Consider the following 57243-nt stretch of genomic DNA (forward strand, 5'->3'; position numbering starts at 1 on the left):
GGCGAAGGTCTCGATCGGCCTCTACAACCGCCTGTTGGTGCGCCAGTTCGACACCGTCGTGGTCACGTCGCGCTACGCCGAGCACGAGTTCGGCTCGGCAGCCGCCGCGGTCGGGACACCGCTCGTGCGGGTGCCGCTCGGCGTGGACCTCGACCTCTTCACCCCCGGCCCGGGCACGACTGCCGGGCCGCTGCGCCTCGTCCACGTCGGCCGGCTCAGCCGCGAGAAGAGCCCGCACCTCGCCGTCGCCACGGCCGTGGAGCTGCACCGCCGCGGCGTACCCGTCCGGCTCGACGTGTACGGCGACGGCCCGCACCGCGACGAGCTCGAGGCACTCGCGGGCCGGGCGCCGGTGACCTTCCACGGCCACGTCGCCGACCGGGTGCGACTGGCGCAGCTGATCGGCGAGGCCGACATCGCCCTCTCGGCCTGTCCGGGCGAGACGTTCGGCCTGGCCGTGCTCGAGGCGCTGGCCTGTGGCACTCCAGTCGTGACGGCCTCCACGGGCGGCGCCAGCGAGCTCGTCGACACGAGGTCCGGCGAACACGGGGGCGCGGACCCGGCCAGCCTCGCGGACGCCGTGCAACGCCTGGCCGCCCGGGACCCGGCGACCCGGCGCACGGCGGCGCGCACGCGGGCCGAGTCGTTCCCGTGGCAGGCCGCGGTCGACCACATGCTCACCGTGCACGCGGGGCTGTCGGCGGATCGGTCGCTGGCCACGGCCTGAACGCGGGCGCAGTCGTGAGGTACTCCTCACGGAATAGTGGAGTCGGGGCGGCGAGTTGCCCCCACATGACGTCTTTGTTCGACCCCCTCGACCTCGGTGCCACCCGCACCGCCAACCGTGTCTTCATGGCGCCGCTGACCCGGATGCGCGCGACCGCTCCCGGCGACGTGCCCAACGACCTGATGCGCGACTACTACCTGCAGCGGGCCGGCGCCGGACTGGTGATCAGCGAGGGCACCCAGATCTCCCCCGAGGGCAAGGGGTACGCCGACACCCCGGGCATCCACAGCGCCGAGCAGGTGGCCGGCTGGCGCTCGATCACGGACGCCGTGCACGCGGCCGGTGGCCTGATGGCCGCCCAGCTGTGGCACACCGGCCGGGTCGGCCACGAGTCGCTGCACGACGGGGCCCTGCCGGTCTCGGCGAGCGCCCTCGAGTTCCGCAACCGCACCTCCCTGAAGGACGAGGACGGCAACGTCGTGCGCGCCAACTGCCCGACGCCCCGCGCGCTCGAGACCGACGAGCTGCCGCGCCTGGTCGACGACTACCGACGCTCGGCCCGCAACGCCCGCGACGCCGGCTTCGACCTCGTCGAGGTGCACGCCGCCCACGGCTACCTGCTCCACCAGTTCCTCGCCGAGGGCAGCAACCAGCGCACCGACGGCTACGGCGGCTCCCTGGAGAACCGGGCCCGACTGCTGCTCGAGGTCGTCGACGCGATCATCGACGAGGTGGGTGCCGACCGGGTCGGCGTACGCATCTCCCCCATCGGCAGCTTCAACGGCCTCGACTCCGACGACGACGGCGAGGGCGGGCTGTTCGTCGCCCGCGCACTCGCCGAGCGCGGCATCGCGTTCGTGCACCTCTCGGAGCCCGACTGGGCCGGAGGCCCGTCACTGGACGACCACTTCCGCAGCCAGCTGCGCGAGGCGTTCCCGGGAGTGATCGTCGGCGCCGGCAACTACGACCTGGCCAAGGCCCAGCGCCTACTCGCCGCCGGGCTGGTCGACGCCGCCGCGTTCGGGCGCTCGTTCATCGCCAACCCCGACCTGCCGGCCCGGCTCGAGGCCGGCCTCCCTCTCAACGCGCCGGTGCTGGAGACGTTCTACGGCGGCGGCCACGAGGGCTACACCGACTACCCGGCCCTGGCCGACGCCTGATCCGTGAAGGGCCGTCCAGCGTCCCATGACCGGACACATGTGTCCGCTGTCACGGTCCTGCGCTAGCCTCCGAGCGTGTCCGACTCAACCGCTGTCCCCGTCCCACCGAACCTGTCCCCCGCCTTCACCGGACTGCTCGACGACGCCGCCATCTTCCCGCCCGGCAACAGCCCCCTGGAAGACGCAGTGCCGGCCTTCTTCGGCCGTCGCACCGAGCCCTGGGCCGACCTGGTCGGCTCGTTCGTGGTCAGCGACCACAAGATGCCCGACCTGCGGCCACTCGTCGGCGCCGAGGAGCTGCCGGTGAGCGTCGTGATCGGCGCGGGCGCCGGCGGCATCGCACCCGCGGCCAGCGCGGTGGACCGGCTCGACGGCCTCCGACTGGCCGGACTCGAGGTCGCCCTGCGCGACCCCTCCGACCTGGTCGGCAACGCGCGACGCGTGATCGCCGGCCTCGACCAGGCCCGCGACCTCGGCCTGGTCGACGACGAGGTGGTGGTCTGCGTCGAGCTCCCGCAGGAGGCACCGGGCGCCGGATGGCTGGCCGCTGCCGACGAGATCGCCGCCGCGGACCTGCACCTGAAGTTCCGCACCGGTGGCGTGGAGGCGCACCTCTTCCCGTCCCCCGACGTGCTCGGCGCGTGGATCACTGCGGCCCTCGACCGCGAGTGCGCGTTCAAGTGCACGGCCGGGCTGCACAACGCGGTGCGCCACACCGACCCCGAGACCGGCTTCGCCCACCACGGGTTCCTCAACGTGCTGCTGGCCACCCGCGCCTCACTCGACGGCGACGACCCGGTCGCCGTACTCACCGAGGACGACCCGGCGGCCCTCACGGCCCGCTTCCACGAGCACGGTCACGACACGATGGCCCGCACCCGACGCTGGTTCACCGGCTTCGGGTCGTGCAGCGTGGTCGAGCCCCTCGACGACCTGCACGCGCTGGGCCTTCTGACCAAGGAGTCCGCATGAAGACCTGGGTGCCCGGTGCCGCCGGCTCGGCGTACGACGTCGACAACCTGCCGTACGGCGTCTTCGTGGCCGCCGGCGAGCAGCCGAGGGTCGGCGTGCGCATCGGCGACCTCGTGCTCGACCTCGCACCCGTCGCTGCTGCGGCGATGCTCGAGGAGGCGCACGTCTTCGAGCAGTCGACGCTCAATCCCCTGATGGGGTTGGGGAAGGCCCGCAACGACGCGATTCGCCGGTGGATCGTGGGTCTGCTGGTCGAGCACGCGGGACGGGCAGACGTCGAACCGCATCTGGTACCTCTCGGCGACGTCGAGATGCGGATGCCGTTCGACGTCGGCGACTACGTCGACTTCTATGCCTCCGAGCACCACGCGTCGGCGGTCGGCAAGATCTTCCGCCCCGAACAGGAGCCACTGCTGCCGAACTGGAAGCACCTCCCGGTCGGCTACCACGGTCGCGCCGGCACCGTCGTGCCCAGCGGCACCGACATCGTCCGGCCGATGGGCCAACGGGTCTTGCCAGGCTCGACCACCGGCTCCGCACCCGCGCCGGTGTTCGGTCCCAGCGGCCGGCTCGACATCGAGGCCGAGCTGGGCTTCGTGGTCGGCACCGGTACGACACTCGGCGCGCGGGTGTCGACGGCTGCGTTCGCCGACCACGCGTTCGGCCTGGTCGGGGTCAACGACTGGTCCGCGCGCGACATCCAGGCCTGGGAGTACGTCCCCCTCGGCCCGTTCCTCGGCAAGTCGTTCGCGACCTCGATCTCCACGTGGGTCACTCCGCTGGCCGCCCTCGATGCGGCCTGGGTCGACCTGCCCGGCCAGGACCCCGAGCCGCTGCCGTACCTCCAGGTCGACGGCAGGGCCGGGCTCGACATCTCCATCGAGGTGTCGGTCAACGGCCACGTGGTCAGCCGGCCGCCGTATCGGTCGATGTACTGGTCCCCCGCGCAGATGCTGGCCCACCTGACCGTCAACGGTGCGTCAGTGCGCACCGGCGACCTGTGGGCCTCGGGCACCGTGTCCGGCCCGGTGCCCGAGGAGCGCGGATCGTTCCTGGAGCTCAGCTGGGGTTGGCGCGAGCCGTTCGCGGTCGGCGACCAGGAGCGCCTCGCGCTCGAGGACGGCGACGAGGTCACGCTCACCTACACGGCCCCCGGCACGCTCGGCGGCCGGATCGCGCTCGGCGAGGTGACCGGCCGGATCGTGCCCGCCCGCCCCTGACCCGGTCGGTCCGGGCGGTCGCGCCCGACCGAACCCAACCTGGCCGCCCCTAGGTAGTGCGGTCCGACTGGACCAACTCGCCTCGCCCACTCGGTCCGATCGGACGCAGTGCGAGGCCTACTCGGTCCAATCGGACCGAGTGAGGTCACCAGTTGGTCCGATCGGGCCCGAGCACCTAGCAGCGGCCGGGTCACTTCCTGGCCGACATTCCGTCGCACCGGACCTGCCATCGCCCGACCGGGCCGGCAGCGCTTGAGGCTTCGACCTGCCTGAAGCGCGGGGTCAGGTGCCGATGGTGGTGCGGACGGCGTACAGCTCGGGGAAGAACGTCAGCTCCAGGGCCTTCTTGAGGAACGGCGCGCCGCTCGAGCCGCCGGTGCCGGTCTTCATGCCGATGATCCGCTCGACGGTCTTGAGGTGCCGGAAGCGCCACAGCTGGAAGTTGTCCTCGAGGTCGACGAGCTCCTCGCAGGTCTCGTACGCCGACCAGTTGTGGGAGGCATCCGCGTAGATCGAGGCCAGGACAGGCACGAGGTCCTCGCGGAAGGTCCACGCCTTGGTGACGTCGCGCTCGAGGATGTCCGCCGGGATCGGGTAGCCGTGGCGCGCCAGGTAGCGCAGGAACTCGTCGTAGAGGGACGGCGCCTCGAGTGCCCGGCGGACGCCCTCCTGGGCGACGGGTTCGGCGTCGAAGACCTTGAGCATCGCCGCGTTCTTGTTGCCGAGGGTGAACTCGACCGCGCGGTACTGCCAGGACTGGAAGCCGCTGGAGTTGCCCAGCGCGTCGCGGAACTCGGCGTACTCACTGGGTGTCAGGGTGGCCAGCACCGACCACTGCTCGGTGAGCGTCTTCTGGATGTGCTTGACCCGGGCCACGCTCTTGAGCGCCGGGGCCAGGTCGTCGTCGCGCAGCAGGGCGCAGGCCCGCTCGAGCTCGTGGAGCACCAGCTTGAGCCAGAGCTCGGTGGTCTGGTGCTGCACGATGAACAGCAGCTCGTCGGGGTGCACCGGATCGCTGACCGGGCGCTGCGCCGAGAGCAGGGTCGGCAGGTCGAGGTAGCCGCCGTAGCTCATCCGCTCGCTGAAGTCGGTGACGACGGTGTCCTCGATGGCGCGGGTGTTGGCGTCGACACCTCGGTCGGATTCAGTCATGTGGCTCCCTCCGCGAGCCACCGTAGCGGGTGGGAGCCCGGGCGTAGGCTGCCGAGCGTGAAGCCCCTCGGCCAGCACCCGGCACCCAGCCACGTGATCGCCCACCTCAGTGACCCGCAGATGCTCGCCGGCCGGCCGCTCTACGGCAAGGTCGACACCGAGGCCCGGCTCCGTGAAGCCCTCGAGCGGCTGCCCGCGCTCGACCCGCCGCCGCAGGCGATCGTGTTCACCGGCGACCTCGCCGACCGCGGAGAGCCGAAGGCGTACGCCGCCCTGCGAGCACTGGTCGAACCGGTCGCGCAGCAGTGTGGCGCGCAGGTGATCTGGGTGATGGGCAACCACGACGAGCGGGCGGCGTACGCCGAGGGGCTGCTCGACCGCGCGCCCACCGACGAGACCCAGGACGAGGTGCACGACGTCGACGGGCTGCGGGTCATCTCTCTCGACACCAGCGTGCCGGGCTACCACCATGGCGAGATCAGCGCCGAACAGCTCGCCTGGCTGGCCGACGTGCTCGCCACTCCGGCGCGCCACGGCACCCTGCTCGCCCTGCACCACCCGCCGATCCCGGTGCCGATGCTGGAGGCGGCGGCGCTGATCGAGCTGCACGACCAGGCGGCCCTGGCCGAGGTCATCCGTGGCACCGACGTCCGCGGCATCATCGGCGGGCACTTCCACTACACCTCGTGGTCGACGTTCGCCGGCGTACCGGTCTCGGTGGCGTCGTCCACCTGCTACACCGAGGACCCGGCGGCGGTCGACCGGTTGACCTCCGGTGTCGACGGCCACCAGGCGTTCACGATGCTGCACCTCTATGAGGACGCCGTGGTGCACAGCGTGGTGCCGGTTCCGGGGGCACCCGAGATCGTCGGGCACCCCGCCGAGCTGGCCGAACAGCTCGAGGCGCTGGCCCCGGAGGAGCTGTTCGAGCTGGTGTCGAGCAAGGAGTCAGCGCTCTACGCCGACGGGCTCTGAGGCCTCGGTCCGGACCGCCGCACGGGTCCGCGCGAGGAGCAGCACCAGCGCCAGGGCGGCCCACAGGTAGGCGTTGCCGACCGCCTGCTGCAGTGGCGACCACGCCAGCTCGAGGTCGTCGCGGTGCGGTGGCCACCAGATGCAGCCGGACACGAACACGAGCGACCACGAGGCGGCCGCCCACCGGCGACCCGATCGGGCCAGCACGATCGCGGTCGGCACGGCCCAGGCCCAGTGGTGGCTCCACGAGATCGGTGAGGCCAGCAGCATCGCGATCGCCGCGACACAGGTGGCCAGGGCCGGGTCACCGCGACGCCACGTGCGGGCGGCCAGCAGCAGGACCGGTCCCGCGATCGCGCCGGCGACCAGGAACCAGACGGCCGTCGACGGCTCCCCGCCGGCCAGCCGGGTGAGCCCTCCCAGGACCGACTGGTTGCTGGAGTAGGGCACCCCGCCGACCCGGCCCGGGTCCCACAGCACGTGGCTCCAGTACGCCGAGGACGCGAGCGGCAGCAGGGCGAATCCGAGTGCGACGGTGACCAGGAAGGTGAGCCCGGCGATCGCGGCCTGGTGCCGCCGCCCGATGAGCACGAGGAACACCACGAACACCAACGGGGTCAGCTTGATGCCGGCGACCAGCCCGATCAGGGCCCCGCTCCACCGACGCCCCGGGCCGAGCAGGTCGACCAGGATCGCGGCCATCAGCAGCAGGTTGACCTGGCCGAAAAGCAGGTTCGCCCAGATCGGCTCGAAGGCCAAGGCACCCAGCACCAGCCCCGGGACGACGTACGACGACCGCGGTCGACCGTGCGACGCAAGCAAGAGGGTGATCGTGACGGCGAGGGCCAACACGCTGATGCTGGTCCACAGACCGACCGCGAGCGGGAACGGCAGCAGTGCCGGCCCGGTCATCAACAGCGCGGCGAACGGCGGGTAGGTGAACGGCAGGCCGGTGCCGGCCTCGCCCAGCTCGTAGAGCGGCAGGTCGTCGAGCACGGAGAGCCCGCCGAAGCGGTAGACGGCCAGGTCGACGAAGCCACCGTGCTCCGCCGCGACCATGGCCACCATCCCGGCCAGCCAGGCCAGGCTGCCGACGAGCACCAGCGACCGCCGCTGCTGGACACCGAGGCCGGACCGCGCCGTCATGGGACCGGCAGCCACTCGGCGTCGGCGATCTTCTCGAGGCGCTCACGGGCCCGCCTGGTGAGGAGCAGGAGCGGCACCAGCAGGGCGACGTACGAGCAGCCCATCACGATCGCCAGGTAGGCGCCGTGCAGCGAGGAGTCGAGCGGGGCGACCAGGCCGAGGATCACCGAGACCGCGAGCAGCGCGGTGGTGGCCAGCCGGGAGAGCTTGAGGCAGGCCAGGAAAGGCACCAGCCAGAGGAAGTACCACAGGTGCACGACCGGACTGAGCAGGATCGTGGCCGAGACCAGCACGACGACGGCCTGCACGGCCCCCTTGCGCCCGCCGGTCGGGGCCCGGAGGGCGACCCACGCGAAGGCGACGAGACTGAGCAGGGTGGCCAGGTGGCGCACCCGGTCCAGGAACCAGGCGGGCTCGAGACCGAGGCCGAGCTGCTGCGCCGACCAGTCGAGGAAGCCGCCGAGCACGGTGGGTGCCGACAGCGGCGTGTTCACGGTGCCGGGCACCGAGAGCGAGTCGACCCAGCCGGCGCCCAGGCCCCAGACCGCACCGAGGCCGAACAGCACGCCGAGCGAGATCGCACCGACCCCGGCGAACCGACGCAGCCGGGCGACCATCGATGCGGCCACCGGCAGCGAGACCAGCACGACCGCGATGCAGACCAGGCCACCGGGCAGCTTGACCGCAGCGGCCAGACCACCCAACAGGGCGCCCCACTGCCAACCGCGCTCGACGGTGACGACCAGGGCGGCGGCCATCAGGCCCACCATCAGCAGGTCGTTGTGCAGGCCGCCGACACCGTTGGCGACCATCAGCGGCGAGGCCAGCACGACGACACTGGCCAGTGCCGGGTTGGCACCGCACCACGAGGCCAGCCGCGGCACGGCCCAGGCCAGCAGCACGAGGCCGATGACGGCGATGCCGCGGTGGGCGACGACCAGCAGCCACGGGTTGCCGGTGAACCGGGCGGCCAGATCGCCGAGGATCAGGGGCAGCGGGCCGTACGGCGTGGGCGTGTCCATCCAGCGCGGGTCGACGGCGTTCACGATCGGGCCGCGCAACAGCGAAGGCCCGTGGTCGTACGGCGACACGTCGAGCGCGGTCAGCATGCCCTGTGCGGCATAGCTCCACCCGTCACGGGAGAAGAGCGGCGGCGCGATCATCAACGGTGTCGCCCACATCAGGCCGGCGTACCGGACCAGGCCGAGGGCGCCCTCACGCTCGACGCCCTCGGCGTGGGCGACGTACCGGCACAACGACAGCCAGGCCGCCGCGAGCAGGCCGAGTCCGGTCATGACGAGGGTGAGCCCGGCCATCCGGCCCAGCATGTGCTCGCGCAGCTCCACGACCACGTCGAGGTAGAGCAGCCGCGCCGTGTCCGGGAGCGGGGACACCAGCAGGCCACCGAGAAGGACCAGGAAGGACCCGGTCAGACCACGCGCGATCATGGCGATGACGCTAGGGACGTCCCGCTACCGCACGGGGTCGCCCGGGCGAACGACACTCCAACTTCGGACGATCAGACGCCCTCGTTGTCCGAGAAGCCCGGGTGCACGAAAGGCTCGCCGCGCTGCATCTTCTCGACCGCGCCGGGGTGGACCCGGTGGAGATGCGCGATCGCCTTGCGCCGGTAGCGCAGGATCTGCGAGGCGCCGCCGATCCAGAAGACGTACTGCGCGCACAGCGCGACCCGGAAGTCCCCCAGGTCGTACGCCGAGGCGCCGCGTGGTTCGCGCCAGTCGAGGATCACCCCGATCAGCGCCATGGTCAGCAGGGAGGCGAGGAAGCCGCCGATGTTGACCAGGCTGGTGGCCCGGCCGAGCGACTCCTCGGGGGTGAAGCTGCGGGCCAGGTCGAAGCCGACCATCGAGGCCGGGCCTCCGGAGCCGGTCAGGCAGACCAGGACGACGAGCAAGGGCAGCGGCGCCGGACCGTTCCAGAGCAGGACGACGGTCCACACGATCGCCATCGCCGCAACGATCGACAGCACGATCCAGGAGCGGTAGAACGGGTAGCGCGTCACCAGCTTGCCGAGCACGATGCCGCTGACCACGATCCAGCCGGTCATCACGGTCAGGAGGGTGCCCGCCATCTCGGCGGACAGTCCCTGACCACGCACGAGGAACGGAAACCCCCACAACAGGGTGAACACCGTCACCGAGAACTGCGAGGTGAAGTGCGACCACATGCCCAACCGGGTGCCCGGGTTGCCCCACACCAGCTGCACCGAGCGCGCGAGCGCCCGGACCTTGATGCGCACCGGCTCGGACCGCTGGTAGGGCGAGTCCTTGACCACCACCAGTACGCCGACCAGCAGCACCACGCCCAACGACGAGGCGAAGGCGAAGGTCTTCGTCCAGCCGAGGCTGTGCAGGGCCAGGGTCAGTGGGGCCGCGGCGACGATGGAGCCCATCTGCCCGATCTGGCCGGTCAGCTGGGTGATCATCGCGCCCTGCCTGACCAGGAACCAGGCGGTGACCAGGCGCAGCACGCTGACGAACACCATCGCGTCGCCGGCGCCGAGGATCGCCCGAGCCACCACGGCCAGGCCGAACGAGGTGGTGAAGGCGAACAGCAGCTGGCCCAGGGTCATCGTGACCAGGCCCGCGATCAGCAGGACGCGGGACCCGTAGCGGTCGAGCAGCACGCCGACCGGGATCTGCATGCCCGCGTAGACGACCAGCTGCAGCACGGTGAAGAAGGCCAGCTGGGTGCCGCTGATGTCGAACCGCTCGGTCGCGATCAGCCCGGCCACGCCCAGCGAGCTGCGGTGGAAGACGGCGAGGACGTAGACCGCCACCGCCACCGCCCAGATGCCCCAGGCCCGCCGTCGGCCGATGTCGTGCAGCTGGACGCGTTCCGGAGTCATGGCACCCATCGTCCTCCGCTGCGGAATCGGCGGTGAATCACCCTCTCGGATAAAGTGCAGAAAGTCACGTGAGTAACGTTATTTCAGCCGAACCTCAATCCAGCCGAACGCAAATCCAGGAGTGCGACATGGGTGCCAACCGACGTCATCGACCGACCGTGGTGATCGCCGGGGGCGGTGCGGCCGGATCACTCGTGGCGCTGCACCTGGTGCGCAGTGCCAACCGGCGCTCGGCCGGCCTCGACCTGGTCATGGTCGACCCCGTCGACCGCTGGGGCCGCGGCGTCGCATTCGGCACCACCCACGACCAGCACCTGCTCAACGTGCCCGCCTCCGGGATGAGTGCGCTTCCGGAGGACCCGGGCCACTTCGTCAACTGGCGGCACCGCGACGACCCGGAGGCCCCGCGTGCGGCTTACGTCTTCGCGCCGCGCAAGCAGTTCGGCCGCTACCTCGACGAGACCCTCACCGAAGCCTTGCAGGCCTCGCTCGGCGAGACCACGCTGCGCCACGTCCGCAAGCCCGCGACCGCGATCAGGCGCACCACCCAGGGTGCTGCCCTGGTCACCGGCGACGGCTGCGAGCTGTCCGGCGACGCCGTCGTCATCGCGACCGGGCTCCCTGCCGCCGGCCACGCCTGGGCGCCCGACTCCCTGCGCGACTCGGCGTTCTTCGTGCCCGACCCGTGGGCCCCCGGCGCGTTGGACGTCGTACGGCGGTCCGCGAGCGGTCCGGCCGACGTCCTGCTCGTCGGCGCCGGCCTGACCATGGTCGACGTGGCCCTGTCGCTGACCGGACCGGGCAACCGCGACGACCGGGTGCTGCACGCAGTCTCGCGGCACGGGCGGCTGCCGTCACCGCACGCCGCGGAGCTGCAGCTGGCGGCGATCCCCGACATCTCCGACTGGGGCAGCTCGCTTGCCGACCTGCGTCGCGAGGTGGCCCGGCACCTGGCCGAGGTCAGCGACACGACCGGCGACTGGCGCCCGGCGATGGACGGGCTGCGGTTCCGCATCTCGGCCTTGTGGGAGCGGCTCAGCGAGGCCGAGCGCGAGGAGTTCCTGGCCGACGACGCCGGCGCCTGGAACGTGATGCGCCACCGCATGCCGCCGACCAGCGCCTCGCACCTCGACGTCCTGCAGGCCGACGGACGGCTCCGCGTGGGCACCGGCCAGGTCGTCTCCGCCGAGGCGCTCCCGACCGGCGGGCTTCGCGTGGGCCTGGCCGACGACGGGGAGACGCGCTTCGTCGAGGTCGGCTGGGTGGTCAACTGCACCGGCCCCCAGGCCGACATCCGGCTGCTCGGCAACCCGCTGCTCGACGACCTGCTCCGCCCGCGCGGCGGTGGCGCCCTGGCCGTGGCGGCCACGGCGGGCATGGGCGTGCGCACCGAGCACGGCCGGATCCTCGACTCCTCCGGCAACGCCGACGCGCCGCTGTGGACGCTCGGCGCGCTGCGTCGAGGCGAGCTCTGGGAGTCGACCGCGATCCCCGAGATCCGCACCCAGGCCCTGGCCGTGGCGACGGCCGTCCTCGACGCGGTCGCGCCGCTCCCCCGCCGCCTGTCCGACGGACGCCTGGTCAGCGGGCACCACCCGGTGGCCCGCCCGCGCGACCCGCTCGGCCTCCCGCTGTCGACCACCGCCGAGGCGGCGACGGCGTACAACGCCGGCCTGGAGCGGGTGATGAAGGTGCAGTCCGGCGGCGAGGAGCTGATCCGTGAGGCCGCCCTGCTCGACCCCGACTTCGCGTTGGCGCACGCCGCGCTGGCCATGCTGGGCCACGAGGCCGGCGCCGACGCCGACGTGAAGGCGTCGCTGGAGGCGGCCCGGAAGGCGGTGCGCAAACGCGGCGACGACCGTGAGCGCAGCCTCGTCGACGTGGTCGGCCTGCGGGTCAAGGACGTACGCCGCACCGGCGCGCAGGCGTTGATGGCCCACATCAGCGAGCACCCACGCGACGTGCTGGCGGTGTCGGCCGCCGTGCCGACGATCGCGTTCTCCGGCGTCACCGACGTGCAGCAGGAGGCGTGGGACCTCGTCGACGGCCTCGCCCCCGCGTACGGCGACCACTGGTGGTACATCTCGCTGCTCGCGTTCACCCGCCAGGACCAGTCGCGCTTCGACGAGGCCGGACTGCTCGCGGAAAGCGCCCTGTCGTGCGAGCCGTCGTCGGGCCACGCGGTGCACGCACAGACGCACGTGCTCTACGAGACCGGACAGCACGAGACCGGTCGGGTCTGGCTCGACCACTGGGTCACCGAGAGCGGCCGGTCGGCCAGCCACGGCGCCCACTTCTCCTGGCACGCCGCGCTGCACGAGCTGGCCCTGGGCGACACCGAGGCGGTCCGGCGTCGCTACTACTCGCAGCTCGCACCGCCGACGGTGTGCGGCGTACGGTCCCTGATCGACGCGGCGTCCCTGCTCTGGCGCTGGCGGGTGACCACCACCGACTGGGACGCGGCGGTCGCCGCCGGGCTGCCCGACCGGGCGGGCTCGGCGTTCGCCGGCGAGGCCGCGCCGCCGCCGATCGAGCCAGTCCTCGAGGCGCTCGACCACGACCTGCTGGCGAAGCCGCAGACCCCGTTCGTGGCGCTGCACGCCGCCATCGCGTTGGCCGCCGCCGGCGAGCGCCAGCGTCTGGCCGACCTCGGACACCACTGCCGGCGCTCACGCGACAACACCGTCCGCACCATCGTGGCCGCGGTCTGCGACGCCCTCGGGGCAGCCGTGGAGGCGCGGTGGGCCGAGGCCGCCTCGCTGATCGCCGACGTGCTGCCGGTGCTGGTCAAGGTGGGCGGCTCGGCGGCCCAGCGCGACGTGATCGAGGAGACCATGCTGCTGTGCCTGGTCAACGCCGGTGATGCGGCGCGGGCCACGTCGGTGCTGAGCGGCCGGCTGGACCGGCGTACGTCGCCGATCGACCAGCGCCGCCTCGACTCCCTCACCCTCCACCGACCCGTCGTGAGTTCCAGTTGACCTGTCGCCAGTTCTGATCGACCTGTCGCCAGTTCGCGAAACTCACGACGGGTCACCAAGAACTGGCGACGGGTCGATCGGGCGTAGGCTCCGACGCTGCACCGCAAGACAGCAGGCCAACGAGAGGGCACACCATGGTCGCCAGCCGGGCAGCGCGTGAGAAGAAGGCCGCCGCACAGGCGGGCCCTCTCGCACGGGTGAAGATCGACCTCGACGACGACGACCAGTTCGTCTACAAGATCACCTGCACCGAGTGCACGGCAAAGGGCCACCGCAAGTGGGCGGCGTACCGACCCGGCGGCGACAACGGCTTCATGGCCGCGATGGACCGCTGGATCTTCCACCTGCGCGAGAAGCACCCGGACGAGGACGCGCCCTGCCTCGAGTTCCTGCCGGCGGCGCAGGAGCGCCTGCACCAACGCCGCGGCTGAACGTTTCGTGCGTCTGGAGCGCCCCTGTTGACACTGTGCACCCGGCCGGTGGGGTGCAAAGCGTCATGGACAGCGCGTTACATGGGGCGAAATGACGAGGGGCCCGCACCCTGCTTGCGCAGGACGCGGGCCCTCGTGCTCACGTGGCAGATGAAGGATTCGAACCTTCGAAGGCGTAAGCCGACGGATTTACAGTCCGCTCCCATTGGCCGCTCGGGCAATCTGCCATGCTTCCCCGACTTGGCCGGGGCGCAGCAAGACGAAAGAATAGCGCAGCACCCGCACAGACGAAAAATGCCGTCGACCCACTCAGACCGACGGCCAACAGAGGAGAAGTCATGGCCGACTCGTCGTTCGACATCGTCAGCAAGATCGACCGCCAGGAGGTCGACAACGCCCTGGGGCAGGCGGCGCGTGAGATCGCCACCCGCTTCGACTTCAAGGGGACCGGCGCCACCATCGAGTGGCAGGGCGACGAGGCCATCGAGATCACCGCCTCGGCCGACGACCGGGCCAGTGCCGTGCTCGACGTCTTCCAGGGCAAGCTGGTCAAGCGCAACCAGAGCCTGAAGATCCTCGACGCCGGCGAGGTGCGCCAGTCCGGCCAGACCTCGAAGATCTCGATCACGCTCAAGGAGGGCATCACCTCCGAGGACGCCAAGAAGATCTCCAAGCTGATCCGCGACGAGGGCCCCAAGGGTGTGAAGGCGCAGATCCAGGGCGACGAGCTCCGCGTCTCCTCCAAGAAGCGCGACGACCTCCAGGCCGTGCAGCAGCTCGTGAAGAGCCAGGACTTCGACTTCGCGGTGCAGTTCACCAACTACCGCTGAGATGAGCCGCAACCCGGAGGCGTCGGTCGAGATCAACGCCTCGCTCGACGTCGTGTGGCGGGTCATGCTCGACACCGCGTCGTACGCCGAGTGGAACCCGTTCGTCGTACGCGCCGACTGCGCCGAACCGCGCGTCGGCGAGCCCATCGTGCTGCACGTGCGGTGGGCCAACGGCAAGGGCACCCGGTCGCCCGAGCGGATCAGCGTCCTCGAGGCACCGTCGACGCAGGACGACGGCACCACCCGGGCCACGCTGGCCTACGTGTTCGAGGGCTGGCCGGCGAAGCTCGGCCTCGTGAGGGGCACCCGGTTCCAGCGCCTGACCCAACGACCCGGCGGCCCCACGACGTACGAAACCGTCGAGGAGTTCACCGGGCCGATGGTGAAGTACGCCGGGCCCGGTCGCGTCGCCGAGGGCTTCCGCAGGCACGCGCAGGCCCTGAAGGAGCGGGCAGAGTCGCTGACCACCTGAGCCCCAGCACCTCCACGACGGGGGCCGACGACTGCTAGGTTCGCAGGACCAGCGATGAGGAGGCCACGAGATGCACCTGACTCCTTCGGACATCGACAAGCTGTTGCTCAGCGTGGCCGGCATGGTGGCCCGCGACCGACGCGAACGTGGTGTCCTCCTGAACCATCCCGAGGCCACCGCCCTGCTGGCGTGCTGGGTGATGGAGCGTGCCCGCGAGGGCGCCCGGGTGGCCGACCTGATGAGCGACGGGCGTCACGTGCTGACTCGCGACGAGGTCATGGAGGGCGTTCCCGAGATGATCCGCGACGTGCAGGTCGAGGCGACCTTCCCCGACGGGCGCAAGCTCGTCACGATCACGGAGCCGATCCAGTGATCCCCGGAGAGGTCCGCGTCTCGGCGGAGCCGCTCGAGCTCAGCAGCGGCCGCGAGCAACGCACCCTGGTGATCGTCAACGACGGCGATCGCCCGATCCAGGTGGGCTCCCACATCCACCTGCCCGACACCAACCCGGCGCTCAGCTTCGACCGCGACCAGGCCCAGGGCTTCCGCCTCGATGTCCCCGCCGGTACGTCGATCCGCTTCGAGCCCGGCGTGAGCCGCACGGTCGACCTGATCGCACTCGGCGGCACCGCCACCGTGCCCGGTCTGCAGATCCGCGAGCTCGACGGCGAGCGGCCGACCCACGCCCGAGAGCCCAAGCAGGTCGTGCCCTTCGGCACGCCCGGCACCCCCGTGGACAGTCCGAGCCGCGCCGGCGGAGTCGGCGTACGCCTCAGCGACGAACCGCCCCACCCGGAGCCCGGTGCAGCGAACGATCAGGACGAGGAGACATCGTGAGCCGGATCGATCGCCGCGAATACGTCCAGCTCTACGGCCCGACCGTGGGCGACCAGATCCGGTTGGGCGACACCGACCTGTGGATCCAGGTCGAGCAGGACCTCACCTTCGGTGGTGACGAGTCGGTCTTCGGCGGCGGCAAGAGCATCCGCGAGTCGATGGGCCAGGGCCTGACCACCCGCGACGAGGGCGCCCTCGACCTGGTGATCACCAACGTGGTGGTGCTCGACCACGGCGGCATCATCCGTGGGGACGTCGGCATCCGCGACGGACGCATCGTCGCGGTCGGCAAGTCCGGCAACCCCGACATCATGGACGGCGTCCACCCGAGCCTGCACATCGGTCCGAGCACCGACGTGATCGCCGGCGAGGGCAAGATCCTCACCGCCGGGGCGATCGACACCCACGTGCACTACCTCAACGAGACCGAGATGCTCGAGGCGCTGGCCACCGGCACCACCACGGTCGTCGGCGGCGGCACCGGGCCGACCGAGGGGTCGAAGGCGACCACCGTCACGCCGGGCGCCTGGTCGCTGGCGATGATGCATCGCGCGTTCGACCACATCCCGCTCAACGTGCTGCTCTTCGGCAAGGGCAACACGGTCAGCGCCGCCGCCCTCGAGCAGGAGGCGCTCAGCGGTGCCGGCGGCTACAAGGTGCACGAGGACTGGGGCGCCACGCCCGCGGCGATCGACGCCTCCCTGCGGGCCGCCGACGCGTTCGGCCTCCAGGTCGCCCTGCACGCCGACAGCCTCAACGAGACCGGCTACGTGCAGCACACCCTCGACGCCATCGCCGGACGGGGCATCCACCTCTTCCACTCCGAGGGCGCCGGCGGCGGGCACGCCCCCGACATCATCGTGATGGCCAGCGAGCCCAACGTGCTGCCCGCCTCGACCAACCCGACCCTGCCGCACACCGTCAACACCGAGGCCGAGCACCTCGACATGCTGATGGTCGCGCACCACCTCAACCCGCGCGTGCCCGAGGACCTGGCGTTCGCCGAGTCGCGGATCCGGGGTACGACGATGGCCGCCGAGGACATCCTCCAGGACATGGGGGCCATCTCGATCACGTCGTCCGACGCCCAGGCGATGGGCCGCATCGGCGAGCTGATCTCGCGCACCTGGCAGGTCGCCCACGTCATGAAGGCGCAACGCGGGTCGCTCGGCACCTCGATGCCGGCCGACAACGAGAGGGCCCGTCGCTACGTGGCGAAGTACACCATCTGCCCCGCGGTGGCACACGGCGTCGACCACGAGATCGGCTCGGTCGAGGCCGGCAAGATGGCCGACCTGGTGCTGTGGGACCCGGTCTTCTTCGGCATCCGGCCCTCCGCGGTGATCAAGGGCGGCGCGATCGTGTGGGCGCCCATGGGCGACGTCAACGCGGCGATCCCGACACCACAGCCGGTATTCATGCGCCCCGCCATGGCCGCCTCGCCCGGTTCGGCACCGCACCTGTCCACGTCGTTCGTCTCACCCCTCGCGGTCGACAACGGGCTCCGCGACCGGCTGGGCCTGCGACGCCAGCTGACCGGCGTACGCCCGACCCGGCATCTCACCAAGGCCGACATGCCCAACAACACCGCGCTGCCCGCACTCGACGTCGACCCCGAGACGTTCGCGATCACCATCGACGGCGAGCTGGTCCGCCCGCAGCCCGTCGACGAGGTGCCCCTCGCCCAGCGCTACTCGTTGTTCTGAGTGGTGCCCGTGTCTGCTGAGCTCGGCGCGCTGCTCCTCACCGACGGCAGGCTGCCGACCGGCGGCCATGCGCACTCCGCCGGACTGGAGCCGGCACTCGCGGCGGGGCTGCGCGCCGACCAGGTGCCTGCCTACATCGACGCCCGGCTGCGCACGGTCGGCCTGGTCGAGGCCGCCGCGGCGGTGGTGGCCCTGCGCATCGCCGTCGACGCACCCGCCCGTCTCGGCGACGTGCAGGCCGAGCTGATGGCGCGGACGCCGAGTGCCCCGCTGCGCCACGCGTCGGAGCTGCTCGGCCGCGGCCTGGCCCGGTTGGCGCTGCGGCTCTGGCCCGACCACGCAGCGGTCGCGGCCCTGCACGGGCTCGGCCAACCCCCACTGCGCCCGGTCGCCCTCGGGGTGGTCGGCGCCGCGCTCGGCATGAGCGCCGCCGCGATCGCCCGGGCCAGCCTGTACGACGACGCGCAGACCGTGGCCGCTGCCTCACTCAAGCTGTTGCCCGTCGACCCCGCCGACGCGACCGGCTGGTTGCTGGCCTCCGCGTCCACCATCGAGGCAGTCGTCTCACGGGCCCTGGCCACCACCGGCCCCGACGACCTTCCTGCCCTGACCGCACCCATGGTCGAGCTGTGGTCGCTCGACCACCACCACTCCACGAGGAGGATCTTTGTTTCCTGAATCAGGATTTCCTGAAGCATCAGCACCCGGCCCCGCCCGCCCCCTGCGCCTGGGCGTTGCCGGCCCGGTCGGCACCGGCAAGAGCACGATCATCGCGACCCTGTGCCGCGGGTTGTCCGCGCAGCTGGAGATCGCGGTGGTCACCAACGACATCTACACCGACGAGGACGCCCGCCAGCTGCGCGCGGCCGGCGTACTGCCCGTCGAGCGCATCCGGGCGGTCGAGACCGGGGCCTGCCCGCACACCGCGATCCGCGACGACGTGACCGCCAACCTGCTCGCCGTCGAAGACCTCGAGCGCGACTTCGCACCGCTCGACCTGGTGATCGTCGAGAGTGGCGGCGACAACCTGACGGCCACCTTCAGCCCGGCCCTGGTCGACGCCCAGATCTTCTGCCTCGACGTGGCCGGCGGCGGCGACGTGGCGCGCAAGGGCGGCCCGGGCATCGAACGCGCGGACCTGCTGGTGATCAACAAGACCGACCTGGCGCCGTACGTCGGGGTCGACGCGGAGCAGATGGTCACCGATGCCGGCGCCGTTCGCGACGGCCTGCCGGTGCTGCCGGTGAGCCAGCACGACCAGGCGTCGGTCGACGCCCTGTGTGCCTGGGTCAGCGCGCTGGCCGTCGCCCACCAGCAGGGCCAGCACGTGCCACAGGACCCGGGCCCGATGGCTCCGCACTTCCACGCGCCCGACCACGACCACGCGCACGGGTGACCACTGACGCACCGCTCCGGATCCTGGTGGAGCGCACTCCCACCCACCACCGGATCACCCGGCTCGACGCCAGCAGGTTCGTCCGCCCGCGTGCCGTGCACACCGAGCCGGACCGGGTGCGGGTGGCCCTGGTGGCCGCCTGCGCCAGCCTGCTCTCCGGCGATGACGTGCGCCTGGAGATCGAGGTGGGCCCGGGCGCGCACCTCGAGCTGGTCGAGCCTTCGGCCACCGTCGCCTACAACGCCCGCGGCGGCTCGTGCACGTGGTCGGCGGCGATCCGGGTGGCCGAGGGCGGCAGCCTGGTCTGGGGCGGCGCCCCGTTCGTGGTGTCGCACGGCGCCGACGTCGAGCGCCGCACCACGATCGAGCTGGACGCCGGCGCCGCGTTGCTGCACCGCGAGACACTCGTGCTCGGCCGGAGCGCGGAGGACGGCGGCAAGGTGCGCTCGACGCTGCGGGCGACGTACGACCGTCGGCCGTTGCTGGTCGAGGACGTCGACCTGCGCGACCTGGCCCTGCGGTCGGCGCCCGGAGTGCTGGGCGGACACCGCGTCGTCGCGACGACCACACTGCTCGGGCTGAGGCCCGGTCCGGAGCCGGCGCTGCACGAGACCCTGCTCGCCGGGCCCGGAGCCCTGGCCCGCTCGGTGGCCGACGAGGCGCACCTGACCGAGCAGGCGCTGGAGCCGACCTGGCAGCGGTGGCGGGCCGTCATGGACGAACACCGCACACCGCTGCCGGCCTGAGCCCGGTTGACCTCAGATCGCCGGGACTGCCCGCAGCGACGGCACGGTCAGGGCACCCTGCGCCGCACGCACCCACACCGTCTGGCCGGCCTGCAGCCCGAGGTGACGCGCGTGCGAGCGGGTCAGGACGACGGTGACCTCCTCGCCGTTGTCGGTGAGGACCTGGACACGCGCCTCGAAGCCGATCCGGAGCGAGCGCGACACCACGGCCTGGACCGCGTCGTCGTGCTGCGGCATGACGGTGATCTCGATGTCGTGCGGCCGGATCAGCTGGCCCTCGAGCGTGGTGACCTCGCCGAGGAAGCTCATCACGAAGTCGTTGGCCGGCTCGTCGTACAGCTGGTCGGGCGTGCCGATCTGCTCGACCCGCCCCTCGTTGATCACCACGATCTCGTCGGCGACCTCGAGGGCCTCCTCCTGGTCGTGGGTCACGAACACCGTGGTCACGTGCACCTCGTCGTGCAGCCGTCGCAGCCAGTCGCGCAGCTCCTTGCGCACCTTCGCGTCGAGCGCGCCGAACGGCTCGTCCAGCAGAAGCACCGAGGGCTCGACGGCCAGTGCCCGGGCCAGGGCGAGCCGCTGGCGCTGGCCACCGGAGAGCTGCGAGGGAAGCCGGTGTGCGAACTGGGAGAGGTGCACCAGCTTGAGGAGCTCGTCGACGCGCTCAGCGACCTCGGCCTTGGGACGCTTGCGGATCTCCAGACCGAAGGCGACGTTCTTCGCGACGGTCATGTGCTTGAAGACCGCGTAGTGCTGGAAGACGAAGCCGACGTTGCGCTTCTGCGCGGGCAGCCTCGTGGCGTCGACGCCCTCGATGCTGACCGTGCCCGAGTCGGCGGTGTCGAGCCCGGCAATGATCCGCAGCAGGGTCGACTTGCCGCCACCCGACGGTCCGAGCAGCGCCGTCAACTGACCGGTCGGGAGCGAGACGTTGATGTTCTCCAGGGCGACGAAGTCGCCGTACTGCTTGTTGATTCCCTTGACTTCGATGCTCATGTTCGGTCCTCCGGACGGCGAATGAAGGTCACCACGACCAGTGCGAGGACGGCGGCGAGCACCAGCACGAAGGCTGCTGCGTAGGCCGTCGACTCGTCGTAGTTGTTGTAACGGTTCTGGATGAGGAGGGTGGCGGTCTCGCCGCGGAACTCGGCGCCTGGACTGACGATCTTGACCGCGCCGAACTCGCCGAGCGACCGGGCCAGGCTGAGCACCACTCCGTAGGCGAGGGCCCACTTGATGCTGGGCAACGTGATCCGGCGGAAGCTCTGCCAGGCGTGGGCCCCGAGGCTGCTGGCTGCCATCTCGGCATCGGTGCCGATCTCCTCCAGCACCGGGATGATCTCCCGGATCACCAGGGGCAGGCTGACGAACGCGGTCGCCATCACCATGCCCGGAGTCGAGCCGATGATGAAGATGCCGACCGACTCAAGCGACTCGCCGAACCATCCCGACCCGCTCGAGTAGGCGAGCACGAGCGCGAGGCCCACGACCACCGGTGAGACGGACATCGGCAGGTCGACGAGCACCGAGAGGATGCGTCGGCCGGGGAACTCGTAGCGCACCAGGAGCAACGAGATGCCCAGGCCGAACACGGTGTTGATCAGCACGGCCCAGAACGCGCAGGTCACCGTCAGCCCGAAGGCGTAGGTCACGCTGGGGTCCTGCAGTCGTTCGAGGAACGCGCCGAAACCACCGGCGGCGTTCGCCTCGACCGGCGCGAACGTGCGTTGCACGACCTCGCTCAGCGGCCACACCACCAGCACGAACAGGTAGCCGATCACGAAGAACCGCAACAGGTAGGTCACGACGCTCTTGTGCTGGCGAATCTCCTTGACCTCAGGCACGGCGAGCCACCCGCCTCGAGAGGATGTCGAGCGCCACGATCACCACGACCGCCACCAGGAGGAGCAGTACGGCGACCGCCGCGGCCCCGGCCTGGTTGTCGCCCTCGAGGAACTTGAGGATCTTCAACGAGGCCACCTCGGTCTGGTAGGGCGTGTTGCCGGAGATCAGCACGAGCGAGCCGAACTCCGAGATCGCGCGGGCGAAGCCGAGCGAGGATCCGGCGGTGATGGCCGGCACCAGGCTGGGCAGGATCACCCGCCGGAAGGTGGTGAACCGGGAGGCGCCCAGCGATGCGGCGGCCTCCTCGGCCTCCACCTCGATCTCCAGCAGCACGGGCTGCACGGTGCGTACGACGAACGGAAGGGTCACGAACAACAGCGCGAGGAAGATTCCGGTGCGCGTGTTGACGATGTTGAACCCGACGGGACTGTCGGGGCCGTAGAGGCTCAGCAGCACGAGACCGGCCACGATCGTCGGTAGGGCGAACGGGATGTCGATGACGACGTCCAGCAGTCGCTTGCCGACGAAGTCGTCGCGGACCAGCACCCACGCGACGATCGTGCCGATCACCGCATTGACCACGGTCACCAGGACCGCCTCGACGACGGTCAGCCGCAGTGCGGCGAAGGTCTGAGGGTCGGTGAGCGTGCCGGCGAAGGCCGACCAGCCCCCTGCCGCGGCTGCACCCACCACGGCAGAGAGAGGCAGCAGCACCAGGACGCTGAACCAGACCAGGCCGATGCCGAGTCCGATGCCCGATGCCGTGGAGAGCCTGAACAAACCCCCGGAGGGCCGGCGCGTGCGCGCCGGCCCCGCGGGTGGAGCGATGACGTTGGTCACTTCTTGGTGGCCGCGTCGTACAGCTTGTCGAAGCGGAGCTTCTTGCCGTCCTTGCCGAACCACTCGTCGCTGACCGCCGGCCAGCCTCCGAGGTCGGCGATGGTGTCGAGCGAGCTGGGCACCGGGAACGGGTTGGCCGGGTCGTTGGCGCCCTGGACCTCGATGCCGCTGATGTCCACGTCGCCGACCGGACGGAAGCCCTTCTTGACGAACTCCTTCTGGCCCTCGTCGCTGAGCACGAAGTCGAGCCAGTCGGTGGCGATGCTGTCGGCGTCCTTGAGCACGGCGCCGGGGTTCTCGATCAGGAACGAGTGGTCGGGCACGATGTAGTCGAGCTCCTCACCGTTCTGCTTGGCGAGGATCGCCTCGTTCTCGTAGGTGATCAGCACGTTGCCGACACCCTTCTTGAAGGCCTCGGTCGCCTCGCGGCCGCTGGCGGCCCACGTCACGACGTTTCCGAAGACCTGCTTGAGGTAGGCGTCGGCCTCCGCCTCGGTCTTTCCCTGCGACTTGGCGTAGGTGTAGAGGGCCAGGACGTTCCAGCGGGCCGCACCGGACGAGGCCGGGTCGGCGGTGATGACCTTGACGTCCTTGCGGGTCAGGTCGCTCCAGTCCTTGATGCCGAGCGGGTTGCCCTTCTCGACCGCGATGACCGCGATGGAGGAGGAGACGATGCCCTTGTTGGGGCCCTTGTTCCAGTCCTCGGCGACCAGGCCGGCGTCGACCAGCCGGGTCACGTCGCCCTCGAGCGAGAAGTGGACGTAGTCGACGTCCTTGCCGTTGGTGTCGGCCACCTTGCGACTCTGGTCGCCGGAGGCGCCGTACGAACCGGAGAGCCTGGCGCCGTCACCGGCGTCCGTCTCGGCGAACTTGTCGGCGATGGCGTCGTTGGCCGCCTCCGGAACCGCGAAGCCGACCAGGTTGATCGTCTTGTCGTCACCACTGCCGCCTGCACTGCTGCACCCAGACAAGGCCAGCACCCCGACCACTGAAGCGATCGCCAGAGCCTTGAACTTGTTCCTCATTGCCACTCTTTCCCCGCCCTCACGAGAAGGCGTGTATCTAAGTAATGTCGAGCAGTTTAGGCGAGATACTGTAAGAAGTGGGCATTTAGCCCGAATTGCGGGATGGTGAGGTGACTCACGAGCCTCCGGATGACCAGTCAGGGAGACGTGACGCGGGCTCTGCGACAGCGGACTAAGGTGGGGTGCGGCAGGCGTGTCCTCTCACCACGCGCCGGATTTCTGGAACGTGTTCCAGTTCTGGCATACGGTGAGTACGGACCCCACAAGACACAGGAAGCAGGTAGGTGAGGTGGCCAAGCAGGTCAGGCAGTTGGACCGGGTGATCATCCGGTTCGCGGGTGACTCCGGTGACGGCATGCAGCTCACCGGTGACCGGTTCACCCAGGAGTCGGCCGCGTTCGGCAACGACCTGGTCACGCTGCCGAACTTCCCCGCCGAGATCCGCGCCCCTCAGGGCACCATTCCCGGTGTCTCCTCGTTCCAGGTGCACTTCGCCGACCACGACATCCTCACCGCCGGGGACTCCCCCGACGTGCTGGTGGCGATGAACCCCGCGGCACTGAAGGCCAACCTGGGTGACCTCAACAAGGGCGCCGCCATCATCGTGGACACCCACGACTTCACCGCCCGCAACCTCACCAAGGCCGGGTACGCCGAGAACCCGCTGGAGGACGACTCCCTGGCCGAGTTCGACCTGCACAAGGTGGACCTCACCGGCATGACGGTCGAGGCGGTCAAGGAGTTCGGGCTCTCCCGCAAGGACGCCGCCCGCGCGAAGAACATGTTCGCCCTCGGCCTGCTGTCGTGGATGTACGGCCGCCCCACCGAGACCACGGTGGAGTTCCTGTCGAAGAAGTTCGCCAAGGTGCCCGACATCCGCGACGCCAACATCACCGCGTTCAAGATGGGCTGGAACTTCGGCGAGACCACCGAGACCTTCATCGTCCAGTACGAAGTGAAGCCGGCCGCGATGCCGCCGGGGGTCTACCGCAACATCTCCGGCAACCTGGCCCTGGCCTACGGGCTGGTCGCCGCGTCGGTGCAGTCCGGGCTCCCGGTCTTCCTGGGCTCCTACCCGATCACCCCGGCCTCCGACATCCTCCACGAGCTCTCCAAGCACAAGAGCTTCGGCGTCACCACCTTCCAGGCCGAGGACGAGATCGCCGGTGTCGGTGCCGCCATCGGCGCCTCCTTCGCCGGCCACCTCGGCGTCACCACCACCTCGGGCCCGGGCATCGCGCTCAAGGGCGAGGCGATCGGCCTGGCCGTGATGACCGAACTGCCCCTGCTGGTGGTCAACGTCCAGCGCGGCGGCCCCTCGACCGGCCTGCCCACCAAGACCGAGCAGTCCGACCTGCTCCAGGCGATGTTCGGCCGCAACGGTGAGGCCCCCGTCCCGATCGTGGCACCGCAGTCGCCCGGCGACTGCTTCAACGCGGCGGTCGAGGCTGCCCGGATCGCGATCACCTACCGCACCCCGGTCATGCTGCTCTCCGACGGCTACCTCGCCAACGGCTCCGAGCCGTGGTCGATACCCGACGTCGCCGACCTGCCGGTCATCGAACCCAACTTCGCCACGGCCGACGACCTGGCCGAGGGCGAGGAGTTCGCTCCCTACAAGCGGGACGAGGCAACCCTGGCCCGTCCGTGGGCGATCCCCGGCACGCCGGGACTCGAGCACCGCATCGGCGGCCTCGAGAAGGGCGCCGGACACGGCAACATCTCCTACGACCCGGCCAACCACGACCTGATGGTCCGCACCCGGCAGGCCAAGGTCGACGCGATCGCCGACTCCCTGCCCCCGCTCGAGGTCGACGACCCCTCCGGCGCCGCGAAGGTCCTGGTCATCGGCTGGGGTTCGACGTACGGACCGATCGGGGCCGGCATCCGCCGGGTCCGCAAGGCCGGCTACCACGTCGCCCAGGTGCACCTGCGCCACCTCAACCCGTTCCCCAAGGACCTCGGCGACATCCTCGCCCGCTACGACAAGGTCCTGGTCCCCGAGATGAACCTCGGACAGCTCTCGCTGCTGCTGCGCGGCAAGTACCTCGTCGACGCCATCGGCTACAACCAGGTCCGCGGCCTCCCCCTCAAGGCAGCCGAGCTCGCCGGCGTCATCGGCGACCTCGTCTCCGAGGCAGAGGGCATCGAAGTCGACCTGACCCCCGTCCCCCAGGAGGCATCAAAGTGAGCACCGTCGAACTGCCCTTCCCCGGACTCCAGGGCGTCCCCACCACCGACGAGAAGCAGACCGGCAAGGACTTCACCTCCGACCAGGAGGTCCGCTGGTGCCCCGGCTGCGGCGACTACGCCGTGCTCAAGGCCGTCCAGAACTTCCTGCCCGAGCTCTCCATCAAGCGCGAGAACGTCGTCTTCATCTCCGGCATCGGCTGCTCCAGCCGCTTCCCGTACTACCTCGACACCTACGGCATGCACTCGATCCACGGCCGCGCGCCGTCGATCGCGACCGGCCTGGCCACCGCCCGCGAGGACCTCTCCGTCTTCGTGGTCACCGGTGACGGCGACGCCCTCTCCATCGGCGGCAACCACCTCATCCACGCGTTGCGCCGCAACGTCAACATGACGATCCTGCTGTTCAACAACCGCATCTACGGCCTCACCAAGGGCCAGTACTCCCCCACCAGCGAGACCGGCAAGGTCACCAAGTCCACGCCGATGGGCTCACTCGACCACCCGTTCAACCCGGTCTCCTTGGCCCTGGGCGCCGAAGGCTCCTTCGTGGCCCGCACCATCGACTCCGACCGCAAGCACCTCACCTCGGTGCTGTCCGCGGCCGCGGCCCACCGCGGCACCTCGTTCGTGGAGATCTACCAGAACTGCCCGATCTTCAACGACGGCGCCTTCGACGCCATCAAGAACCCCGACACCAAGGCCGACGCGATCATCCCGCTGGTCCACGGTGAACCGATCACCTTCGGCGCCCGCGACGAGACCACCGGCCTCGGCGACAAGGCACTCGTCCGCGCCGCGTCCGGTGGCGTCGAGGTCGTCCCGATCGCGTCCGTGGCCGCCGACCAGGTGCTGGTCCACGACGCCCACAACCCGGACCCGTCGACCGCCTTCGCGATCAGCCGGCTCACCGACTCCGGCTACCTCAACCAGTCCCCCATCGGCATCTTCCGGCAGGTCGAACGACCGGCGTACGACGACCAGGCCCGCGACCAGATCCGGCTCGCCTCGCAAGCCGCCACCACGCCCGCGACCGAACGACTCGCCGGCCTGATCAACGGCGGCGACACCTGGACCGTGGTCTGAGCGGACCCGGTCCGCTGCGAGCCGTTCGACATACAGTTCGCCATTCACTGGCCCGAGCCCACGCTCAGCGAGCACGACGTACCGCGAACTGCATGTCGAAACGAACATAGGCCTTCATGGCCAAAGAGATCGGCCCCCAGCCACTGTGGCTGGGGGCCGATCTCGTTGTGTGCTGCGCTCAGATCAGTGCTGGGTCAGATCAGCGCTGGTAGGTACGCCAGACACCGGTGACGGTGACGGCCCAACGCGGCGCAGTGGCCGGAACCACGGCGCGGTAGTACCAGTAGCCGGTGCTCGGCGCGGGGAGGCGCAGCTTGAAGCCGCCGTACCGGTTCGTGCGGGCGTAGCTCCAGACGCGGAAGGAGCCGCTCTTGCTGGCCTTGCGCTGGATGATGACGCGCTTGCCGCCCCAGCCCGGGTCGATGTTGCCCTGCATGTAGACGCGACCGCGGCTGGAGTAGACGCGGGTGTGCGGGTGACGCGAGCCCTTGATCGTCTTGCCGGAGGACGCGGCCGGAACGCTGCCGACACCGCTCCAGACCACCTTGTAGGCCGCGGTGCCGAGGGACGGCGTCGAGAAGACGAAGTGCGACGACGAGTCCGTGGCGCGGTTGGAGACCAGCTGGTACGACGAGGTGCCGCCGATGCGACGGTAGAGCTTCACGCTGGTCTGACCGACGTGGCACCACTCGACGTCGCAGCTCGGGTTGGCGCTGTCGTGGGCCTGGACCTGGCCCGAGATGCGGATGCTGGTCTTGTACTTGTAGATGCCGAGGGCCTGGCGGGCCACCGAGAGGCGGCTGGTGTAGGCCTGGGCGGAACGGGCGTTGACGGTCGAGACCGTGATGCCGGTCGTGGCGTCGGAGGCCAGGTCCGTGCTCCGGGCGGCCGGGGCCTCGGACACCTCGGAGGCACGGTCGCGAGGAGCGTCCTGTGCCTGGGCAGTCGTGGAGAGTGCCAGCGGAGTGGCGACCACGAGGGCCGTTCCGATGGCGCCGACGAGAAGTCGCTTGATGCGCATGAGTGGGTAACCCCCAGGAAGATGAAAAGTGGATGAGTACTACGGGCACCTTCGTACCCCGGGACATTGTGCGGGAAACATCCGCCTCCTGCTCACGCGCCCTATTGTTTGACGCATGACTCGCGCATCCATGACGGAGTCGCGACTCGGCTTTCTCCTGGGCGTCGCGGCGTACGGCCTCTGGGGGGCATTCCCGCTCTACTGGCCGCTGCTCGAGCCGGCCGGCGCGATCGAGATCCTGGCCCACCGGGTGCTCTGGTCGATGATCACGATGGGGGTCCTCGTCGTGCTCCTGCGCAAGGGCACGCAGCTGGTCACGATCTTCCGCACACCACGCACCCGGCGTCTCCTCACCGTCGGGGCCGCCGTCATCGCAGTGAACTGGGCGACCTACATCTGGGGGGTCAACAACGGCCACGTCGTCGAGGCGGCGCTGGGCTACTTCATCAACCCGCTGGTGACGGTGCTGATGGGCGTGCTGCTCCTGCGCGAGACGTTGCGGCCCTTGCAGTGGATGGCGACCGGCGTCGCGGCCGTCGCGGTCGTCGTACTCACCATCGACTACGGCCGCCCGCCCTGGGTGGCACTCGTGCTGGCCTTCTCGTTCGGCACCTACGGGTTGGCGAAGAAGCAGGCGAACACCGGTGCCGTGGAGAGCCTCACCTTCGAGACCATCGTGCTGGCCCCGGTCGCGGCGGCGTACATCGCCTTCCTGGTGGCGACCGGGAACTCCGAGTTCGGTGCGCACGGCGTCGGGCACGCGCTCCTGCTGACCACCACGGGCGCGGTGACCGCGGTTCCCCTGATCTGCTTCGGGGCCGCGGCGATCCGGCTGCCGATGGTGACGCTCGGGCTGTTGCAGTACCTCGCCCCGATCATCCAGTTCGCCCTCGGTGTCCTGCTCTTCCACGAGGACATGCCGGTCGGCCGCTGGATCGGCTTCGCGCTGGTCTGGCTGGCGCTGTCCGTGTTCACCGTCGAGGCGATCCGCCACCGGCACCGCCAGCTCCGTCTGACCGCCGAGGCCTGCGCGGTCTGAGCCGGCCGGACAGCGTTCGCTGTCCGCCCACTGACCCCGCCTGCTCACCTGTCGTACGGTCCGCCAGCCTTGTCACGCGATACGTTGCTGTGGTGACCCCCGAGGAGACTGCCCGCAGGTCCGCGGACGCGATGTGGGCCGGCGACCGGGCCAGCCAGGCGCTCGGCATGACGATCACCGACGTCGGGCCCGGGCGGGCCACGGTCTCGATGCCACTCCGCGCCGACATGGTCAACGGCCACGCCATCGGCCACGGCGGCTTCACGTTCACCCTGGCCGACACCGCGTTCGCGTTCGCCTGCAACTCCTACAACCGCTCCACGGTCGCGGCCGGGGCCAGCATCAGGTTCCGGGCCCCGACTTGCGAAGGGGACCTGCTGGTGGCCGAGGCGGTCGAGCGGGAGCGCAGCGGTCGCGACGGGACGTACGACGTCACGGTGCGCCGCGGCGACACGGTGGTCGCCGAGTTCGAAGGACGCAGCAAGGAGATCGGCGGCACCCTGTTCGAGGAGGAGTCATGACCGGCGAAGTCCCCGAGATCGACCGGGCGGCACTCGAGGCACTCCAGCTGGAGAGGCTGCGCGAGACCCTCGAGCGCGCGTGGGCGCATGTCCCCCACCACCGTCGCGCCTTCGAGGCCGCGGGGGTGCAGCCGCGTGACCTGACCAGCCTGGCCGACCTGGCCCGGTTCCCGTTCACCACGAAGGCCGACCTGCGGGCCAACTATCCGTTCGGGATGTTCGCCGTGCCACGCGAGGAGGTGAACCGGATCCACGCCTCGAGCGGCACCACCGGCAAGCCCACCGTGGTCGGCTACACCAGCGACGACATCGAGACGTGGGCCGAGCTGATGGCGCGGTCCATCCGGGCCGCGGGTGGTAGACCGGGCGACGTGGTCCACGTGGCCTACGGCTACGGGCTGTTCACCGGTGGACTGGGCGCCCACTACGGCGCCGAGCGACTCGGCTGCACCGTCGTGCCGGTCAGTGGCGGCATGACCCCGCGCCAGGTGCAGCTGATCACCGACTTCGAGCCGCGCATCATCATGGTCACGCCGTCGTACTTCCTCGCCCTCCTCGACGAGATGGAGGCCCAGGGCATCGACCCGCGCAGCACCAGCCTCGAGATCGGCATCTTCGGGGCCGAGCCCTGGACCGACGAGATGCGCCGCGCCATCGAGGAGCGGGCCGGCATCAGGGCCGTGGACATCTACGGGCTGAGTGAGGTGATGGGTCCGGGCGTCAGCCAGGAGGCGGTGGCCACCCAGGACGGCCTGCACGTCTGGGAGGACCACTTCCTGCCGGAGGTGATCGACCCGGTCACCCACGAGGTGCTGCCCGACGGGAGCGAGGGCGAGCTGGTCTTCACCAGCCTCACCAAGCAGGCGATGCCGGTGATCCGCTACCGCACCCGCGACCTGACCACGCTGCTGCCCGGTACGGCATACCCGGCGTTCCGGCGGATGCGCAAGGTCACCGGTCGCACCGACGACATGATGATCGTGCGCGGGGTCAACGTCTTCCCCACCCAGGTCGAGGAGCAGATCCTTGCCGTGCCCGGACTGGCGCCGCACTACCTCTGCGTGCTGACCCGGCCGGGGAACCTCGACGAGCTGACGGTGCGGGTAGAGGCCGAGGGCGCCGTCGACCCGGCGCTGGGTGTGGCGCTGGGCGACCGGATCAAGCAGCACATGGGCGTCAGCGCGCGCGTGGAGGTGGTCGAGCGGCACGCCCTGGAACGGTCGCTCGGCAAGGCGAAGCGCATCGACGACCAGCGGCGGAAGTAGCTCGAGTCAGGCGGTGCGGGTGGCGACCACGTCGGCGAAGGCCTCGAGCGCGGTGCGCACCGGGCCCTCGGGGAGCACCTTGAGGAGGTCCTTGGCCTCGGTGGCCCGGGCCACGACGTAGGCACGGGCCTCGCCCATCGCCGGGTGCGCGCGCAGCAGCTCGAGCGCCTCGGCGAGCCGGGCGTCGTCGTCGAGGTCGCTGGCGAGGAGCTCCTGGAGCCGGGCGTCGGCGGGGTCGGTCGAACGCTGCACGAGCAGCACCGGCAGGGTCGGCACGCCCTCGCGCAGGTCGGTGCCCGGCGTCTTGCCGGACTCGTCGCTCTCGGAGGCGATGTCGAGGATGTCGTCGGAGAGCTGGAAGGCTGCGCCGACGATCTCGCCGTACGCCGCCAGGGCATCCTCGATCTCGCGTGGTGCACCGCCGAAGCGGGCGCCGTACAAGGCAGACGTGGCGATCAGCGAGCCGGTCTTGCCGGCCACGACGCGCAGGTGGTGCTCGATCGGGTCGGCATCGGGGGCCGGCTCGACGGTCTCGAGGATCTGGCCCTCGACGAGCTTGGTGAAGGTGCGGGCCTGGATGCGCACGGCGTCGGCACCGAGCTCGGCGGTCAGCTCGGACGACTTGGAGAACAGGAAGTCGCCGGTCAGGATCGCGACGTGGTTGTCCCAGCGGGCGTTCGCCGAGTCGGCGCCGCGGCGCAGGTCGGCCTCGTCCATCACGTCGTCGTGGTAGAGCGAGGCCAGGTGGGTCAGCTCGACCACACAGGCCGCGGTGACGACCTCGTCGGACCCGGCGTCAGGCCCCGTCTCGGCGGCCAGCAGCACCAGCAACGGGCGGAACCGCTTGCCGCCGGCATCCATCAGGTGGCGGGCCGCGGTCGTGACGAACTCGGCCTCGCTCCTGATGTGCCCGGTCAGGGCGGTCTCCACCTCGAGCATGCGGGCGCGGAGCCGGTCGGCGAGCTCCTCGTCGAGGACGGGGAGGGCGAGGGCCGGCGCGTTCTGGGCGGTCACCTGATGAATTCTCCCGCATGGGCCGCGAGATCGAGAACCGGGCCGGGTACGACGCCGAGCACGACCGTCGCGACGGCACCCAGGCCGATCGCCGTGGCGGTCATGAAGCTGGGCAGCGTGACCGCCGGACCGTCGCCGATCGGCTCGTAGAAGTACATCAGCACGATGACCCGGATGTAGAAGAACGCGGCCAGCGCACTGGTCAGCACCGCGATCACCACGACCGGCCACGCGCCGGCCGACATGGCCGACGCGAAGACCGCCCACTTGCCGACGAAACCGGCTGTCAGCGGGATGCCGGCGAAGCCCAGCAGGAACAGGGCGAACACCCCGGCGACCAGTGGCGACTGCTTGCCCAGGCCGGTCCACCGGGACAGGTGCGTCGCCTCGCCGCCGGCGTCACGGACCAGCGTCACGATCGCGAACGCGCCGACGGTCATCAGGCCGTAGGTGACGAGGTAGAACAGCACGGCCTGGGTCGAGGAGAGCTCGCCCTTGGCCAGGTCGGAGGCCGAACGGGCGCCGATCAGGCCGGTGATGATGAAGCCGGTGTGGGTGATCGAGGAGTAGGCCAGCATGCGCTTGATGTCGCTCTGCGCGATCGCCAGGACAGCGCCGACGACCATGGACAGCACGGCGATGACCCACAGCATCGGGGCCCAGCTCCAGCGCTCGGAGCCGAAGGCCACGTAGAAGAGCCGCATCATCGCGCCGAACGCCGCGACCTTGGTGGCCGCGGCCATGAAGGCCGTGACCTGGGTGGGCGCGCCCTGGTAGACGTCGGGCGTCCACGACTGGAACGGCACCGCGCCGACCTTGAACAGCAGGCCCACCGAGATCATGCCGATGCCGATCAGCAGCATCGTGCGGCTGCCGGTGGAGTTGGCGATCGCCTCGTTGATGCCGCCGAAGTCCATCGTGCCGGCGTACCCGTAGACCAAGGCGATGCCGTAGATCACGAAGCCGGAGGAGAACGCACCGAGCAGGAAGTACTTGAGCGCGGCCTCCTGGCTGAGCAGGCGGCGTCGACGGGCCAGCCCGGAGAGCAGGTAGAGCGGCAGCGAGAGCACCTCGAGGCCGACGAAGAGCGTGAGCAGGTCGTTGGACGCGGGGAACAGCATCATGCCGCCGACCGCGAACATCATCAGCGGGAAGACCTCGGTGTGGTCGAGACCCTTGGTCGACGCCTCCCGCTCGGCGTCGGTGCCGGGCAGCGCCGCGGCCTGTCCGGCGAACGCGGAGACGCCGCCTTCGAGGCGTCGCTCGGCGAAGAGCAGGATGCCGGCCAGCGTGATCACCAGCAGCAGTCCCCAGAGGAAGACCGTGGGTCCGTCGACGGCCAGCGCGCCCATGGCCACGATCTCGCCGCGGGCAGGTCCGTGGTCGTCGAGGTTGACCCCGACGTAGATGACGCCGCCGAGGGCGGCCGCCGTGCCGGCCAGGGCCAGCACGGTCTGCACGAGGTAGCGGCGGGCGCGCGGCAGGAAGGCCTCGACGAGTACGCCGGCGCAGGCGACGCCGAAGACCAGCAGCAGCGGCCAGAGGAGGTCGTATTCAAGCGTGGGCTTGGAGAACTCGATCACTTGTGGTCCTCCTCGGTCGCCTGGTCGTCATGGGTCTGGTCGGCATCGACCGGTGCCACGACCGGATCGTCGTCACTCACCCCGACATGGATCATGGTCGCCTCGACAGCCGGGTTGATGATGTCGAGCACCGGCTTGGGATAGAAGCCGAACAGCAGCATCGCCGCCACCAGCGGGGCGACCGCGGCGATCTCGCGCACGTTGAGGTCCTTCATGCCGCTGACTGCGGGGTTGGTCGGCCCGGTCATCAGCTTCTGGTACATCCAGAGGACGTAGATCGCGGCCAGCACGATGCCGGTCACCGCGAACGCGCCGGCCACCCAGTGGTGGGCGAACCCGCCGACCAGCACCAGGAACTCGGACACGAACGGCGAGAGGCCGGGCAGTCCGAGGGTGCCGAGACCGCCGACGAGGAACAGCCCGGCGAGCACGGGCGCGACCTTCTCGACGCCGCCGTGGTCGCTGATCAACGTCGACCCGCGGCGCCTGATCAGGTAGCCGGCGACCAGGAACATCACCGCCGTGGCCAGCCCGTGGTTGAACATGTAGAACGTCGAGCCGGTCAGGCCCTGGCTGTTCATCACGAAGATGCCCAGCACGATGAAGCCGAAGTGCGACAGCGAGGTGAGCCCGATCAGCCGGAGCATGTCGTCCTGGCCGATCGCGATCAGCGCGCCGTAGACGATCGAGATGATCGCCAGCACGACCACGACCGGAGTCGCCCACTTCGACGCCTCCGGGAAGATGCCGAGGCAGAAGCGCAGCATGCCGTAGGTGCCGATCTTGTCGAGCACGCAGATCAGCAGCACGCTGGTGCCCGGGGTGGCGGCTGCCGTGGTGTCGGGCAGCCAGGTGTGCACCGGGAAGAGCGGCGCCTTGATCGCGAACGCGATGAAGAAGCCGAGGAACAGCCAGCGCCCGGTCTCCTTGTCCATCTCGATGCCGGCCAGGTCGCCGATGAGGTACGACGGGTTGCCGGCCTGCGCGGAGACGGCGTACAGCCCGACCACGGAGGCCAGCATGATGAGCCCGCCGGCCAGCATGTAGAGCAGGAACTTCACCGCGGCCTTGGAGCGCTGGGCCCGGTCGACGTGGCCGAAGCTGCCGATCAGGAAGTACGCCGGGATCAGCGTGGCCTCGAAGACGAAGTAGAACAGGAAGACGTCCTGGGCCATGAAGACGGCCAGGGCCAGGCCCTCGAGGGCCAGCATCCAGCCGAAGTACGCCGAGGGCGACGTGTCGTCGGCGTCGTTCCACGACGCGAGGACCACGACCGGCACCAGTAGCGTGGTCAGCAGCACCAGGGTCAGGCCGATGCCGTCGACGCCGAGCGCGTAGTGGGCGCCGAACGCGGGGATCCAGTCGTGCAGCTCGATGAACTGCATGCCGTCGCCCGCGTCGTACTGGAAGGCGACGACCACCGACAGCACGAACGTGAGCGCGGCCGTGCCGACCGCCACCTGCTTGGGCAGCTCGGAGCCACCCTTCGAGGGCAGCAGGGCGGTGACCGCTCCGCCGACCAGCGGCACGGCGATCAGCAGGGTGAGCCAGGGGAAGTCGTTCATCCGAGGTTCACCGCCAGCAGGGCCAGGATGACCAGCAGGGCGCCGACCAGGACGGACAGCGCGTAGGAGCGGACGAAGCCGTTCTGCACCTTGCGGAAGACTCCGGCGAGACCACCCATGCCCGCAGCCTGTCCTTCGACGGCGCCGTCGATCACGGCTGCGTCGAAGGTCATCAGGCCGCCGACGAGCTGGCGTCCGGGGTTGACGACCAGGCCGTCGTTGATCGCGTCGCCGTAGAGGTCGGCGCGGGCAGCGCGGGTGAGGACGTTGACGTCAGTGGGTGCGGTGCGGGGCACCTCGGTCCTTCCGATCGTGAACCAGGCAAGGGCAACGCCGGCCGCGACGACCAGCACCACGATCGCGGTCATGGCCAGGGCGGGGAGCGGCGGCTCCTCGTGGGCGTGGTGGCCGACGACCGGTGCGAGCCAGTCGACGATCCAGTTGCTCAGCAGCAGGAAGCCGCCGAGCACGGAGAGCGCGGCCAGCACCATCAGCGGCACCGTCATCACCTTGGGCGACTCGTGCGGGTGCACCTCGGGCTCCCAGCGCTTCTGGGTGAAGAAGGTCATCAGCATCAGTCGCGTCATGTAGAACGCGGTGACGCCGGCGCCGACCAGCGCGCACAGGCCGACGAAGATGTTCTCGGTGAAGGCGACCTCGATGATCTTGTCCTTCGACCAGAACCCGGAGAACCCGGGGAAGCCGATGATCGCGAGGTAGCCCATCGCGAACGTCAGGAACGTGACCGGCACGGCCTTCTGCAGGGCACCGTAGTGGCGCATGTCGACGTCGTCGTCCATCGCGTGCATGACCGACCCGGCACCCAGGAACATGTTGGCCTTGAAGAAGCCGTGGGTGATCAGGTGGAAGATCGCGAACGCGTAGCCGGCGACACCGAGGCCGGCACCGAGCATCATGTAGCCGATCTGGCTCATCGTGGAGCCGGCCAGCACCTTCTTGATGTCGTCCTTGGCGCACCCGATGACCGCGCCCCACAGGAGCGTGACCACCGCGACGACCACGACCGTGGTCTGCGCGATCGGTGCGTTCTCGAAGATGAAGTTGGAGCGGGTGACCAGGTAGACGCCGGCGGTCACCATGGTGGCCGCGTGGATCAGGGCAGAGACCGGGGTCGGGCCCTCCATCGCGTCGAGGAGCCAGGCCTGCAGCGGCACCTGGGCGCTCTTGCCGCACGCGCCGAGCAGGAGCAGCAGGCCGATCACGTTCATCGTGGCCTCGTCGGCACCGCTCGCCGCGGCACTGACACCAGCGAACGCGGTGGTGCCGAAGGTGACGAAGATCAGCATGATCGCCAGCGACATGCCGATGTCGCCGACCCGGTTGATCACGAACGCCTTCTTGGCGGCCGCGGCCGCGGTGGGCTTGTGCTGCCAGAAGCCGATCAGCAGGTACGACGCCAGGCCGACGCCTTCCCAGCCGAGGAAGATGCCGAGGTAGTCGGCGGCCAGCACCAGCATCGTCATCGCGGCGATGAAGAGGTTGAGGTAGCCGAAGAAGCGGCGACGGCGACCGTCGTGCTCCATGTAGCCGATCGAGTAGATGTGGATCAGCGAGCCGACACCGGTGATCAGCAGCACGAACAGGATCGAGAGCGGGTCGACCAGGAGGTCCATCCCCACCTTGAACCCGCCGGCCTCGATCCAGGTGAACAGCTCGCGTCCGACACTGCGGTCACCGGAGTCGCGGCCCAGCAGGGCGATGAACATCGCCAGGCCGATCGCGAAGGACCCGAGGGAGGTCGCCGTACCGAGCAGGTGGCCCCAGCGGTCGGTACGTCGTCCGCCGAGCAGCAGGATCGCGGCACCGGCCAGCGGCAGCACGATCACCAGCCAGGCCAGCGAGAAGACACCGTCGGCGGCAGCGGGGTCGACCACGGGGATGTGGCTCTCCGCCGCGAGCCCCGAGAGCATGGCGATGTTGGAACTCAATGCAGTCACCTCAGTACTTCAGCAGGCTCGCGTCGTCGACCGAGGCCGAGCGTCGGGTACGGAAGATGGTCATGATGATGGCCAGGCCGACCACCACTTCTGCGGCGGCCACGACCATCACGAAGAAGGCCGCGATCTGGCCGTCGAGATTGCCGTTGGCCTTGGCGAACGTCACCAGCGCCAGGTTCGAGGCGTTGAGCATCAGCTCGACGCACATGAACACCACGATCGCGTTGCGACGCACGAGGACGCCGACGCAGCCGATCGTGAAGAGGAGCGCGGAGAGGATGATGTAGGGCTCGGTGCTCACTCTTCCTCCTCCCCGTCGGTGGTCGAGGCGGTGTTCTGTTCCTCGGTGGAAGCCGCGGCACCGGACTTGCCGGACACCTCGGGCGCCTTCTCGGGCGCCTGCCCCAGCTGGCGCTTGATCTCCTCGATGTCGTCGGCCAGCGCCGGCGCCGACCGCACGGTGCCGCGGGCGGCCAGCACGCGTGAGATCGAGTCCTGGGCGACGGTGCCGTCGGGCAGGAGGGCCGGGGTGTCGACCGCGTTGTGCCGGGCGAAGACTCCGGGGGCCGGCAGGGGGCCGGGGTGGCGGCCGGTCTCGGCGTACTCGCGCATGCGGCGGGCGGCGGCGTCGGCCTGCGACTCCTTGGGCTCGAGCCGCTCGCGGTGGGCCAGCACCATCGCGCCGATGGCCGCGGTGATCAGCAGCGCCGAGGTGGTCTCGAAGGCGAAGACGTACTTGGAGAACAGCAGGTTGGCCAGGGCCGGGACGTTGCCGCCCTCGTTGGCGTCGTCGAGGCCGATCACCGTGCCGAAGCTGATCTGCGAGATGCCGATGACCAGGGTCAGGCCGAGCAGCAGGCCGAACACGGTGGCCAGCACCCGCTGGCCGCGGATCGTCTCGACCACCGAGTCGGAGGCGTCGACGCCGACCAGCATCAGCACGAACAGGAAGAGCATCAGGATCGCGCCGGTGTAGACGATGATCTGCACCGCGAAGAGGAACGGCGCGTCGAGTACGGCGTACAGGACGGCCAGCGAGATCATCACGACCGCCAGCAGGAGCGCGGCGTGCACGGCCTTGCGGACGAACAGGATGCCGAGTGCGGCCAGCACCATGATCGGTGCGAGGATCCAGAACGCGGTCACCGGGCGTCCCCCTCGTTCGTGCGGGCCTTGAAGTCGCCGCGGTAGTAGTCGCCGTCGTCGTCACCGAGCAGCATGGCGTGGGGCGGCTGCTCCATGCCGGGCAGCAGCGGCGCCAGCAGGTCGGACTTCTCGTAGATCAGGTCGGCGCGGTTGTCGTCGGCCAGCTCGTACTCGTTGGTCATCGTCAGCGCGCGGGTCGGGCAGGCCTCGATGCAGAGGCCGCACAGGATGCAGCGCAGGTAGTTGATCTGGTAGACGCGGCCGTAGCGCTCGCCGGGGCTGAACCGCCCCTCACCGTTGGCGCTCTCGTCGTTGGAGGCACCCTCGACGTAGATCGCGTCGGCCGGGCAGGCCCACGCGCACAGCTCGCAGCCGATGCACTTCTCCAGGCCGTCGGGCCAGCGGTTCAGCTGGTGCCGGCCGTGGAAGCGGGGCGCGGTGGGCAGCTTCTCGAAGGGGTACTGCTCGGTGACCACCTTCTTGAACATGGTCCGGAAGGTCACCCCGAACCCCGCGATGGGGTCCCAGAACTGCTCCTTGAACCCGCGAGACTCCTCGCTGGGCCGATCATTCGGGGCCATCAGATCTCCTCACGAAAGACCAAGGGTTCGGCGGCGCCGCGGACGGCGCCTCCGGCAGGCATGGGCGGGACGGGGTAGCCACCGGCGGGCGGCTCGACCACCGGCTCCTCGGCGGCGTCCTTCTTCGTCTCCGGGATGAAGAGCACCACCAGGAAGGCGACCAGGAAGACCCCGATCACGATCATCAGCTGGCTGCGGTCGAGACCGTCGTCGAGGGTCAGCGCCCGCATCGTGGCGACGGCGACGATCCAGATCAGCGAGATCGGGATGAGCCGCTTCCAGCCGAACGCCATGAACTGGTCATAGCGCAGGCGGGGCAGCGAACCGCGCAGCCAGATGAAGAAGAAGATGAAGAGCATGACCTTGCCGAAGAACCAGATCAGCGGCACGTAGCCCTCGTTGGCGCCTTCCCAGATCGCCGAGATCGGCCACGGGGCGCGCCAGCCGCCGAGGAACAGCGTGGTGGCCAGCGCCGAGACGGTCGCCATGTTGATGTACTCGGCGAGGAAGAACAGCGCGAACTTCAGGCTGGAGTACTCGGTGTGGAACCCACCGACGAGCTCGCCCTCGGCCTCGGGCAGGTCGAACGGCGCCCGGTTGGTCTCGCCGACCATCGAGATCACGTAGATCACGAACGACGGCAGCAGGATCAGGGCGAACCAGCCGGGCACGGGCACGTCGAGGCCGAGCACGTCGAACGACTTGGGGCTGGCCTGTGCCGCGACGATCTCGGAGGTCGACATCGAGCCGGCGTAGAGGAAGACCGCGACCAGGGCCAGGCCCATCGCGACCTCGTAGGAGATCATCTGGGCCGACGAGCGGATCCCGCCGATCAGGGAGTACGTCGACCCGGAGGACCAGCCGCCGAGCACGATGCCGTAGATGCCGATCGAGGCGACCGCCATCACGAAGAGCACGGCCACCGGCATGTCGGTCAGCTGGAGCGGGGTGCGCTCGCCGAAGAAGTTGACCTCGGGGCCGAACGGGATCACCGAGAACGTGATGAACGCCGGGATCACCGCCAGCACGGGCGCGAGGACGTAGACGACCTTGTCGGCCGCCTTGGGGATGATGTCTTCCTTCAACGCCAGCTTCACGCCGTCGGCCAGCGACTGCAGCAGCCCGAAGGGACCGTGCACGTTGGGGCCGATGCGGTGCTGCATGCGGGCCACGACCCGGCGCTCCCACCAGATGTTGAACAGGGTCAGCAGCACCAGCACGACGAAGATGAGCACGGCCTTGACCAGCACCACCCACCAGGCGTCGTGCCCGAAGCCGCTGAGCTCGTCGGTCGCCATCGCGATCATGCCTTCACCGCCTTCACCGTCACCGCGGAGCCCGGCGAGGCGAGGTCCGCGAGCACTCCGTTGCCGTCGTTGTTGGCCGGCACCCAGACCGTGTCGTCGGGCAGGTCGGCGGCCTCCACCGGCAGGGTGACCTCGCCACGGTCACCGGCCAGCGTGACGTGGGTGGCTCCGGCTAGGACGTCGTACGTCGCGTGCGGGACGCGCGCCACGGCGGGACGTGCGGTGGCCGACAACGCGGTGTCGCCGTCGAGCATGGCGCCGTTGTCGAGCATCTGCTTCCAGGTGGCCAGCCAGAACTTGTTGCGGGCCAGCCGGCGCTGCTTGATCTTCGGTGCGGCTGCGGCGGGCGCGCGTGCGCCGTCCCACGGGCCGACCTCGTTCATCTGGCGCCGGGCCTCCTCGACGGTCCGGAAGCCGAGCGGGACACCTGACTCCTCGGCGATGCCGGAGAGGATGCGCAGGTCGGGCAGCGAGCCGGGGTTGCTGAACACCGCGTCGAAGGTGCGCGGGCGCCCTTCCCACGTGACGAACAGGCCGGCCTTGTCGGAGACCGGGGCGACCGGGAAGACCACGTCGGCGGCCCGGGTCACCTCGTTCTCGCGCAGCTCGAGGCTGACCACGAACTCCGCGGCGGCCAGGGCCTGACGTGCGGCCTCGGGGTCGGGCAGGTCGTCGAGCGCGACGCCACCGACGACGAGTCCGGTGAGCTCACCGGCGTTGAGCGCGGCGACGATGCCGTCGCCGTCACGGCCGGGCTGCTCGGGCAGGGACGTGACGCCCCAGGCGGCCGCGGCGTCGACGCGGGCGGTCGGGTCGGCGACCGGACGTCCACCGGGCAGCAGGTTGGGCAGGCATCCGGTCTCGACGGCGCCGCGGTCACCGGCACGGCGAGGCACCCAGGCCAGCCGGGCTCCCGTCGTACGGGCCAGGTCGACGGCGGCGGTGAGGGCACCGGGCACGGCGGCCAGGCGCTCGCCGACGAGGATCACCGCGCCGGCGTCGAGTGCCGCGTCGGCGTCGGCAGCGAGAGCGGCGAGGGCCTCGCGCTCGTCGCCGGCCGAGGTCGCGACCAGACGCCCCTTCAGCTTGCGCAGGCCGCGCGAGGAGTACGGCGCGACGGCGACGACCCGGGTGCCCGCGGCGACGGCCTTGCGCAGTCGCAGGAAGATCGACCCGGCCTCGTCCTCGGGCTCGAGGCCCGCGAGCACGACCACGGAGGCCTTCTCGAGGTCGGCGTAGGTCACCGGCATGCGCAGCACGACCTCGGAGGCCAGGAAGGCGGCCTCCTCGGCGGAGTGCGGCCGTGCCCGGAAGTCGATGTCGTTGGTGCCGAGCACCACACGGGCGAACTTGCTGTAGGCGTAGGCGTCCTCGGCGATCAGGCGACCACCGGTCAGCACGCCCACGCCACCCGACGTACGCGCTGCAGCGAGGCCGCGGGCCGCGACGGCGAACGCCTCGGGCCACGAGGCCGGGCGCAGCTCACCCGACGTGGTGTCGCGCACCAGCGGGTGCGTCAGCCGGTCGGCCTGGCGGGCGTAGTGGAAGCCGAAGCGGTCCTTGTCGGTGATCCACTCCTCGTTGACCTCGGGGTCGTTGCCGGCGAGGCGACGCATCACCTTGCCGCGACGGTGGTCCACCCGGATCGCCGAGCCGCACGCGTCGTGCTCGGCGATCGACGGCGTGGAAACCAGGTCGAACGGGCGCGAGCGGAAGCGGTAGTCGGCACTGGTCAGCGCGCCCACCGGGCAGATCTGGATCGTGTTGCCGGAGAAGTAGGACAGGAACGGGGCGTTGTCGGCGATGCCGATCTGCTGCTGCGCACCGCGCTCGACGAGTGCGATGAACGGGTCGCCGGCGATCTCGGAGGCGAAGCGCGTGCAGCGTTGGCACACGATGCAGCGCTCCCGGTCGAGCAGGATCTGCGCGGAGATGTTGATCGGCTTCGGGAACGTGCGCTTGACGCCGCCCGTGGCGGAGAAGCGGGACTCGCCGCGGCCGTTGGACATCGCCTGGTTCTGCAGGGGGCACTCGCCACCCTTGTCGCACACCGGGCAGTCGAGCGGGTGGTTGATCAGCAGGAACTCCATCTGGCCCTGCTGTGCCTTGTCGGCCACCGGCGAGGTGACCTGCGTGTTGACCACCATGCCCTCGGCGACCGGGATGGTGCACGAGGCCTGGGGCTTCGGCATGCCGCGGCCGTTGCCGGCGTCGGGGATCTCGACCAGGCACTGGCGGCAGGCACCGACCGGTGCCAGCAGCGGGTGGTCGCAGAACCGCGGGATCTGGACTCCGACCTGCTCGGCGGCCCGGATCACCAGGGTGTCCTTGGGGACGCTGACCTGGATGCCGTCGATGGTCAGCGTGACGACGTCTGTCTTCTCAGGAGTCGTGGTCATGCCAGGGCTCCTTCCTGCGCGAAGGCCGTCGAGGCGGCCGGGTCGAAGGGGCACCCACCGTGGGTGAGGTGCGCCAGGTACTCGTCACGGAAGTGCTGGATGGACGACGAGATCGGGCTGGTGGCGCCGTCACCGAGCGCGCAGAACGACCGGCCGAGGATGTTCTCGCACTGGTCGAGCAGGACGTCGAGGTCCTCCTCGCTGCCCTGCCCCTTCTCGAGGCGGGTGAGGACCTGCACCAGCCACCACGTGCCCTCGCGGCAGGGCGTGCACTTGCCGCAGGACTCGTGCTTGTAGAACTCGGTCCAGCGGAGCACGGCCCGCACCACGCAGGTCGTCTCGTCGAAGATCTGCAGTGCGCGGGTGCCCAGCATCGAGCCGGCCGCACCCACGGCCTCGTAGTCGAGCGGCATGTCGAGCTGCTCGGCGGTGAGCAGCGGCGTGCTCGACCCACCAGGGGTCCAGAACTTCAGCTCGTGGCCCGCGCGCATTCCGCCGCCGAGGTCGATCAGCTCGCGCAGCGTGATGCCGAGTGGGGCTTCGTACTGGCCGGGCGTCTTCACGTGTCCGGAGAGCGAGTAGATGACGTAGCCCTTGGACTTCTCGGTGCCCATGCTGGCGAACCAGTCGGCGCCCTTGTCGATGATGCTGGGCACGGACGCGATCGACTCGACGTTGTTGATCACGGTCGGGCTGGCGTAGAGGCCGGCCACCGCGGGGAACGGCGGGCGCAGGCGCGGTTGGCCGCGACGCCCCTCGAGCGAGTCGAGCAGCGCGGTCTCCTCGCCACAGATGTAGGCACCGGCACCGGCGTGGATGACCAGGTCGAGGTCATAGCCGGAGCCGTGGATGTTCTTGCCCAGGTGACCGGCCGCGTAGGCCTCCTGCACGGCGCGCTGCAGTCGTCGTACGACGTGGAGCACCTCGCCGCGCACGTAGATGAACGCGTGGTTGGCCCGGATCGCGTAGGAGGAGATGATCACGCCCTCGACCAGGGTGTGCGGGCTGGCCATCATCAGCGGGATGTCCTTGCAGGTGCCCGGCTCCGACTCGTCGGCGTTGACCACGAGGTACTTCGGGTTCGGGTTGTCCTGCGGGATGAAGCTCCACTTCATGCCGGTCGGAAAGCCGGCGCCGCCACGGCCGCGGAGACCGGAGTCCTTGACCGCGGTGATCACGTCGTCCTGCTTCATCTTCAGGGCCTTGGGCAGCGCGGCGTACCCGCCCTGCGCCTCGTAGGCCTCGAGGGTCCAGCTGCGGTCGGTGCCCCAGTTGGCGGTGAGCACCGGCGTCAACATGTCGGTCACGACTTGCCCTCCTCGGCCTGGTCTGACGAGGCCGCTCGGTCGCTCGCTCGTTCCTCGCTCGTCTCGGTCGCGACCGAGGTCTCGGACTCGGCACGCGACGTGGAGGCCTCGACCGACGGCGCGGTCCAGCCCATCGTGCGGGCGATCTGGACACCGGCCAGCGACGCCGGACCCGCGGAGGGGCCCTCGTCGGCGCGGTCGTCGGGGAATCCGGCCAGCACCCGCTCGGCCTCACGCCACGTGCACAGACGCGGACCGCGGGTGGAGTGGACCTCGTTGCCGGCCCGCAGGTCGTCGACCAGTCGTACGGCGGACTCCGGCGTCTGGTTGTCCATGAACTCCCAGTTGACCATCATCACTGGCGCGAAGTCGCAGGCCGCGTTGCACTCGATGTGCTCCAGCGAGACCTTGCCGTCGGGGGTCGTCTCGTCGTTGCCGACCTCGAGGTGCTCCTTGAGCCGCTCGAAGATCAGGTCGCCGCCCATCACCGCGCAGAGCGTGTTGGTGCAGACACCGACGTGGTAGTCGCCGACCGGGCGACGCTTGTACATCGTGTAGAACGTCGCGACACCCGACACCTCGGCCGGGCTGATGTCGAGGATCTCCGCGCAGGCCTGGATGCCCTCGGGGGTCACCTTGCCCTCGACGGACTGCACCAGGTGCAGCATCGGCAGCAGTCCGGAGCGCCCCTGCGGGTAGCGCGCGGCGATCTCACGCAGCTCGTCGTACGTCGCGTCCGTCAGCTGTTGGTCGTTCTCGGAGAACCGGCTGGGTCCAGTCGTCGTCATCGGTCAACGCCTCCCATCACCGGGTCGATGCTGGCGATGGCGACGATGACGTCGGCGACCATGCCGCCCTCACTCATCACGCTGGTTGCCTGCAGGTTCGTGAACGACGGGTCGCGGAAGTGCGCCCGGAACGGCTTGGTCCCACCGTCGGAGACGACGTGGGCGCCGAGCTCGCCGCGCGGCGACTCGACCGGCACGTAGGCCTGGCCGGGCGGCACCCGGAAGCCCTCGGTGACCAGCTTGAAGTGGTGGATCAGGGCCTCCATCGACTCACCCATGATGTGCCGGATGTGGTCGAGGCTGTTGCCCATGCCGTCGCTGCCGATCGCGAGCTGGCTGGGCCAGGCGATCTTCTTGTCGGCGACCATGACCGGCGCGCCCTCGAGGCCGGCCAGGCGCTCGGCGGCCTGCTCGATGATCTTGAGCGACTCCCACATCTCGTTGAGCCGGATGCGGAACCGGCCGTAGGAGTCGCAGGTGTCCCAGGTCTGCACGTCGAAGTCGTACTCGTCGTAGCCGGAGTAGGGCTGGGTCTTGCGGAGGTCCCAGGCGTAGCCGGTGGAGCGCAGCACGGGCCCGGTGATGCCGAGAGCCAGACAGCCGGCCAGGTCGAGGTGACCGACATTCTCCAGGCGGGCCTTGAAGATCGGGTTCGCGTTGCACAGGTCGGCGTACTCGGGGAGGCGCTTCTTCATCAGGGCGACGAAGTCGCGGATCTCGTCGAGCGCACCCGGGGGCAGGTCCTGGGCGACGCCGCCGGGACGGAAGAACGCGTGGTTCATGCGCAGGCCGGTGATCAGCTCGAAGAGGTCGAGCACGAGCTCACGCTCGCGGAACCCGATCGTCATCACGGTCAGGGCGCCGATCTCCATGCCACCCGTGGCGATCGCGACCAGGTGGGAGGAGATGCGGTTCAGCTCGGAGAGCAGGACCCGCATGACGTTGGCCTTCTCGGGGATCTGGTCCTCGATGTCGAGGAGTCGTTCGACGCCCAGGCAGTAGGTCAGCTCGTTGTGGAACGGCGCGAGGTAGTCCATGCGGGTGCAGAACGTGACGCCCTGCACCCAGGAGCGGAACTCCATGTTCTTCTCGATGCCGGTGTGCAGGTAGCCGATGCCACACCGTGCCTCGGTGACCGTCTCGCCCTCGAGCTCGAGGATCAGCCGCAGCACGCCGTGCGTCGAGGGGTGCTGCGGGCCCATGTTGACCACGATGCGCTCGTCGGCGCCCGCGTCGGAGCCGATGCTCTCGACCAGCGAGTCCCAGTCCTGGCCGGTGACCGTGAAGACCCGGCCCTCGGTGGTGTCGGACGCGCCGGCGTAAAGGTCTTGTTCCGTCGTCATCAGTTGTACGACCTCCGCTGGTCGGGGGGCGGGATGGTCGCGCCCTTGTACTCCACGGGAATGCCGCCCAAGGGGTAGTCCTTGCGCTGCGGGTGGCCCGGCCAGTCGTCGGGCATCTGGATGCGGGTCAGGGCCGGGTGGCCGTCGAAGATGATGCCGAAGAAGTCCCACGTCTCGCGTTCGTGCCAGTCGGCCGTGGGGTACGTCGCGATCAGGCTCGGCAGGTGCGGGTCGGCATCGGGCACCGAGACCTCGACCCGCACGCGGCGGTTCCAGGTCATCGACAGCAGGTGGTAGACCGCGTGCAGCTCGCGGCCGTGGTCGTCGGGGTAGTGCACCCCGCTCACGCCGGAGAGCAGCTCGAAGCGCAGTGCCGGGTCGTCGCGCAGCTTCTTCGCCACCGCGGTGAGGTTGTCACGATGCACGTGGAAGGTGATCTCACCGCGATGGATCACGACCTTCTCGATCAGCCCGTCGAGGCCGTCGGCGACCACGTCGAACCAGCCGCCGAACGGGCGCTGGGCCGCGGCAGGGAAGGCGACCGGGCTGACCAGGCCGCCGTAGCCGGAGGTGTCGCCGGTGCCCTGGACGCCGAACATGCCGGTGCGTACGCCGACCGTCTCGACCTGGCCGGATCCAGTCGGACCGGTCGGTGCCGGAAGGTTCTCCGGCGACTGCTCGACCGCTGGCTGGTCGGGCTTCTTCTCGTCGGTCATCGAAGCTGGCCCCTCATCTCGGAGGTCGGCAGCGCGTTGAGCGCCTCGGTCTCGAGGTCGACGATCTGCGCGGCACGGTTGGCGCCGAGCTTGGTGTTCTGCACCTGGTCGTGGAGCTTGAGGATCGCGTCGATCAGCATCTCGGGCCTCGGCGGGCAGCCGGGGAGGTACATGTCGACCGGGACGACGTGGTCGACGCCCTGGACGATGGCGTAGTTGTTGAACATGCCGCCGCTCGACGCGCAGACGCCCATCGCGAGCACCCACTTGGGCTCGGCCATCTGGTCGTAGATCTGGCGCAGCACCGGGGCCATCTTCTGGCTGACCCGGCCGGCCACGATCATCAGGTCGGCCTGGCGCGGGCTGGCCCGGAAGACCTCCATGCCGAAGCGGGCGAGGTCGTACTTCGGGCCACCGCTGGTCATCATCTCGATGGCGCAGCAGGCCAGGCCGAACGTGGCCGGCCAGAACGACGCCTTGCGCATGTAGCCCGCGACGCCCTCGACGGTGGTGAGCAGGACCCCGCTCGGAAGCTTCTCTTCAATGCCCATGTCAGATCTCTCCCTCAAGCTGTGAGCGTCGTGCGCGCATGACGGCGGTCAATCCCACTCGAGACCACCCCTGCGCCATACGTATGCGTAGGCGATGAAGACAGTGGCGATGAAGATGACCATCTCGGCGAGCCCGAAGAAGGCCATCGCATCGAAGTGCACCGCCCACGGGTAGAGGAAGATGATCTCGATGTCGAAGACGATGAAGAGCATCGCGGTGATGTAGTACTTCACCGGGAACCGGCCACCGCCGACGGGCTGCGGAGTCGGCTCGATGCCGCACTCGTAGGAGTCGAGCTTGGCGCGGTTGTAGCGGGCCGGGCCGGTCAGCGAGCTGACCACGATCGAGAAGATCGCGAAGCCGGCGGCCAGGGCTCCCAACACGAGCACCGGGGTGTAGAGCTCCATCAGTGCGCTCCTTCGCGCTCGTTGATCTCAAGCATTCGGCGCCACCTTGCTCAGGGCGTTGATGATGCGGTCCATCGCGTCGCCGTCACGCGGGTCGGTGAGGTTCGCCATCAGCTTCAGGGTGAAGCGCATCAGGCCGGGCCTCGGCAGGCCGTACTTCGTGGCCTGCTTCATGAAGGTCGGGTTGCCGACGAGGTGGGCGAACGCACGACCGAGCGTGAAGTAGCCGCCGTACGCCGCGTCGAGGGCGGCCGGGTAGCTCTCGAGCACCCGCTCGCGGTTCGCTCCGGGCAGCCGTCCGAGGGCCTGCACGACGATCTCGGCAGCCATCTTGCCGGCCTCGAGGGCGTAGTCGATGCCCTCGCCGTTGAACGGGTTGACCATGCCGCCGGAGTCGCCGACCAGCAGCATGCCGCGGCGGTAGTGCGGCTTGCGGTTGAAGCCCATCGGCAGGGCCGCGGACCTGATCGGCGCGGTGAGGTTCTCGTCCCTGAAACCGAGCTCTTCGGGAGTGTGCGCGAGCCAGCGGCGCATCGACTCCTTGTAGTCCATGTTCTGGAAGGCCGCACTGGTGTTGAGGATGCCGAGTCCGACGTTCGCCGTACCGTCGCCGAGCGGGAAGATCCAGCCGTAGCCCGGCAGCTTGTTGCTCTGGTTGGGCTTGCCGTCCCACAGCTCGAGCCACGACTCCATGTAGTCGTCGTCGTGCATCGGTGTCTCGTAGTAGGCGCGGCAGGCCACGGCCATCGGCCGGTTCTCGCGGCGCTCGATGCCCAGGGCGGTGGCCATGCGGGCGCTGACGCCGTCACAGGCGATCACGATCGGGGCGCGGAACTCGAGCTCGTCGCCGTACTTGCGGCCGCGCTCGTCGACCGACCTCGCGGTCACGCCGACCACCTGGCCGGTGCGTTCGTCGAAGACCGGGCCGGTGACCGACGTGCTCTCACGCAGCCGGGCGCCGGCCTTCTGCGCGTGCCGGGCCAGCAGCTCGTCGAGGTCCATGCGGGAGCGGGCCATGCCGAACGGCGGGTACGTCGTGAGGTCGGGCCACGGCAGCTCGACGCGGTGGCCGGCGCCGATGATGCGCAGACCCTTGTTCTTCTGCCAGCCGGGCTCGTCGAGGTCGAAGCCCATCGCCAGCAGCTGCTTGACCGCGCGCGGGGTCAGGCCGTCTCCGCAGATCTTGTCCCGCGGGAAGGACGACTTCTCCAGCACCAGGACGTCGATGCCGGCCGCGGCCAGGTGGTAGGCCGTCGCGGCCCCGGCCGGACCCGCGCCGACCACGATCACCTGTGCCTGGCGATCCGCTCCGGGCGTCATCGCGGCGGCGGTCATCGGATGTCTCCCTCACGTGCTGTAGCGCTGTCGGAAGCCGACGCATGTGAGATTGTGAAACACTTCACATGGTGGCGTGCGCCACAGTCTAGGACTCCCGTCCCGCCAGCGAAACCCGGGGGTGAGTTGCTCCGAAACCCCACCTGACCTGCGGAATTACGTCACATTTCCATGCCCTATTTCCGCGAACCGTGGATCGTTGATGCGCGAACCGTGGATTGTTGATGCGCGAACCGTGGATCAGGCGGTGGCGCGGTGCAGTGCCACGATGCCACCGCTGAGGTTGCGGATCTCGCAGCCGCCCCAGCCGGCCTCGGCGATCCAGCGGGCCAGGCCCTGCTGGTCGGGCCAGGCCCGGATCGACTCGGCGAGGTAGACGTAGGCGTCGGGCGCGGAGGAGACCGTGCGGGCGATCGCCGGGAGCGCCTTCATCAGGTACTCCATGTAGACCGTGCGGAACGGCTTGTTCGTGGGGTGGCTGAACTCGCAGACCACGAGGCGTCCGCCCGGCCTGGTGACCCGGCGCAGCTCACGCAGCCCCGCCTTCGGGTCGACGATGTTGCGCAGCCCGAACGAGATCGTCACCGCGTCGAAGGTGTTGTCGGCGAACGGCAGCTTCGTGCCGTCACCCGCCGTGAAGGGCAGGTGCGGCTTGGCCTTCTTGCCCACCTGGAGCATCCCGATCGAGAAGTCGCACGGCACGACCGTGGCCCCGAGGTCGGCGAACGGCTGGCTCGACGTACCCGTGCCGGCGGCGAGGTCGAGCACGAGCTCGCCCGGCTGCGGGTCGACCGCACGGATGACGTCCTTGCGCCAGCGACGGTCCTGCCCCATGGACAGCACGTCGTTGGTGAGGTCGTAGCGCCGCGCCACCGCGTCGAACATGCGGCGTACGTCGTGCGGGTCCTTGTCGAGTTCGGCTCGGGTCACGCGACAAACCCTATGCGGCCCCGGGTCCAGAGCCGCTTCCGAGGTCACGAGGTGGTGACGCCGAACAGATGACCGGAGAAGTTTCGGCAACCAAATGCCGAGTGAATGCGTCAACCCTTGTGACACTGGAAACTTCTCGGACCTTGGAGGACAGCATGAGGGCCCTGCGCATCATCTTGCTCACCGCACTGACCCTGGTGCTCATGTCGGCAACCGCGTACGGCGCCGGCATGGCCGTGCGCCACCTGAACAACGACGACACCACCTCGAGCGCGAAGTCGCAGACCGGCCGCGAGGGAGCTTCCACCGACGACGGAAGCGAGGCACCGGTCGACGAACCTTCCGAGGACCCGTCCGAGGAGCCCTCCGAGACGGAGACCCCCGAGCCGCCGGCCGACGTGCTCTCCCCCGGCGACAAGGGCGAGCAGGTGCGCGAGCTGCAGCACCGCCTCTTCCAGATGCAGTGGCTCCCGGAGAAGACCACCGGGGTCTACGACAAGACCACGAAGGACGCGGTCGCCGGCTGGCAGGCCAAGCGCGGCCTCAAGGCGACCGGCGTGGTCGACCAGAAGACGTGGAACAAGCTGGTCAAGATGACCAAGACCCCCACGCACGACCAGTTGTTCAACATCCTCAAGCCCGGCCCGGCGATCCTGGCCAGCGGCGCGACCGGCGACGACGTCCGCGACCTTCAGGCCCGCCTCAAGGCGATCCAGTGGTACGCCGGCCTGGTCACCGGCACCTACGACGCCAACACGGTGTCGGCGGTGAAGGGCTTCCAGGAGAAGCGCGAGATCCCCGTGACCGGCGAGGTCGACCAGCGCACCATGGACCGGCTGCACGCGATGACCAGCACGCCGACCCACGACGCGAAGCACAACGTCGCCCCCGACCCCGGCACCGCCACCAGCGCCGCGCTGGACCCGCGCTGCGCCACCGGGCGAGTGATGTGCATCGACAAGACCAGCAAGACGCTGCGTTGGGTCGTGGACGGCAAGGTGCTCAAGACCCTCGAGGTCCGGTTCGGGTCCACGCTCAACGACACACCCACCCGCGAAGGCGCCTTCAACGTCGGTTGGAAGGACATCGACCACGTGTCGAACGAGTTCGGCTCGGCGATGCCCTTCTCGATGTTCTTCTCCGGTGGCCAGGCGGTGCACTACTCCTCCGACTTCGCGGCCAACGGCTACGGCGGCGCCAGCCACGGATGCGTCAACGTCCGTGACTACAACGGGCTCGCGTGGCTCTACGACCAGGTCAACGTCGGCGACAAGGTCATCGTCTACTGGTCCTGACCCCGGGACCGGGTAGGCACTGTCAAGGAGTGGTGGTCGCGAGGTTCGGCGTAGGCTGACGCCTCGTGACCACCACTTCGACCGCGGCCGAGCGCATCGTCGTACGCACTTCACTCCTCGAGAAGGACGCGGTCGGGGCCCTGCTCGACGTCGTCCCGCCCGAGTCGCCGGTGAGCTGGATCCGCCGCCGCGAGGGCCTCGTCGGCTGGGGAGTCGCCGCCGAGGTGCGCACCTCCGGGCCGACCCGCTTCTCCGACGCCGCCAAGTGGTGGTCCGAGATGGTGGCCCGCGCCGACATCCGCGACGAGGTCAACGAGCCGGGCACCGGACCGGTCAGCTTCGGCAGCTTCGGCTTCGCCGACGATCCCGGCGACTCGGTGCTGGTGCTCCCCCGCGTCGTGGTCGGTCGCCGCGGCGACCTGGCCTGGGTGACCACGGTCGACTGCGAGATCCCCGACCTGGCGCCTGCCGAGCCCGCTCGCGCACCCGTGGTCAGCTTCGCCGACGGTGCCCGCAACGGCGACGAGTGGATGTCCGTGGTGGCCGACGCCGTCTCGCGCATCAACCGCGGGGACCTCGAGAAGGTCGTGCTGGCGCGTGACCTGATCGCCACCTCCGACGTCGACGTCGACGTGCGCTGGCCGCTGCGCCAGCTCTCCGAGACCTACCCGATGTGCTGGACCTTCCATGTCGACGGCCTCTTCGGCGCCACCCCCGAGATGCTCGTCCGCCGCGAGCGCGGCCTGGTCACCTCGAGGGTGCTGGCCGGCACCATCCGGCGGACCGGCGACGACGAGCGCGACCTCGCGCTGGCCGCCACCCTGGCCCGCTCCTCGAAGGACCTCGAGGAGCACGAGTACGCCGTCCGCTCGGTCGCCGAGGCACTGGAGCCGCACTGCTCGTCGATGAACGTGCCCGAGGCGCCCTTCGTGCTGCACCTGCCGAACGTCATGCACCTGGCCACCGACGTTGCCGGTGTGGTTCACGACGCCGAGAGCGTCTCGTCGCTCGACCTGGCCGAGGCGCTGCACCCCTCCGCCGCCGTGGGCGGTACGCCGACCGACGTGGCCACGGACCTGATCGCCGAGATCGAGGGCATGGACCGCGCCCGCTACGCCGGGCCGGTCGGCTGGATCGACGCGACCGGCGACGGCGAGTGGGGCATCGCGCTGCGGTCGGCCCACGTCGCGGGGCCGACGGTGCGCCTCTTCGCCGGGTGCGGCATCGTCGGCGACTCCGACCCCGAGGCCGAGCTGGCCGAGTCGCAGGCCAAGTTCGTGCCCGTGCGCGACGCGCTCACCGCCTCACGCTGAGGTTGAGTGCTGAGGTGGTTGCCCGGGCAGCCACCTCAGCACTCAACCCGGATCAACAGGAGTTCGCGCTGGCGACCCTGACGTTGCCGATCACCGCACGGTGGTCGGAGTGCCGCAGCGGCGCCACCCACGAGCTGACCTTGGTGACCCGTCGCGTGTAGAGGAAGTCGATGCGCGCGGTGCCGCGCTTGTTGGTGTCGCCGTCGCCAGTGCCGACTGCCTTCCAGAGATCGACCAGGTGGGTGTCGAGGACGTTGTGCTCCTGCTGCTCCGGGCCGGCGTTGAAGTCGCCGCCGAGCACCGTCGCGCACCGCGGCGTGCCGATGCGGTCCCGCACCGCCCGGGCCTGCATCAGCCGACCACGACCGGGCTGCAGGTGCGTCACCCAGACGTTGAGCTTCTTGGTGCCGACCTTGACCCGCGCGATCATCAGTCCGCGCCTCTCGGTGCCCTCGGGCTGCGGCAGGGTGAAGCGGTTGGTCGCCACGATCGGGTACTTCGAGATGACCGCGTTGCCCCTCCACCCGAAGGACTTGCGGCTGTTGGCGTCGTACGCCACGTGCCAGCCCAGGCGTCGGGCCAGGTTCTTGGCCTGGTGCACGCCGCCGCTCGCGGTGCGGTTGTCGACCTCCTGCAGGACCGCGATGCTCGCGCCGGTCTTGCGGATGTCGGAGGCCAGGTTGGCCAGGCCGAACTCGCCGAACCGGATGTTGTAGGTGATCACCCGCAGGCTGGTCGCAGCGGCACGAGCCTGCTGGACGGGTGCGGCGGCCTGCGTGACCTCGGCCGGGGTGGCCGGAGCCGCTCCCAGCTGAAGCGGTACGACGAGTGCGGCGGCGACAGCGGCGCCGGCGAAGGAACGAACGCGCATGGGAGCTCCTCGAGAAGGGGTTCGGTGCATCTCGTCGTACCCGCTGCGGACCGGCGTACACACATATCGTCCCAACGGGCTCGAGTGCTGAAGTGGTTCCCCGGGCAGCCACCTGAGCACTCGACTCCCGTCAGTGGGCCAGCAGCTGCTGCACGCAGGCGACTGCGGCCAGCTGACCTGCGGCCGCGGCGGCCAGCACGGAGGCCATCGGCATCGGGAACGACGACCGATGGGCCAGGTCGCCGGCCGCGTGGACACCCGGGAGCGACGTACGCCCGAAGTCGTCGACCGCGATGCAGCCGCTGTCCTGCAGGTCGAGGCCGAGCTGCTCGGCGAACGGGGCCGACTGCACGAGCCTGCCGGTGCCGACGAACAGTCCGGCGACGGTGAGGTCGTCGGCGCCGTCGAGCTCGACGCGCACCTCGTCGTCGGTGCGGGTCACGCCGAGCACGGGTTCCGCGTGCACGGTGGCGCCGAGGCTGTCGAGCAGAGCGGCGTCATCGGCCGACAGCTCGGCACCCTCGGTGAAGACGGTCACCGACGACCCGATCGGGGCGAGCAGCCCGACCAGGTGGAGCACGGCGGGCGGCCCGGCGAGCACGCCGATCGCGCGGCCGCTCAGCTCGTGGCCGTGACAGAACGGGCAGCCGTAGGCCAGCTCGCCCCAGATGTCGTCGAGGCCGGGGGTGGCCGGCAGCTCGTCGCGGACGCCGGTGGCGAGGATGACCAGCCGGCTCTCGAGCACGCCGCCACCCGTGGTCACGACGAACCGCTCGCCGTCACGGGCGACCGCGTCGACCGTCTCGTCGCGCACCTCCACGGTGTCGTACGCCGACAGCTCGGCGCGCGCCTGCTCGCGGAACTTCTCGGGCGGCGTTCCGTCGTTGGTGACGAAGTTGTGCATGTGGGAGACCCGGCCGTTGCGGTAGGAGCCGGAGTCGAGGAGCAGCACGGACTTGTGCATGCGGCCCAGGGTCAGGGCGGCCTGCAGGCCGGCGGGTCCGCCGCCGACAACGATCACGTCATACATGGTGTGGGTGCCTTTCTCTTGACGATGCACCAAGCCTGTGACTTCATGTCAACATGAAGTCAAGCCCTCACTCGAACGGACCCTGGTCCGTCGGCCAGGTCGCCGAACGGTTCGACCTCCCGACCAACGTGCTCCGGCACTGGGAGACGGTCGGCCTGCTCACCCCCGAACGCGATTCGGCGGACCGGCGTCGCTACGGCCGGGAGGACGTCGTACGCATCGCGGTGATCCAGCGCAGCAAGTCCGCCGGCATGAGCCTCGAGCAGATCTCGACCCTCCTCGACAGCGAGACACCCGACCGGCACAAGGTGCTCGAAGGGCACATCGCCGACATCGACCGGACCATCGAGGAGATGCAGATCTCGCGCGCCATGACCGAGCACGCGCTGCGCTGCCAGGCCCACGACATCGCCCAGTGCCCGCGCTTTCGTAGCCACATCGACGACCTGCTGGCAGGGTTCTGACCATGACCCGCACACGTGAAGCGATCGTCGTCGGCGCCGGCCTGGGTGGCATCGGCATCGCCATCCAGCTCAAGCGCCTGGGCATCGAGGACTTCGAGATCCTCGAGCGCAACGACGACCTGGGCGGCACCTGGCACGTCAACCACTACCCCGGCCTGGCCGTCGACATCCCCTCGGTGACCTACTCGTTCTCCTTCGAGCCCAACCCGCACTGGTCGCGGTGGTACGCACCCGGTGCGGAGCTGAAGAAGTACTGCGAGCACGTCGCCGAGAAGTACGACGTACGCCGGCACATGCGCTTCGACACCGGCGTCGAGAGCGCGCGCTGGGACGACGACTCGGGTGAGTGGCACGTTCAGCTGGCCGACGGCAGCACCGAGCGTTCGACGTACCTCATCGTGGCGACGGGCTTCCTGTCCCAGCCGAAGGTGCCCGACATCGAGGGCATCGAGACGTTCACCGGCAAGGTCATCCACAGCACCGAGTGGGACCACGACTACGACTTCACCGGCAAGCGGGCCGGGCTGATCGGCACCGGCGCGACCGGCGTGCAGCTGATTCCCGAGGTGGCCGAGCGGGCCGCCGAGCTGACCGTCTACCAGCGCACCGCGATCTGGGTGACACCCAAGCTCGACTTCGCGATGCCCGGCCTGGCCAGGCGCGCCTTCGGTGCGGTTCCCCTGACCCAGCGGGCGGCGCGGCTGTGGAACTCCACCGTGCTCGAGGCGCTGCTCGCCGGGGTGGTCAACTTCCGCCGCCTCAGGCCTGCGGTGAAGGCGGCCGAGCGGATCGGGCGGCGACACCTGGCCCGCAGCATCAGCGACCCCGAGCTGCGCCGCAGGCTGACACCCGACTACGACTTCGGGTGCAAGCGGCCGACGTTCTCCAACTCCTACTACCCGACGTTCAACAAGCCGCACGTGCACCTGGAGACCGGCGGCATCGCCCGCGTCGACGGCGACTCGATCATCACCGAGGACGGCACCCGCACCGAGATCGACGTGCTGGTGCTGGCCACCGGCTTCAGCCTCTGGCAGACGAACTTCCCGGCGTTCGAGGTGATCGGGCGTGACGGGGTGAACCTCGGCAAGCACTGGCGCAACACCAGGTTCGCGTCCTACCAAGGCATCACGGTGGCGAAGTTCCCCAACTACCTGCACCTCGCGGCGCCGTACTCCTATGCGGGCCTGTCGTTCTTCACCACGATCGAGGCCCAGATGAAGCACGTCGACCGGCTCTTCGGCGAGCTGCGACGTCGTCAGGCGACCCGCTTCGAGGTGACCGAGTCCGCCGCCGACGCGTTCACCGACAGGATGCAGCGTCGCATCGACGACTCCGTCTGGACGCTGGGCGACTGCGCCACCTCGCGCAGCTACTACTTCAACGAGCAGGGCGAGGCGACTCTGGCCCGGCCGACCACGACCTGGCAGAACCACCGCGAGCAGGAGACGTTCCCTCTCGACGACTACGACTACGCCTGACCGGCGCCGTCACACCCTAGGGATACCGCCGGTCAGCGAACGGGACGATCTTCGCCTGGCTCGGACCGAACTTGAGGTATTCGATGTTGTAGCCCCACCACCCCTCCGCGTTGCGGGTTTCCCTGGGCCCGACTCCTCGGTCGAGCTGCACGTTGGCGAGGGCCGAGTTGTAGTCGATGACGATCTCGTTGTCGCCATCGACCAGATATTCACTGATGTCCGCGACGGGGTCCATCCAGTTCACACCGCCAGTGAACTGGTTCTCGCCCACCAACGGGACCTGCCGTCCGGTGCCGTCGTCGATGGTCGACTTGCCGACTCCGCCGACGTCTCGCTTCACCTTCGTGGGGTTGGTGCTGACACGTCCGCCGACCTTGCGACCGTTGATCCAGACGTCCATGCTCTCCTCGAGCGAGTCACCGAAGTCGAGGTAGGCACCGCTGGCCGCATCCGCGTCCCAGTCGAATGTGGCCTCGTAGTGGCCGGTTCCTGAGACCGCCTTGCCCACCTCGGGAATGTCGTTCCAGGTCTTCAAGGTGTCCAACTCCACATTGATCGGGGTGGTGACCGTCGAGGTCTTCCGGTTGGTCGTCGTCACGCCGTCGACGGTCTCGGTGCGGACCAGGTCGCCGACGGTGGGGCTCGGTCTCCACGAGTTCACGGTGAGGTCCCAGTCGGTGATGTCGTAGGAATCCGGGACGATCACGGTGTCGCGATAGGTCTTGCCGTTGCTGAGCTCCGTGGTGACCTCGCCGCTCTTCGTTGCCCGCACAGTCACGCCCTTCGCAACGGCGTACGACGAGTCCGCGTCAGTGGAGACGATGTGGAGCTTCTCCTTGCTGACCTTCTCGAAGGCCATCAGGGCGATGTTGTTGTAGTCGAGGTCGACCGGAACGACAGTCTTGCCGTCCTGCCAGCGATACCCGGCCAACTCGGTGGCCTCGCCCGTCCACGCGTCGATCGTGTAGGGAACGAACGTGCCCTGCATCTCGATGTCGGTCTTGATGTTGGTGCCGGGGTTGGGAGAGTCCCGCACCTCGGGACGCAGACTCTTGTCCCGGTAGGAACCGTCGTCGTAGTTGTAGACATACAGATACCGGTTGCCCTCCTTGTCCTCGCGCGTCTGGCTGAGCAGCTGCTCATTGGGCTCCGAATATCCCGCGTACGGCGAGACACCGAGCTCCTGCAACTTCTCGAGGACGTTGTCGCTGTAGCCGCCGGGAGTGGTGCTGAAGTAGTCGATGTCGTCGTCGACCGTCGCCTGCCTGACCGTCGGCAGCTCCAACATCTCGTCCATGACCTTTTTCAGGGCGCGGTCCAAGCCATCGTTGAACGGCGTCCGCGATGCGGCGTCATCAAGGACGACGACCTTGAGACCCCTCTTGGCCCAGTTGAGCAGCCGCCTGGCC

Annotated in this window: 53 protein-coding genes and 1 tRNA gene (2 of these 54 cut by a window edge); 24 read left to right on the forward strand and 30 right to left on the reverse strand. The window is 69.7% G+C overall.

Features of this window, described 5'->3' with window-relative positions; genetic code table 11:
* The 4 genes from ASD30_RS14200 to fahA form a co-directional block, all read left to right on the forward strand.
* A protein-coding gene (locus ASD30_RS14200; protein ID WP_056684990.1) for a glycosyltransferase crosses the window boundary here: on the forward strand, positions 1-727 show its 3' portion. Its footprint begins 389 nt before the window's first position; 727 of the gene's 1116 nt are visible here — the last part of the coding sequence; the start codon falls outside the window, past its left edge; its stop codon occupies positions 725-727.
* A gap of 65 nt (positions 728-792) precedes the next feature.
* Entirely contained in the window at positions 793-1887 is a 1095-nt protein-coding gene (gene nemA / locus ASD30_RS14205) for an N-ethylmaleimide reductase (RefSeq protein ID WP_056682543.1), read from the forward strand.
* A gap of 75 nt (positions 1888-1962) precedes the next feature.
* The gene (locus ASD30_RS14210; RefSeq protein ID WP_082563839.1) at positions 1963-2859 is read left to right on the forward strand and encodes a hypothetical protein; all 897 of its coding nucleotides are present in this window, start codon (positions 1963-1965) and stop codon (positions 2857-2859) included.
* Positions 2856-4079, forward strand: a complete 1224-nt coding sequence (fahA, locus tag ASD30_RS14215; protein ID WP_056682546.1) for a fumarylacetoacetase — start codon at positions 2856-2858, stop codon at positions 4077-4079. Before ASD30_RS14210 ends, fahA begins: the two co-directional genes overlap by 4 nt.
* A gap of 282 nt (positions 4080-4361) precedes the next feature.
* On the opposite strand, the gene kynA is transcribed toward fahA, so the two are convergent.
* A complete protein-coding gene (gene kynA / locus ASD30_RS14220; RefSeq protein WP_056682550.1) occupies positions 4362-5231 on the reverse strand; it encodes a tryptophan 2,3-dioxygenase in 870 nt (289 codons plus the stop codon).
* A 57-nt stretch (positions 5232-5288) separates the two neighbouring features.
* Between kynA and ASD30_RS14225 the strand changes: the two genes are divergently transcribed.
* Positions 5289-6206: a phosphodiesterase gene (locus tag ASD30_RS14225; protein WP_056682553.1), complete on the forward strand. Its 918-nt coding sequence runs from the start codon at positions 5289-5291 to the stop codon at positions 6204-6206.
* On the opposite strand, the gene ASD30_RS14230 is transcribed toward ASD30_RS14225, so the two are convergent.
* The 3 genes from ASD30_RS14230 to ASD30_RS14240 form a co-directional block, all read right to left on the reverse strand.
* A complete protein-coding gene (locus tag ASD30_RS14230; RefSeq protein ID WP_056682555.1) occupies positions 6180-7352 on the reverse strand; it encodes a glycosyltransferase 87 family protein in 1173 nt (390 codons plus the stop codon). The two genes, ASD30_RS14225 and ASD30_RS14230, sit on opposite strands and share 27 nt — an antisense overlap.
* Entirely contained in the window at positions 7349-8800 is a 1452-nt protein-coding gene (gene mptB, locus ASD30_RS14235) for a polyprenol phosphomannose-dependent alpha 1,6 mannosyltransferase MptB (RefSeq protein WP_056682558.1), read from the reverse strand. The genes ASD30_RS14230 and mptB overlap by 4 nt, the downstream gene beginning before the upstream one ends.
* A gap of 71 nt (positions 8801-8871) precedes the next feature.
* Positions 8872-10221: an MFS transporter gene (locus ASD30_RS14240; RefSeq protein ID WP_056684996.1), complete on the reverse strand. Its 1350-nt coding sequence runs from the start codon at positions 10219-10221 to the stop codon at positions 8872-8874.
* A gap of 128 nt (positions 10222-10349) precedes the next feature.
* Here ASD30_RS14240 and ASD30_RS14245 point away from each other — a divergent pair, with 128 nt between their 5' ends.
* Positions 10350-13199 carry an FAD/NAD(P)-binding protein gene (locus ASD30_RS14245; RefSeq protein WP_056682561.1) on the forward strand — a complete coding sequence of 950 codons (2850 nt, stop codon included), beginning with the start codon at positions 10350-10352 and terminating at the stop codon, positions 13197-13199.
* 134 nt (positions 13200-13333) lie between these two features.
* The gene (locus tag ASD30_RS14250) at positions 13334-13630 is read left to right on the forward strand and encodes a hypothetical protein (RefSeq protein ID WP_056682564.1); all 297 of its coding nucleotides are present in this window, start codon (positions 13334-13336) and stop codon (positions 13628-13630) included.
* Between the two features lie 144 nt (positions 13631-13774).
* Here ASD30_RS14250 and ASD30_RS14255 read toward each other — a convergent pair.
* A tRNA-Tyr gene (locus ASD30_RS14255) sits at positions 13775-13857 on the reverse strand.
* Positions 13858-13968: 111 nt separating this feature from the next.
* On the opposite strand from ASD30_RS14255, the gene ASD30_RS14260 reads away from it, so the two are divergent.
* The 8 genes from ASD30_RS14260 (at position 13969) to ASD30_RS14295 (ending at position 19617) form a co-directional block, all read left to right on the forward strand.
* Positions 13969-14460: a YajQ family cyclic di-GMP-binding protein gene (locus ASD30_RS14260; protein WP_056682569.1), complete on the forward strand. Its 492-nt coding sequence runs from the start codon at positions 13969-13971 to the stop codon at positions 14458-14460.
* 1 nt (position 14461) lies between these two features.
* Positions 14462-14932, forward strand: coding sequence for an SRPBCC domain-containing protein (locus tag ASD30_RS14265; RefSeq protein WP_056682574.1), 471 nt, complete (start codon positions 14462-14464; stop codon positions 14930-14932).
* Between the two features lie 70 nt (positions 14933-15002).
* Entirely contained in the window at positions 15003-15305 is a 303-nt protein-coding gene (locus tag ASD30_RS14270) for an urease subunit gamma (RefSeq protein WP_056682576.1), read from the forward strand.
* On the forward strand, positions 15302-15769 hold the full coding sequence (locus ASD30_RS14275) for an urease subunit beta (RefSeq protein WP_056682579.1): 468 nt from the start codon (positions 15302-15304) through the stop codon (positions 15767-15769). Before ASD30_RS14270 ends, ASD30_RS14275 begins: the two co-directional genes overlap by 4 nt.
* Positions 15766-17475, forward strand: coding sequence for an urease subunit alpha (locus tag ASD30_RS14280; RefSeq protein WP_056682582.1), 1710 nt, complete (start codon positions 15766-15768; stop codon positions 17473-17475). Before ASD30_RS14275 ends, ASD30_RS14280 begins: the two co-directional genes overlap by 4 nt.
* 9 nt (positions 17476-17484) lie before the next feature.
* On the forward strand, positions 17485-18153 hold the full coding sequence (locus tag ASD30_RS14285; protein WP_056684999.1) for an urease accessory protein UreF: 669 nt from the start codon (positions 17485-17487) through the stop codon (positions 18151-18153).
* Entirely contained in the window at positions 18143-18871 is a 729-nt protein-coding gene (gene ureG / locus ASD30_RS14290) for an urease accessory protein UreG (protein ID WP_056682585.1), read from the forward strand. The genes ASD30_RS14285 and ureG overlap by 11 nt, the downstream gene beginning before the upstream one ends.
* Positions 18868-19617, forward strand: a complete 750-nt coding sequence (locus tag ASD30_RS14295; RefSeq protein ID WP_056682588.1) for an urease accessory protein UreD — start codon at positions 18868-18870, stop codon at positions 19615-19617. Before ureG ends, ASD30_RS14295 begins: the two co-directional genes overlap by 4 nt.
* A gap of 12 nt (positions 19618-19629) precedes the next feature.
* On the opposite strand, the gene ASD30_RS14300 is transcribed toward ASD30_RS14295, so the two are convergent.
* The 4 genes from ASD30_RS14300 to ASD30_RS14315 are packed head-to-tail and all read right to left on the reverse strand — an operon-like array spanning position 19630 to position 23327.
* Positions 19630-20613 carry a sulfate/molybdate ABC transporter ATP-binding protein gene (locus ASD30_RS14300; RefSeq protein ID WP_056682591.1) on the reverse strand — a complete coding sequence of 328 codons (984 nt, stop codon included), beginning with the start codon at positions 20611-20613 and terminating at the stop codon, positions 19630-19632.
* Complete coding sequence (locus tag ASD30_RS14305; protein WP_082563840.1) at positions 20610-21461, reverse strand: sulfate ABC transporter permease; 852 nt, start codon at positions 21459-21461, stop codon at positions 20610-20612. The genes ASD30_RS14300 and ASD30_RS14305 overlap by 4 nt, the downstream gene beginning before the upstream one ends.
* Positions 21454-22242, reverse strand: a complete 789-nt coding sequence (cysT, locus tag ASD30_RS14310) for a sulfate ABC transporter permease subunit CysT (protein WP_057295413.1) — start codon at positions 22240-22242, stop codon at positions 21454-21456. Before cysT ends, ASD30_RS14305 begins: the two co-directional genes overlap by 8 nt.
* Before the next feature lie 56 nt (positions 22243-22298).
* The gene (locus ASD30_RS14315) at positions 22299-23327 is read right to left on the reverse strand and encodes an extracellular solute-binding protein (RefSeq protein ID WP_056682597.1); all 1029 of its coding nucleotides are present in this window, start codon (positions 23325-23327) and stop codon (positions 22299-22301) included.
* 247 nt (positions 23328-23574) lie between these two features.
* Here ASD30_RS14315 and ASD30_RS14320 point away from each other — a divergent pair, with 247 nt between their 5' ends.
* Complete coding sequence (locus ASD30_RS14320; RefSeq protein WP_442938238.1) at positions 23575-25518, forward strand: 2-oxoacid:acceptor oxidoreductase subunit alpha; 1944 nt, start codon at positions 23575-23577, stop codon at positions 25516-25518.
* On the forward strand, positions 25515-26603 hold the full coding sequence (locus ASD30_RS14325) for a 2-oxoacid:ferredoxin oxidoreductase subunit beta (protein ID WP_056682602.1): 1089 nt from the start codon (positions 25515-25517) through the stop codon (positions 26601-26603). The genes ASD30_RS14320 and ASD30_RS14325 overlap by 4 nt, the downstream gene beginning before the upstream one ends.
* 199 nt (positions 26604-26802) lie before the next feature.
* On the opposite strand, the gene ASD30_RS14330 is transcribed toward ASD30_RS14325, so the two are convergent.
* Positions 26803-27624 carry a hypothetical protein gene (locus ASD30_RS14330; protein ID WP_056682604.1) on the reverse strand — a complete coding sequence of 274 codons (822 nt, stop codon included), beginning with the start codon at positions 27622-27624 and terminating at the stop codon, positions 26803-26805.
* Between the two features lie 115 nt (positions 27625-27739).
* Here ASD30_RS14330 and rarD point away from each other — a divergent pair, with 115 nt between their 5' ends.
* The 3 genes from rarD to paaK all read left to right on the forward strand — a co-directional run bounded on the left by rarD (position 27740) and on the right by paaK (position 30449).
* Entirely contained in the window at positions 27740-28663 is a 924-nt protein-coding gene (gene rarD / locus ASD30_RS14335) for an EamA family transporter RarD (protein ID WP_056891847.1), read from the forward strand.
* Between the two features lie 92 nt (positions 28664-28755).
* On the forward strand, positions 28756-29184 hold the full coding sequence (gene paaI / locus ASD30_RS14340; RefSeq protein WP_235532588.1) for a hydroxyphenylacetyl-CoA thioesterase PaaI: 429 nt from the start codon (positions 28756-28758) through the stop codon (positions 29182-29184).
* Complete coding sequence (gene paaK / locus ASD30_RS14345) at positions 29181-30449, forward strand: phenylacetate--CoA ligase PaaK (protein WP_200951153.1); 1269 nt, start codon at positions 29181-29183, stop codon at positions 30447-30449. Before paaI ends, paaK begins: the two co-directional genes overlap by 4 nt.
* A 6-nt stretch (positions 30450-30455) precedes the next feature.
* On the opposite strand, the gene ASD30_RS14350 is transcribed toward paaK, so the two are convergent.
* The 17 genes from ASD30_RS14350 to ASD30_RS14430 form a co-directional block, all read right to left on the reverse strand.
* Complete coding sequence (locus ASD30_RS14350) at positions 30456-31388, reverse strand: polyprenyl synthetase family protein (protein ID WP_082563964.1); 933 nt, start codon at positions 31386-31388, stop codon at positions 30456-30458.
* A gap of 71 nt (positions 31389-31459) precedes the next feature.
* Positions 31460-33043: an NADH-quinone oxidoreductase subunit NuoN gene (nuoN, locus tag ASD30_RS14355; RefSeq protein ID WP_056685007.1), complete on the reverse strand. Its 1584-nt coding sequence runs from the start codon at positions 33041-33043 to the stop codon at positions 31460-31462.
* The gene (locus ASD30_RS14360) at positions 33043-34611 is read right to left on the reverse strand and encodes an NADH-quinone oxidoreductase subunit M (protein ID WP_056682614.1); all 1569 of its coding nucleotides are present in this window, start codon (positions 34609-34611) and stop codon (positions 33043-33045) included. Before ASD30_RS14360 ends, nuoN begins: the two co-directional genes overlap by 1 nt.
* Positions 34608-36542: an NADH-quinone oxidoreductase subunit L gene (gene nuoL, locus ASD30_RS14365; RefSeq protein WP_082563841.1), complete on the reverse strand. Its 1935-nt coding sequence runs from the start codon at positions 36540-36542 to the stop codon at positions 34608-34610. Before nuoL ends, ASD30_RS14360 begins: the two co-directional genes overlap by 4 nt.
* A gap of 28 nt (positions 36543-36570) precedes the next feature.
* Positions 36571-36870 carry an NADH-quinone oxidoreductase subunit NuoK gene (gene nuoK / locus ASD30_RS14370; protein WP_056682617.1) on the reverse strand — a complete coding sequence of 100 codons (300 nt, stop codon included), beginning with the start codon at positions 36868-36870 and terminating at the stop codon, positions 36571-36573.
* Positions 36867-37715, reverse strand: a complete 849-nt coding sequence (locus ASD30_RS14375; RefSeq protein ID WP_056682620.1) for an NADH-quinone oxidoreductase subunit J — start codon at positions 37713-37715, stop codon at positions 36867-36869. Before ASD30_RS14375 ends, nuoK begins: the two co-directional genes overlap by 4 nt.
* Positions 37712-38296, reverse strand: a complete 585-nt coding sequence (gene nuoI, locus ASD30_RS14380; protein WP_056682622.1) for an NADH-quinone oxidoreductase subunit NuoI — start codon at positions 38294-38296, stop codon at positions 37712-37714. Before nuoI ends, ASD30_RS14375 begins: the two co-directional genes overlap by 4 nt.
* Entirely contained in the window at positions 38296-39603 is a 1308-nt protein-coding gene (gene nuoH / locus ASD30_RS14385) for an NADH-quinone oxidoreductase subunit NuoH (RefSeq protein WP_156388789.1), read from the reverse strand. The genes nuoI and nuoH overlap by 1 nt, the downstream gene beginning before the upstream one ends.
* The gene (locus tag ASD30_RS14390) at positions 39600-42002 is read right to left on the reverse strand and encodes an NADH-quinone oxidoreductase subunit G (RefSeq protein WP_056682624.1); all 2403 of its coding nucleotides are present in this window, start codon (positions 42000-42002) and stop codon (positions 39600-39602) included. Before ASD30_RS14390 ends, nuoH begins: the two co-directional genes overlap by 4 nt.
* Positions 41999-43309 carry an NADH-quinone oxidoreductase subunit NuoF gene (gene nuoF / locus ASD30_RS14395; RefSeq protein WP_235530159.1) on the reverse strand — a complete coding sequence of 437 codons (1311 nt, stop codon included), beginning with the start codon at positions 43307-43309 and terminating at the stop codon, positions 41999-42001. Before nuoF ends, ASD30_RS14390 begins: the two co-directional genes overlap by 4 nt.
* Positions 43306-44097 carry an NADH-quinone oxidoreductase subunit NuoE gene (gene nuoE / locus ASD30_RS14400; RefSeq protein WP_056682627.1) on the reverse strand — a complete coding sequence of 264 codons (792 nt, stop codon included), beginning with the start codon at positions 44095-44097 and terminating at the stop codon, positions 43306-43308. Before nuoE ends, nuoF begins: the two co-directional genes overlap by 4 nt.
* Positions 44094-45440 carry an NADH-quinone oxidoreductase subunit D gene (locus ASD30_RS14405; RefSeq protein WP_056682628.1) on the reverse strand — a complete coding sequence of 449 codons (1347 nt, stop codon included), beginning with the start codon at positions 45438-45440 and terminating at the stop codon, positions 44094-44096. The genes nuoE and ASD30_RS14405 overlap by 4 nt, the downstream gene beginning before the upstream one ends.
* Positions 45440-46156 carry an NADH-quinone oxidoreductase subunit C gene (locus ASD30_RS14410; protein WP_056682630.1) on the reverse strand — a complete coding sequence of 239 codons (717 nt, stop codon included), beginning with the start codon at positions 46154-46156 and terminating at the stop codon, positions 45440-45442. The genes ASD30_RS14405 and ASD30_RS14410 overlap by 1 nt, the downstream gene beginning before the upstream one ends.
* Positions 46153-46707 carry a NuoB/complex I 20 kDa subunit family protein gene (locus ASD30_RS14415; protein WP_056682632.1) on the reverse strand — a complete coding sequence of 185 codons (555 nt, stop codon included), beginning with the start codon at positions 46705-46707 and terminating at the stop codon, positions 46153-46155. Before ASD30_RS14415 ends, ASD30_RS14410 begins: the two co-directional genes overlap by 4 nt.
* A gap of 48 nt (positions 46708-46755) precedes the next feature.
* Positions 46756-47115, reverse strand: a complete 360-nt coding sequence (locus ASD30_RS14420) for an NADH-quinone oxidoreductase subunit A (RefSeq protein ID WP_056682635.1) — start codon at positions 47113-47115, stop codon at positions 46756-46758.
* A 27-nt stretch (positions 47116-47142) separates the two neighbouring features.
* Positions 47143-48450 carry a geranylgeranyl reductase family protein gene (locus ASD30_RS14425; protein ID WP_056682639.1) on the reverse strand — a complete coding sequence of 436 codons (1308 nt, stop codon included), beginning with the start codon at positions 48448-48450 and terminating at the stop codon, positions 47143-47145.
* Between the two features lie 240 nt (positions 48451-48690).
* Positions 48691-49380: a demethylmenaquinone methyltransferase gene (locus tag ASD30_RS14430; RefSeq protein ID WP_056682642.1), complete on the reverse strand. Its 690-nt coding sequence runs from the start codon at positions 49378-49380 to the stop codon at positions 48691-48693.
* A gap of 155 nt (positions 49381-49535) precedes the next feature.
* On the opposite strand from ASD30_RS14430, the gene ASD30_RS14435 reads away from it, so the two are divergent.
* Both ASD30_RS14435 and ASD30_RS14440 read left to right on the forward strand, forming a co-directional pair.
* Positions 49536-50675: a L,D-transpeptidase family protein gene (locus ASD30_RS14435; RefSeq protein WP_235532589.1), complete on the forward strand. Its 1140-nt coding sequence runs from the start codon at positions 49536-49538 to the stop codon at positions 50673-50675.
* A gap of 65 nt (positions 50676-50740) precedes the next feature.
* Positions 50741-51988, forward strand: a complete 1248-nt coding sequence (locus tag ASD30_RS14440) for an isochorismate synthase (protein ID WP_056682644.1) — start codon at positions 50741-50743, stop codon at positions 51986-51988.
* Positions 51989-52040: 52 nt separating this feature from the next.
* Here the strand turns inward: ASD30_RS14440 and ASD30_RS14445 are convergent, their stop codons facing one another.
* Positions 52041-52859 carry an endonuclease/exonuclease/phosphatase family protein gene (locus ASD30_RS14445; protein WP_056682647.1) on the reverse strand — a complete coding sequence of 273 codons (819 nt, stop codon included), beginning with the start codon at positions 52857-52859 and terminating at the stop codon, positions 52041-52043.
* A 130-nt stretch (positions 52860-52989) separates the two neighbouring features.
* A complete protein-coding gene (locus ASD30_RS14450) occupies positions 52990-53880 on the reverse strand; it encodes an NAD(P)/FAD-dependent oxidoreductase (protein ID WP_200951154.1) in 891 nt (296 codons plus the stop codon).
* Positions 53881-53942: 62 nt separating this feature from the next.
* Here ASD30_RS14450 and ASD30_RS14455 point away from each other — a divergent pair, with 62 nt between their 5' ends.
* Together ASD30_RS14455 and ASD30_RS14460 are read left to right on the forward strand one after the other, a co-directional pair.
* Positions 53943-54353 (forward strand): MerR family transcriptional regulator, encoded by a 411-nt coding sequence (locus ASD30_RS14455; protein ID WP_056682654.1) that lies wholly within the window; start codon positions 53943-53945, stop codon positions 54351-54353.
* 2 nt (positions 54354-54355) lie between these two features.
* Entirely contained in the window at positions 54356-55834 is a 1479-nt protein-coding gene (locus tag ASD30_RS14460) for a flavin-containing monooxygenase (RefSeq protein WP_056682657.1), read from the forward strand.
* Between the two features lie 16 nt (positions 55835-55850).
* Here the strand turns inward: ASD30_RS14460 and ASD30_RS14465 are convergent, their stop codons facing one another.
* Positions 55851-57243, reverse strand: the final stretch of a protein-coding gene (locus ASD30_RS14465) for a glycosyl hydrolase (RefSeq protein WP_156393653.1). 1943 nt of this gene lie beyond the right edge of the window; 1393 of the gene's 3336 nt are visible here — the last part of the coding sequence; the start codon falls outside the window, past its right edge; its stop codon occupies positions 55851-55853.

This window comes from Nocardioides sp. Root140 (genome assembly GCF_001426745.1).
GTDB lineage: Bacteria > Actinomycetota > Actinomycetes > Propionibacteriales > Nocardioidaceae > Nocardioides.

Bases quoted from the DNA above. Each gene is read 5' to 3' on its own strand.
- ASD30_RS14460 (WP_056682657.1), top strand. From the start codon at position 54,356: ATGACCCGCACACGTGAAGCGATCGTCGTCGGCGCCGGCCTGGGTGGC.
- ASD30_RS14425 (WP_056682639.1), bottom strand. From the start codon at position 48,450: ATGACCGCCGCCGCGATGACGCCCGGAGCGGATCGCCAGGCACAGGTG.
- nemA (WP_056682543.1), top strand. From the start codon at position 793: ATGACGTCTTTGTTCGACCCCCTCGACCTCGGTGCCACCCGCACCGCC.
- nuoH (WP_156388789.1), bottom strand. From the start codon at position 39,603: ATGATCGCGATGGCGACCGACGAGCTCAGCGGCTTCGGGCACGACGCC.
- paaK (WP_200951153.1), top strand. From the start codon at position 29,181: ATGACCGGCGAAGTCCCCGAGATCGACCGGGCGGCACTCGAGGCACTC.
- ASD30_RS14265 (WP_056682574.1), top strand. From the start codon at position 14,462: ATGAGCCGCAACCCGGAGGCGTCGGTCGAGATCAACGCCTCGCTCGAC.
- ASD30_RS14420 (WP_056682635.1), bottom strand. From the start codon at position 47,115: ATGGAGCTCTACACCCCGGTGCTCGTGTTGGGAGCCCTGGCCGCCGGC.
- ASD30_RS14390 (WP_056682624.1), bottom strand. From the start codon at position 42,002: ATGACCACGACTCCTGAGAAGACAGACGTCGTCACGCTGACCATCGAC.
- ASD30_RS14415 (WP_056682632.1), bottom strand. From the start codon at position 46,707: ATGGGCATTGAAGAGAAGCTTCCGAGCGGGGTCCTGCTCACCACCGTC.
- mptB (WP_056682558.1), bottom strand. From the start codon at position 8,800: ATGATCGCGCGTGGTCTGACCGGGTCCTTCCTGGTCCTTCTCGGTGGC.
- kynA (WP_056682550.1), bottom strand. From the start codon at position 5,231: ATGACTGAATCCGACCGAGGTGTCGACGCCAACACCCGCGCCATCGAG.
- ASD30_RS14405 (WP_056682628.1), bottom strand. From the start codon at position 45,440: ATGACGACGGAACAAGACCTTTACGCCGGCGCGTCCGACACCACCGAG.
- ASD30_RS14245 (WP_056682561.1), top strand. From the start codon at position 10,350: ATGGGTGCCAACCGACGTCATCGACCGACCGTGGTGATCGCCGGGGGC.
- ASD30_RS14240 (WP_056684996.1), bottom strand. From the start codon at position 10,221: ATGACTCCGGAACGCGTCCAGCTGCACGACATCGGCCGACGGCGGGCC.
- ASD30_RS14230 (WP_056682555.1), bottom strand. From the start codon at position 7,352: ATGACGGCGCGGTCCGGCCTCGGTGTCCAGCAGCGGCGGTCGCTGGTG.
- ASD30_RS14330 (WP_056682604.1), bottom strand. From the start codon at position 27,624: ATGCGCATCAAGCGACTTCTCGTCGGCGCCATCGGAACGGCCCTCGTG.
- ASD30_RS14350 (WP_082563964.1), bottom strand. From the start codon at position 31,388: ATGCTCGAGGTGGAGACCGCCCTGACCGGGCACATCAGGAGCGAGGCC.
- fahA (WP_056682546.1), top strand. From the start codon at position 2,856: ATGAAGACCTGGGTGCCCGGTGCCGCCGGCTCGGCGTACGACGTCGAC.
- ASD30_RS14445 (WP_056682647.1), bottom strand. From the start codon at position 52,859: ATGCGCGTTCGTTCCTTCGCCGGCGCCGCTGTCGCCGCCGCACTCGTC.
- nuoE (WP_056682627.1), bottom strand. From the start codon at position 44,097: ATGACGACGACTGGACCCAGCCGGTTCTCCGAGAACGACCAACAGCTG.
- rarD (WP_056891847.1), top strand. From the start codon at position 27,740: ATGACTCGCGCATCCATGACGGAGTCGCGACTCGGCTTTCTCCTGGGC.
- ASD30_RS14410 (WP_056682630.1), bottom strand. From the start codon at position 46,156: ATGACCGACGAGAAGAAGCCCGACCAGCCAGCGGTCGAGCAGTCGCCG.
- nuoL (WP_082563841.1), bottom strand. From the start codon at position 36,542: ATGCTCTCGGGGCTCGCGGCGGAGAGCCACATCCCCGTGGTCGACCCC.
- ASD30_RS14360 (WP_056682614.1), bottom strand. From the start codon at position 34,611: ATGAACGACTTCCCCTGGCTCACCCTGCTGATCGCCGTGCCGCTGGTC.
- ASD30_RS14250 (WP_056682564.1), top strand. From the start codon at position 13,334: ATGGTCGCCAGCCGGGCAGCGCGTGAGAAGAAGGCCGCCGCACAGGCG.
- ASD30_RS14455 (WP_056682654.1), top strand. From the start codon at position 53,943: ATGAAGTCAAGCCCTCACTCGAACGGACCCTGGTCCGTCGGCCAGGTC.
- ASD30_RS14300 (WP_056682591.1), bottom strand. From the start codon at position 20,613: ATGAGCATCGAAGTCAAGGGAATCAACAAGCAGTACGGCGACTTCGTC.
- ASD30_RS14260 (WP_056682569.1), top strand. From the start codon at position 13,969: ATGGCCGACTCGTCGTTCGACATCGTCAGCAAGATCGACCGCCAGGAG.
- ASD30_RS14435 (WP_235532589.1), top strand. From the start codon at position 49,536: ATGAGGGCCCTGCGCATCATCTTGCTCACCGCACTGACCCTGGTGCTC.
- ASD30_RS14270 (WP_056682576.1), top strand. From the start codon at position 15,003: ATGCACCTGACTCCTTCGGACATCGACAAGCTGTTGCTCAGCGTGGCC.
- nuoI (WP_056682622.1), bottom strand. From the start codon at position 38,296: ATGGCCCCGAATGATCGGCCCAGCGAGGAGTCTCGCGGGTTCAAGGAG.
- ASD30_RS14315 (WP_056682597.1), bottom strand. From the start codon at position 23,327: ATGAGGAACAAGTTCAAGGCTCTGGCGATCGCTTCAGTGGTCGGGGTG.